General features: G+C 65.5%; 43 protein-coding genes and 1 pseudogene (1 of these 44 only partly in view). 8 read left to right on the forward strand and 36 right to left on the reverse strand.

The window, feature by feature from the left end; all coding sequences use genetic code 11:
* A protein-coding gene (locus NMB40_RS08775; protein WP_494360712.1) for a DUF1214 domain-containing protein crosses the window boundary here: on the reverse strand, positions 1 to 734 show its 5' portion. Its footprint begins 544 nt before the window's first position; only the first 734 of its 1,278 coding nucleotides appear in the window; the start codon lies at positions 732 to 734; its stop codon lies off the left edge, out of view.
* A 158-nt stretch (positions 735 to 892) separates the two neighbouring features.
* Complete coding sequence (locus tag NMB40_RS08780; RefSeq protein ID WP_494360713.1) at positions 893 to 4,717, reverse strand: autotransporter outer membrane beta-barrel domain-containing protein; 3,825 nt, start codon at positions 4,715 to 4,717, stop codon at positions 893 to 895.
* 413 nt (positions 4,718 to 5,130) lie between these two features.
* Between NMB40_RS08780 and NMB40_RS08785 the strand changes: the two genes are divergently transcribed.
* A complete protein-coding gene (locus tag NMB40_RS08785) occupies positions 5,131 to 9,282 on the forward strand; it encodes an autotransporter outer membrane beta-barrel domain-containing protein (protein WP_494360714.1) in 4,152 nt (1,383 codons plus the stop codon).
* 159 nt (positions 9,283 to 9,441) lie between these two features.
* Here the strand turns inward: NMB40_RS08785 and ltaE are convergent, their stop codons facing one another.
* The 7 genes from ltaE to NMB40_RS08820 form a co-directional block, all read right to left on the reverse strand.
* Entirely contained in the window at positions 9,442 to 10,470 is a 1,029-nt protein-coding gene (gene ltaE, locus NMB40_RS08790) for a low-specificity L-threonine aldolase (protein WP_494360715.1), read from the reverse strand.
* A gap of 39 nt (positions 10,471 to 10,509) precedes the next feature.
* Positions 10,510 to 11,052 (reverse strand): hypothetical protein, encoded by a 543-nt coding sequence (locus tag NMB40_RS08795; RefSeq protein ID WP_494360716.1) that lies wholly within the window; start codon positions 11,050 to 11,052, stop codon positions 10,510 to 10,512.
* Positions 11,053 to 11,271: 219 nt separating this feature from the next.
* The gene (locus tag NMB40_RS08800; RefSeq protein ID WP_494360717.1) at positions 11,272 to 12,657 is read right to left on the reverse strand and encodes an NAD-dependent succinate-semialdehyde dehydrogenase; all 1,386 of its coding nucleotides are present in this window, start codon (positions 12,655 to 12,657) and stop codon (positions 11,272 to 11,274) included.
* A 172-nt stretch (positions 12,658 to 12,829) separates the two neighbouring features.
* Entirely contained in the window at positions 12,830 to 13,489 is a 660-nt protein-coding gene (locus NMB40_RS08805) for a hypothetical protein (protein WP_494360718.1), read from the reverse strand.
* 64 nt (positions 13,490 to 13,553) lie between these two features.
* Complete coding sequence (locus NMB40_RS08810; protein WP_494360719.1) at positions 13,554 to 13,838, reverse strand: hypothetical protein; 285 nt, start codon at positions 13,836 to 13,838, stop codon at positions 13,554 to 13,556.
* Between the two features lie 61 nt (positions 13,839 to 13,899).
* Positions 13,900 to 15,327: an MFS transporter gene (locus NMB40_RS08815; RefSeq protein ID WP_494360720.1), complete on the reverse strand. Its 1,428-nt coding sequence runs from the start codon at positions 15,325 to 15,327 to the stop codon at positions 13,900 to 13,902.
* Between the two features lie 15 nt (positions 15,328 to 15,342).
* On the reverse strand, positions 15,343 to 16,089 hold the full coding sequence (locus NMB40_RS08820) for an SDR family oxidoreductase (RefSeq protein ID WP_494360721.1): 747 nt from the start codon (positions 16,087 to 16,089) through the stop codon (positions 15,343 to 15,345).
* Between the two features lie 101 nt (positions 16,090 to 16,190).
* Here NMB40_RS08820 and NMB40_RS08825 point away from each other — a divergent pair, with 101 nt between their 5' ends.
* The gene (locus NMB40_RS08825) at positions 16,191 to 17,051 is read left to right on the forward strand and encodes a LysR family transcriptional regulator (protein ID WP_494360722.1); all 861 of its coding nucleotides are present in this window, start codon (positions 16,191 to 16,193) and stop codon (positions 17,049 to 17,051) included.
* Positions 17,052 to 17,288: 237 nt separating this feature from the next.
* Here the strand turns inward: NMB40_RS08825 and NMB40_RS08830 are convergent, their stop codons facing one another.
* Both NMB40_RS08830 and NMB40_RS08835 read right to left on the reverse strand, forming a co-directional pair.
* A complete protein-coding gene (locus tag NMB40_RS08830) occupies positions 17,289 to 19,226 on the reverse strand; it encodes a hypothetical protein (protein WP_494360723.1) in 1,938 nt (645 codons plus the stop codon).
* Between the two features lie 121 nt (positions 19,227 to 19,347).
* Positions 19,348 to 19,791 carry a RidA family protein gene (locus NMB40_RS08835; protein WP_494360724.1) on the reverse strand — a complete coding sequence of 148 codons (444 nt, stop codon included), beginning with the start codon at positions 19,789 to 19,791 and terminating at the stop codon, positions 19,348 to 19,350.
* Positions 19,792 to 20,014: 223 nt separating this feature from the next.
* Between NMB40_RS08835 and NMB40_RS08840 the strand changes: the two genes are divergently transcribed.
* Positions 20,015 to 20,542, forward strand: a complete 528-nt coding sequence (locus tag NMB40_RS08840; RefSeq protein WP_494360725.1) for a DUF6622 family protein — start codon at positions 20,015 to 20,017, stop codon at positions 20,540 to 20,542.
* 285 nt (positions 20,543 to 20,827) lie between these two features.
* Here the strand turns inward: NMB40_RS08840 and NMB40_RS08845 are convergent, their stop codons facing one another.
* The 7 genes and pseudogenes from NMB40_RS08845 to NMB40_RS08875 form a co-directional block, all read right to left on the reverse strand.
* Positions 20,828 to 21,670, reverse strand: coding sequence for an aldose epimerase family protein (locus tag NMB40_RS08845; protein ID WP_494360726.1), 843 nt, complete (start codon positions 21,668 to 21,670; stop codon positions 20,828 to 20,830).
* On the reverse strand, positions 21,660 to 22,676 hold the full coding sequence (locus tag NMB40_RS08850; RefSeq protein ID WP_494361057.1) for a glycoside hydrolase family 43 protein: 1,017 nt from the start codon (positions 22,674 to 22,676) through the stop codon (positions 21,660 to 21,662). The genes NMB40_RS08845 and NMB40_RS08850 overlap by 11 nt, the downstream gene beginning before the upstream one ends.
* Positions 22,662 to 24,122: pseudogene (locus NMB40_RS08855) on the reverse strand (MFS transporter); the annotation flags it as partial. The gene NMB40_RS08850 and the pseudogene NMB40_RS08855, both read right to left, overlap by 15 nt.
* On the reverse strand, positions 24,109 to 26,781 hold the full coding sequence (locus tag NMB40_RS08860; protein ID WP_494360727.1) for a glycoside hydrolase family 3 protein: 2,673 nt from the start codon (positions 26,779 to 26,781) through the stop codon (positions 24,109 to 24,111). The pseudogene NMB40_RS08855 and the gene NMB40_RS08860, both read right to left, overlap by 14 nt.
* Complete coding sequence (locus NMB40_RS08865; protein WP_494360728.1) at positions 26,778 to 28,466, reverse strand: glycoside hydrolase family 43 protein; 1,689 nt, start codon at positions 28,464 to 28,466, stop codon at positions 26,778 to 26,780. Before NMB40_RS08865 ends, NMB40_RS08860 begins: the two co-directional genes overlap by 4 nt.
* Positions 28,466 to 30,421: a sialate O-acetylesterase gene (locus NMB40_RS08870; RefSeq protein ID WP_494360729.1), complete on the reverse strand. Its 1,956-nt coding sequence runs from the start codon at positions 30,419 to 30,421 to the stop codon at positions 28,466 to 28,468. Before NMB40_RS08870 ends, NMB40_RS08865 begins: the two co-directional genes overlap by 1 nt.
* 23 nt (positions 30,422 to 30,444) lie before the next feature.
* Complete coding sequence (locus tag NMB40_RS08875; RefSeq protein ID WP_494360730.1) at positions 30,445 to 32,559, reverse strand: alpha-glucuronidase family glycosyl hydrolase; 2,115 nt, start codon at positions 32,557 to 32,559, stop codon at positions 30,445 to 30,447.
* Between the two features lie 111 nt (positions 32,560 to 32,670).
* Here NMB40_RS08875 and NMB40_RS08880 point away from each other — a divergent pair, with 111 nt between their 5' ends.
* Positions 32,671 to 33,726, forward strand: coding sequence for a LacI family DNA-binding transcriptional regulator (locus tag NMB40_RS08880; protein ID WP_494360731.1), 1,056 nt, complete (start codon positions 32,671 to 32,673; stop codon positions 33,724 to 33,726).
* Between the two features lie 17 nt (positions 33,727 to 33,743).
* Here the strand turns inward: NMB40_RS08880 and NMB40_RS08885 are convergent, their stop codons facing one another.
* From NMB40_RS08885 to NMB40_RS08915, 7 genes are all read right to left on the reverse strand, one after another.
* Positions 33,744 to 36,308: a glycoside hydrolase family 3 protein gene (locus tag NMB40_RS08885; RefSeq protein ID WP_494360732.1), complete on the reverse strand. Its 2,565-nt coding sequence runs from the start codon at positions 36,306 to 36,308 to the stop codon at positions 33,744 to 33,746.
* Positions 36,309 to 36,331: 23 nt separating this feature from the next.
* Positions 36,332 to 37,666, reverse strand: coding sequence for a xylose isomerase (gene xylA, locus NMB40_RS08890; protein ID WP_494360733.1), 1,335 nt, complete (start codon positions 37,664 to 37,666; stop codon positions 36,332 to 36,334).
* 41 nt (positions 37,667 to 37,707) lie between these two features.
* Entirely contained in the window at positions 37,708 to 39,201 is a 1,494-nt protein-coding gene (xylB, locus tag NMB40_RS08895; RefSeq protein WP_494360734.1) for a xylulokinase, read from the reverse strand.
* A gap of 65 nt (positions 39,202 to 39,266) precedes the next feature.
* Positions 39,267 to 40,796, reverse strand: coding sequence for a tryptophan halogenase family protein (locus NMB40_RS08900; RefSeq protein WP_494360735.1), 1,530 nt, complete (start codon positions 40,794 to 40,796; stop codon positions 39,267 to 39,269).
* Positions 40,797 to 40,809: 13 nt separating this feature from the next.
* Positions 40,810 to 41,811, reverse strand: coding sequence for a cupin-like domain-containing protein (locus NMB40_RS08905; RefSeq protein WP_494360736.1), 1,002 nt, complete (start codon positions 41,809 to 41,811; stop codon positions 40,810 to 40,812).
* 21 nt (positions 41,812 to 41,832) lie between these two features.
* On the reverse strand, positions 41,833 to 42,591 hold the full coding sequence (locus NMB40_RS08910; RefSeq protein ID WP_494360737.1) for a SapC family protein: 759 nt from the start codon (positions 42,589 to 42,591) through the stop codon (positions 41,833 to 41,835).
* Between the two features lie 67 nt (positions 42,592 to 42,658).
* Entirely contained in the window at positions 42,659 to 45,790 is a 3,132-nt protein-coding gene (locus NMB40_RS08915; RefSeq protein WP_494360738.1) for a TonB-dependent receptor, read from the reverse strand.
* A gap of 321 nt (positions 45,791 to 46,111) precedes the next feature.
* Here NMB40_RS08915 and NMB40_RS08920 point away from each other — a divergent pair, with 321 nt between their 5' ends.
* The gene (locus NMB40_RS08920) at positions 46,112 to 47,173 is read left to right on the forward strand and encodes a LacI family DNA-binding transcriptional regulator (protein ID WP_494361058.1); all 1,062 of its coding nucleotides are present in this window, start codon (positions 46,112 to 46,114) and stop codon (positions 47,171 to 47,173) included.
* A 9-nt stretch (positions 47,174 to 47,182) separates the two neighbouring features.
* Here the strand turns inward: NMB40_RS08920 and NMB40_RS08925 are convergent, their stop codons facing one another.
* From NMB40_RS08925 to NMB40_RS08950, 6 genes are all read right to left on the reverse strand, one after another.
* A complete protein-coding gene (locus tag NMB40_RS08925; protein WP_494360739.1) occupies positions 47,183 to 48,196 on the reverse strand; it encodes a peptidoglycan DD-metalloendopeptidase family protein in 1,014 nt (337 codons plus the stop codon).
* A gap of 1 nt (position 48,197) precedes the next feature.
* Positions 48,198 to 48,533, reverse strand: coding sequence for a transcriptional regulator (locus NMB40_RS08930; protein ID WP_494360740.1), 336 nt, complete (start codon positions 48,531 to 48,533; stop codon positions 48,198 to 48,200).
* On the reverse strand, positions 48,530 to 49,186 hold the full coding sequence (locus NMB40_RS08935; protein WP_494360741.1) for a hypothetical protein: 657 nt from the start codon (positions 49,184 to 49,186) through the stop codon (positions 48,530 to 48,532). The genes NMB40_RS08930 and NMB40_RS08935 overlap by 4 nt, the downstream gene beginning before the upstream one ends.
* Positions 49,187 to 49,259: 73 nt before the next feature.
* A complete protein-coding gene (locus tag NMB40_RS08940) occupies positions 49,260 to 49,958 on the reverse strand; it encodes a hypothetical protein (protein ID WP_494361059.1) in 699 nt (232 codons plus the stop codon).
* Positions 49,959 to 50,110: 152 nt separating this feature from the next.
* Entirely contained in the window at positions 50,111 to 50,383 is a 273-nt protein-coding gene (locus NMB40_RS08945) for a hypothetical protein (protein WP_494360742.1), read from the reverse strand.
* A gap of 136 nt (positions 50,384 to 50,519) precedes the next feature.
* Complete coding sequence (locus NMB40_RS08950) at positions 50,520 to 51,017, reverse strand: hypothetical protein (protein ID WP_494360743.1); 498 nt, start codon at positions 51,015 to 51,017, stop codon at positions 50,520 to 50,522.
* 122 nt (positions 51,018 to 51,139) lie between these two features.
* On the opposite strand from NMB40_RS08950, the gene NMB40_RS08955 reads away from it, so the two are divergent.
* From NMB40_RS08955 to NMB40_RS08965, 3 genes are all read left to right on the forward strand, one after another.
* Positions 51,140 to 52,183, forward strand: coding sequence for a helix-turn-helix domain-containing protein (locus NMB40_RS08955; protein WP_494360744.1), 1,044 nt, complete (start codon positions 51,140 to 51,142; stop codon positions 52,181 to 52,183).
* A 93-nt stretch (positions 52,184 to 52,276) separates the two neighbouring features.
* Positions 52,277 to 53,470, forward strand: a complete 1,194-nt coding sequence (locus NMB40_RS08960) for a nuclear transport factor 2 family protein (protein WP_494360745.1) — start codon at positions 52,277 to 52,279, stop codon at positions 53,468 to 53,470.
* 80 nt (positions 53,471 to 53,550) lie between these two features.
* On the forward strand, positions 53,551 to 53,793 hold the full coding sequence (locus tag NMB40_RS08965; RefSeq protein ID WP_494360746.1) for a hypothetical protein: 243 nt from the start codon (positions 53,551 to 53,553) through the stop codon (positions 53,791 to 53,793).
* 19 nt (positions 53,794 to 53,812) lie between these two features.
* Here the strand turns inward: NMB40_RS08965 and NMB40_RS08970 are convergent, their stop codons facing one another.
* From NMB40_RS08970 to NMB40_RS08990, 5 genes are read right to left on the reverse strand one after another with little or no spacing between them, the layout of a single operon-like run.
* Complete coding sequence (locus NMB40_RS08970) at positions 53,813 to 54,826, reverse strand: L,D-transpeptidase (protein WP_494360747.1); 1,014 nt, start codon at positions 54,824 to 54,826, stop codon at positions 53,813 to 53,815.
* Positions 54,827 to 54,847: 21 nt separating this feature from the next.
* The gene (locus NMB40_RS08975) at positions 54,848 to 55,216 is read right to left on the reverse strand and encodes a nuclear transport factor 2 family protein (protein WP_494360748.1); all 369 of its coding nucleotides are present in this window, start codon (positions 55,214 to 55,216) and stop codon (positions 54,848 to 54,850) included.
* Between the two features lie 25 nt (positions 55,217 to 55,241).
* Positions 55,242 to 55,928, reverse strand: coding sequence for a hypothetical protein (locus tag NMB40_RS08980; RefSeq protein WP_494360749.1), 687 nt, complete (start codon positions 55,926 to 55,928; stop codon positions 55,242 to 55,244).
* The gene (locus NMB40_RS08985; RefSeq protein ID WP_494360750.1) at positions 55,925 to 56,779 is read right to left on the reverse strand and encodes an MBL fold metallo-hydrolase; all 855 of its coding nucleotides are present in this window, start codon (positions 56,777 to 56,779) and stop codon (positions 55,925 to 55,927) included. The genes NMB40_RS08980 and NMB40_RS08985 overlap by 4 nt, the downstream gene beginning before the upstream one ends.
* The gene (locus NMB40_RS08990) at positions 56,776 to 57,597 is read right to left on the reverse strand and encodes an MBL fold metallo-hydrolase (RefSeq protein WP_494360751.1); all 822 of its coding nucleotides are present in this window, start codon (positions 57,595 to 57,597) and stop codon (positions 56,776 to 56,778) included. Before NMB40_RS08990 ends, NMB40_RS08985 begins: the two co-directional genes overlap by 4 nt.
* Positions 57,598 to 57,671 lie beyond the last annotated feature (74 nt).

A 57,671-nucleotide genomic window follows, 5' to 3' on the forward strand; every position in this document is an offset into this window, starting at 1 on the left:
TTGCTCCGGACAACTGCATCGACGCGGGCTCGCTCGGCTGGCGCCCGGATCGCCAGGGCAATCGCCCTGACTTTTGCCTGGAGGTGCTCAAGAACGCTGGTGTCGGGTTCGCGCAATGCCAGCTCGGCCGATTCGAACGCCTCCACGCCGGGCAGCTCCGCGATATCGAACATCACCGTGCGTGGAATTTCGGGCAAGGTCGGGTTTCCCTGCATCTCGAACCTGAACTGCCGTTGCAGGTCGATCGCTTCGTTCCAGTCTGCACCCAGCTCTACGCGCAGCAGGACCCGGGTGACCTTGGCTGGCACTTCGACCCGCTGCACGCCCTCTGGAATCCTCATGTCGCTGCCTGTCAGGCACACCGCGAACTGGCCGAACGGATGGTCCGGATAGACCCGTTCATTGATGTTCGCGACGGTTTCACCCCACCCGTCGATAAATTCGACCACGTAGTACCGCCCCCTGATCTCCGGAACGGTGACGAGCAGCCAGGCGTTATCGTCAAGTGCTATCCACGCCTCGGAATAGGCCACGTCCAGGTTTGGATTCGGCCAGTCGACCTGCCCCGGCTTGCGATGCAGCAGCGTGTTCCACCGCAGGCCTTCTTCGTCGAAATCCGCCTGCTGCTGACGCGCTATCAGCAGGCGGCCGAGGAGATAGATGTAAGCATCGCTGATGTCCTGGTCAGATGTCGATTGAGCAATGTTCTCATGCGGGTTGGCAATTTCGGACACGGTTTCAAACTCCTTCAAAAGGTAAATGACTCTCTCGTGCAGCGTGGAAGGTAACGAGATGAATCGTCAGCCGCAGTTCGCCTCTCGCCACACGACATCGAAAGGTGGACGGAACAGCCGGCAGCCTGTCTAGGTGCTGATGGTTGGTCTAACCGTGATCACCATTGCCAGCGCATGCCGACCTTTCCATTCCACGATGTCTCGTCGCCATCGAAACTCCATGTGTAATCCGCATCTGCGAAGAGATAGCCGGTGGCGCTGATTTGCCATGTGCCACCCAGTCCCGCTTCGCCCCAACTGTCACCCAGGTCGGCGGTGAAAGGTACGTAGCCACGTGCGCTGGAGAACTCCGTGGTCGGCGACCCGCTGAACTGATGCCAGGCGTTGGCACGGAACCACCAGCTTGTGGCTCGCACACCAGCATGGCTGGTCCTCTCACCGATCCGGTTGAGACGCAGCCCCAGCCTGCCCACGGCTGAGCCTCCATCGCGATAACGTACCCGCGCGGCGGAATCGACCAGATCGTCCAAGCGTGTCTTCTGCCAGATCAGCTGCGCTTGTGGCTCGATGCGCCAACCGTTCGGCCGGGGGCTGTCCCCGGCCGCTGCGCCAATCAACCACGGCCAACCGGCCTCCAGCGATGCCAGCACGCCGTCGCCGTTGGTGAACGTGTCCGGCAGGCGCGTGGACCTGGTGCGAAAGTCGTACCACGTGTACTGCCCGACGGCGTCGACATAGGCGCCGCCCGGTGAGAAGGCGGTCCAATACGCCCCTATGGTGCGCGCGTCGAACTCATCCGTTCCGGCGTGGAAGTCGTAATCCGGGAAATCATGGCGCACTCGGCCACGCGCCTTGCCATAAGCCAGGTAGCTGCCGATGCGCTGGTGGCTGCCGTCGTCGGCGATCGACCGGTACAGGTCCACGCCCACCTGCATGACATCGAACGCGTAGTCGAAGCCGGGCCCACGGTCTCCGTAGATGCCGCGGTTCCCACCATCGCGTTCACCGTCATGATGGAGCACACGAACCCATGCTCCACCCAGACCGGCACCCATTGACGAGACGTCGTCGCGCTCGCGCAGCAAGTGCTCCTCGCCAACGCGCTCGTGCAACGTATCCACGACGGCACGACCGTAAATGGCGGCCATCGTGGGCAGCGCCGCAGCCAACGACACCTCCTGCCTGTACGCGGGTATCGGCGGCACAGGCGGGTCCGGCGGCGGGACCGGCGGTGTCGGCGGTACCGGCGGATCAGGCGGCGGCAACGGTGGATCCGGCGGTACGGGCGGATCAGGCGGCGGCAGCGGTGGCTCCGGCGGTACGGGCGGGTCCGGCGGCGGCAACGGTGGATCCGGCGGCGGAGGGGGCGGTGGTGGTGGCGGCGGAGGGGGCGGAGGGGGCGGCGGAGGCGACGGGCAAGGCGGCGAGGGAGCGCCGGGTGCCGAGCAATCTATCTGCGATCGCAGGAACCAGCTATTGGCAGTGTCGGCGGTAATGGCATCGGCCGCGCCGCCCTTGTAAAGGAAGTACTCATACGGGCCGGCTATGACGGGCGCTGCCAGGCGGAAGGAGCCGTCTGACGTTGTCGCATTTACTGCCTGGACCAGCAGGATACCGTTGGCGACCGTCATTGCCCCGCCGCCACCGCTACTCCGCACCTGGATCCAACTCTGCCCGGTGGCCGCTCCCTCCATGATCACCAAACGGTCCGACGGAGAGTCGTCGCTCCCCAACCAGGTGTTCATGGCGAGCAGGCCGTCGTTTCCCGAATAGTTGGTGAGGGTGAGCGCCATGTAGCTGGCAGGCAGCTCAGGGTCGGCGGCAGGCGCCGCAAAATCAATCAGTCCGCCCTGTTGGTACAACGAGGTCAGCACGGACGAGTCGCCCATCGACCAGGTGCTGTCGTTCATCACAACGGTTGAAACGCTACCGGGTTGGGTCGATGCGAAGCCACTCATTGTGGAGTGGTCGGCTGTCAGGTAGACGTCTGCGGGATCGTCTCCGGGGTTTGCGCCCACATACAGCCACTGGTCGCTTCCGCCTACGCTTGTATTGGTGAGGTCGACCCTGACGCCGTCCGTCCCATTAACGTTGATGGTGGGACCCTCCACGTTGCTGATCTGGCCTCCGGTGAAGTCCACCCTTGGGGCTTGGCCGGTCATCCACAGTCCGGGCGCGTCTTGGCCGCTCGCCAGTACACTTGTATCTGAAGCACTCAGCCAGCCCCCATAGAATGCGCCGATACCGGCTGACTGCGCTCCTTCGACGGTGATGTCGACGTTGTTGAGAAGAACCCTTCCCCCCTGCGCTACCGCGCCGTGACTGGACGTGCCAGATGTCTTGATGGCGCTAGCCGTCAGTCTGGCTTCTCCACCGGCCTGCCCTGCTAGTCCCCACGAATTCTCCGTGCCTATGCCGCTGATCACCAAGCCGGTACCGTCGAAGAGCCCCGTTGCCTGGGTGAACACCACCGGTTCAAAATTGACGCCTCTACCTACGAGCGTCCCTCCGCCGGACATGACTACTTGACTATAGGAGTCCGTCACGGACACGGCGGCGCGTTCTGCAGTCACGCTCACACTGCCGGGCAGCTGGACTACCGAGGCGCCTGTCACAGCTATGCCCCCGCCAGAGGACACTACGGTCAGTGGGCTGCTGGGCGTACCGGTGAGCCGCGAAGTTGGATAGAGATGGATGGCAGGCTGCTCACTCTGGCCCTCCACCGTCAGGTTGCTGTTGTTCCGCATCTCGAAAACAGCGTTGGTGCCCACCAAGCCCTGGCTACCTCCGAGCACAGTCAAGGTGCCTGGATCGAAGTACACGCGGCTGGCGTTGTTCTCGATCCCTATCGACCCCGTTCCCGCCGCAGAAATGGCAGTCTGGCCCGACATCGTGAGTTCCGCCCCGCCGTACAGCAGTGCACCATAACTGTTGCTGCCCGTTCGCACCTCCGTGTCTGTGAGTGACGCAGCGCTTCCCGCAACCATGTACAGCCCCCAGCTCTGCGCACCGACGGTAAGGCGTCCGCGCGTGTCAGCCAGGCGCGCGGGTGCAAGGGCACCCGTACCCCACCACCCAACGCTGTTGTCGCCCAGCGTGAGCGAGCTGTCGCTCAGGTTCGTGCGCGAACCAAGCACGGGCGAGCTGTAGGTGGCGCTGAATATGTTGTAGATGCCAACCGAGTAGTTGCCCAGCTCGAAGGTTCCGTTGGCAACGTTGAGCTCCGATTCGCCCGCTACGAACCCGCCGAAGGTGCGAGCCGAACCTCCGCTGCCGCTTCCAAGACGAACCACGGTGTTGTTTGCGTTGATCTGTGCCAGCGCGCCGTTCTGGCCCGGCAGACCGCCACCGGGAGCCGTATTCATGACCTGCAAGCCGTAGGCAATCGTGGTGGGTATATCGATCAGGGAGTCATCCACATTGACCACCCCGCCACCGAAGGCCGCCAGCGCTGCAAGCGTCTGTGTGGGTGCGTAGGTCGTACCTGGGTTGAGTGCGATGGTGGCATTGCGAAGATTCAACGTGCCCTGCGTAGTGGCCACGGCATTGGCAAGGCGCTCGGGTGCCATGTACACCGTTGCATTGATGAAGGTGGCATTCGCAGGTGAATAACTCGCGGGCCCACTGAACACGGTTATCGGGCTGAAGTAGCTGCCTGCCGGGCGCTCGGCAACGGTTTGGTAGTCGGTGAACGTCGCCGTCGTCCCATAGCCCACGCGCACCACGTCCCACACCGTCTGCGTGATGACTGCGTCGGGCAAGCTGTAGGTGCCACCGTCGCAAAGAGCGAGCCCGCGCGGGTTAGCAGTGATGCCGAAACAGCCCACAGGGGCGCCTGGCGCGGTCGAGAGTATCGTCCCGCTGCCGACCGGCTCATAGGCGTCTGGCAACTGTGCATCTGCCGGCGGGGCCGCCTGCGCTTGCTGGGTGGCTAGATTCAAGAGAGCCGTCGCAAGCGACATGACCAGGAATTTCCGATCCATTTCCCAACTCCTGGGCAGCAGGGCCCAACCTTAAGCCTGGCGCCGACCGGACGCGAGAAGTGGTGCGTAGAGTCGTCCAATGCATGCTGCAGCATTCGCATCGCCATTACTTCTGCGGATCTACGCAGACGACTTCAGTAAATCTACTTGTCAACCGGTCACCTCCCTGCTCCGGTAGAGCAACTGCGTCAATCGGCGCCCGTGACTCGTGCCCGGTTGATTTCTGTCCGCAGGTGGGCCCAGTGGCGGGTGACTCACCGCTTGGCGTCTACAACGCGCTTCCCGTAGCGATTGTTGTCCCAATCCCGACACGCGTCGACGCGTATGTTTACTTAGACCGGTCGCGCTTTTTACCCTTGCCGCCAGCTATTTGGCACTTCACCGTGGAACTACCGCAATCGAGGGGTGCTGCCATGCCTGTTCATACGGATCGTGCCGGCGGGGTGAAGTATTGGCCCGAAGAGTTGTGTGCATTCAGCGTTGCCTTTGCAGTGGCGATGGCAGCACCCGCTGCCGCGCAGACCTGCCCTACGCCCGCCGTGGTCACCGCCGGCGGCGAGTGCACCATACCGACCGGAACCGTCGTTGTCGTGGCAGCCAATGCCACCGGTGCTTCGGCACAATCGGCGGGATCCATCATCGCTGACGGCATCACCGAAAACCTCGCCGGTGCCAATGCGGTGGGTGCTTACGCACAATCGGGTGGCCGGATCAGCTTCAATGCCAGCACGGTGCAAACCACATCCACGGCTGCTGCCGCCAGTGGGCAGATCGGGCTGCGCGCAAGCGGCGCGGGCAGCTCCATCACCTCCAGTGGCGCCGTCATCACGATGACACCCACAGGCACCAGCACGCCGGCCAACCTGCGCGGCGTGAGCGCCGAGGCGGGAGGGCAGATCCGCCTGGACAACGCGCAGATCCAGGTCACCGGCGGCTCCAACGCGCTCAACAACCATGCCGTCGTGGCGACCGGCGCCGGCAGCACGATCAACTTGACCTCAGGGAGCATCAGCTCCAATTCGCGCGGCGCATTCGGCGCAGCAGCTCTCGACGGTGGGTTGATCACCTTGAACGGCACCACGATCAGTACGGCGGGTGCGCAGAACACCACCACCCAGGACGGCAGCCATGCCATTCTGGCGCGCGGCGCGGGCAGCCGGGTCACCGGCCAGGGCGCGGTCGTGACCACCACCGGTACGCTGGCCAACCTGGTCCGCGTGGACGCCGGCACGGTGGCGCTGAGCGACACCCTGCTCTCGCATGTCGGCGCGGGCAATGTCCTCAATCCCGCAGCAGGCGTGCGCGTGACCGGCGGCGGTACGTTCACGCTCGAAGGCACCAGTGCCCTTACCACCAGCGCGTTGTATTCGCCCGGCCTGCTGATTGCGGATGCCGGCTCAAGCGCCCGCATCGAAGATGCAACGATCACCGTGGGCGGCGCACGTTCCATCGGCGTTTCGGTGCTGGCAGGGGCAACCGCATCGCTGGTCGATACCCAGGTGCTGATGCGCCCGTCCGGTGCCACCGGTCCGTGGGCGCCGGCGGTACTCGCGGACGGGCTGGCGGCCAACGTGACCCTGCAGGGCGGCAGCGTGAGCACCGAAAGCGCCACCGCCTACGGTGTGCGCGCGTTGGCCGGTTCCACCATCGCGGTGGACGGCACCACCATCAGCACGCTTGGCGTGGACGCGGCCGCGCTCACTGCGGGCAGCGCCAGCATCACCGCCAACAACGTCACGATAGTCACCCGTGGCAATGACAACGCCATGGGCGCGCTGGCCGACATGGCCGGCACCGTGACGTTGACGGGCGGCTCGATCACCACTTACGGCAACCAGGTGCGGCAGTCGTCATTCGCGCATGCGCTTGGGGCACGCAATCCGGGTGGGCTGCTGCTGGCCAGCGGCACCGCCGCCCAGACCTATGGCACCTACGCGATGGGCGTGTGGGCGGACGACGGCGGCACCGCCACGGTAGATGCGGTGACCGTACGCACTGAAGGCAGCGGGGCCAGCGGCATCCTGGCCATCACCGAACAGCTGGGGGCGCAGTTTCCAGCCCAGGTGACGTATACCGGCGGCATCGTGGAAACGTTCGGCGACCTCGCCCACGGCGCCAATGCGCAGGCGCGCAACGACCTGGCGACCGAACTTGCGGCCATCACCCTCACCGGCACGCCGGTGACCACGCATGGCATCGGCGCGGTCGGTCTGCGCGCGGTGCTGGTGGACTATGGCTCCGCACCGTCCGGCCGTGGCCAGGCGCGGGTCATCGCAGAAAACCTCACCGTCTCCACCGAAGGCGCGGGTGCGCACGGCGCGCTGGCACGTGATATGCCAACGCAGGTACAGATGAACAACGTAGCGTTGCGCACTGGGGGCGCGGCGGCACATGGGGCTGTGGCGCTGATCGGGGGGCAGTTGACCGGTTCGGCCACCACCGTGGCTCCCACCGGAAGTGACGCCATGGCCCTGTTTCTGGTGGGGACGCCCACATCCGTTTCGCAGGCGGACTTCACCGGCAGCACGTTGACCAACGCCAGCGGGCCTACGGTTGGGGTCGCGGGCAACGGCAGCATCCGCCTGACCGATTCCAGCGCAAGCGGCGCTACCGAGTGGCTTCGGGTGAGCGATCTCACCAACTTCCCATTGCTGGCGACGAGCGAGCCGGGCGTTCGTGGCCCGGCCGATTTTCCGGATGGCGACGGCAACCTTCCCACCGAGCCACCGCCGCTGCCGCCCGGTGCTCCCATCCCGTCGCTGCCGGGCGCGGCCGACATCACGGCGACCCGCAGCACGCTGGTGGGATCCGCCTCAACCGCCGCTGGCAGCGTCTCCAACCTCGTGCTGGAGGAGTCTCTGTGGCGGATGACCGGCAGTTCCAAACTTACGACACTGGTCAACGACCCCAGCCGGATCGAGTTCACCCCGCCCAGCGGCGATCCCACCCTGGCGACGTTCTACAAGACCCTGACGGTGTCCGGGTACAGCGGCGATGGCACGCTTGCCCTGAACACTTGGCTCGCGGGGGATGGTGCGCCTTCGGATCAGCTGGTCGTCCTCAATGGCACCAGCAGTGGACCGGGCATGATCGAGGTCAGCAACACCGGTGGGTTGGGCGAGCTGACGCTCGCCGATGGCATCCGGGTGGTGCAGTCGCTCAACAGCACAACGACGGCAAACAACTTCGCACTCGCGGCACCGGTGGTCGCCGGACCCTATGAGTACTTTCTCTATCGCGGCGGCGGTCCTGCAGCCTCAGGTAATGACATCGAGAACAGCTGGTACCTCCGTTCGGTGATCGACTGCGCCGCAGCAGGCGCACCCTCACCGCCGTGCCCGGCACCGCCGCCGCCTCCGCCTCCGCCGCCGCCCCCTCCTCCCACCCCACCCACGCCTCCCACTCCGCCCGTACCGCCCGATCCTCCGGTGCCGCCTGATCCCCCGACCCCGCCCACGCCCCCTACGCCCCCTACGCCACCGGACCCTGACCCTGATCCGCCCAGTCCCCCTGTCCCGCCCACGCCGGCCTTCCGCCAAGAGGTGTCGCTGATTGCTGCCGCGCCGGCGATGGCGCAGGTCTATGGACGCACCCTCATCGACACGCTGCATGAGCGGGTGGGCGATGAACAACTGCTCCAACAGCGTACCGACCTGGATCCCGATCACCGTGGCTTCAACGGCGCGTGGATGCGCTATTTAGGGCACGACGGCGAGCACGACGGCGGCCGCCAAGGCATCTACAGCAATCGCGGCCCTGATTTTGACTATCGTTTTGATGCCCTGCAGATCGGTGTGGACCTGTACCGTCATGTCGATACCGATGATGGCAGCCGCGAGCACGCCGGCTTCTACCTGGCCTACGGCAAGGGCAAGGGTGAGGTCCGGCACAACCTTCTGGACTACCAGTTCCACGCCGGCACCGATCGCTTCAAGGCCGGCTCGGTGGGTGGCTACTGGACAGGATTCAACGACAAGGGCGCATACCTGGGTGCCGTGGGTCAGTACACCTGGTTTGACCTGCGCATCCAGTCGCCGTGGATGCAGGACAGCTTCGTCGATGCATACGGCCTAGCGCTGTCACTGGAAGCGGGCTGGCCTTTCATCCTGAATGACGGCGACGGCCGCACGATCGAGGATGGGCGCTGGCGGCTCGAGCCGCAGGCGCAGGTGATCTGGCAGCGGATCGACGTGGATGATCTGGACGTGGGCAACGCGCAGGTACGCTTCAGCGATGGCGATTCGCTGGTGGGGCGCGTCGGCGCGCGACTCAACCGCAATGGACAGCGCGAAAGCAGCCAGGGGCAGCTGCGCGCAGACAACGCATGGCTGCGCGCCAACATCTGGCGGGAATTCCGCGGCGAACCCCGGGCGGAGTTTGCAACCAGCAGCGGCTACGTGCCGTTCGCGGTGGATATGGGCGGCAGCTGGGCAGAAGTTGGCTTGGGTGGCACGTGGCAGGTCTCTGAAACCGGCTATCTGTTTGCGGACATCGATTACAGCTGGAGCTTCAGCGGCAATGAAACCGCGTGGAATGGCAAACTCGGACTCAGGTGGGCATGGTAGACGGGAAGGGTCGCGGCAATGCACGTTCGCTGATGCGCATTCCATCAGTCGGCAGGGAAAAAAGGAAATCCTCGGTTCTCACGATTGCAGGTTTCAGGGCGGTCGTCCTGCGACCGACCCTGCCGGGTCCGTTCCAGTCTGCACATGCGAGCCGCTGGATCACTCAGCCACCACGCTCCGGATCACCGCGACGGTCCTGTCAATCGCTTCGCGGTCGATCTGCCAATGGGTCACGAGACGCATCTTGCCGCCGTACGCACCGTTGGCCCGTATGCCGGCTGCTTCCAGAGCTTCCATCAGCCCGGGCATGTCTACGCCTTCGGGTAGCGCGAACCACACCATGTTGATGTGGACGTCTTCCATGTCCACGTCAATGCCTGGCACTGCGGCCAATTGCTGAGCCAGGTAGATTGCATTGTCGTGGTCCACATCCAGCCGTTGCGTCATTTCGGTGAGCGCAAGAAGGCCCGGCGCGGCGATCACCCCGGCTTGGCGCCACCCTCCTCCCAGCAGCTTGCGGTTGTATCGGGCACGCTTGATGAAGGCCGCCGGCCCCGCCAGGATCGAACCGACCGGTGCGGCCAGGCCCTTGGAGAGGCAGCACATCACCGTGTCCACATGCTGGGTGATCGCTTTCACGTCGCACCCCAGGTAGGTGGCGGCATTGAACACGCGTGCGCCGTCCAGGTGGATGGGAACGCCGTGTTCCCGCGCGATGGCGGCGGTGGCTTCCATCGTGGCCAGCGGGATCACGCGGCCGTTGCCGTGCGCGTTTTCCAGGCAGATCAGTCCGGTGCGGGGAATGTGGATGTCCTCCCCCACCCGGATGCGGGCCGCGATCTCGCTGGGCGCCAACTGGCCCCGGTTGCTGGCGATGGTGCGCAGCTGGACGCCACTGATCACCGCCGCCGCCCCGTTTTCGTGCCAGACCAGATGCGAGTCGTCGCCGGCGATTACTTCGTCGCCCCGGCGGCAATGGGTGAACACCGCGAGCTGGTTGCCGAATACCCCGGTCGGAACAAACAGTGCGTCGTCCTTGCCCAGCATGTCGGCGGCCAGGCGCTCAAGCTGGATGACGGTGGGGTCGTCCTGATAGACGTCATCCCCCACTTCCGCGGTGGCCATGGCCTGGCGCATCGCGGGGGTGGGTTGGGTGACGGTGTCGCTGCGCAGATCAATCCACTGCATCGGGAACTCGCTGAATGGGGTGCCGAGGTGGCTTCGCGTCTACTGGGTGTAGTACAGGCACCCTGCCACGGCGGACGGTCCATGATCGGCGTCGATACGCGAGGTTATCAATGCCTTCACCTCGATGCCATCCCCTTCGGCTTCCGGCGTTGACTCAACAATGCGCATCCGGGCAGGACCGCCCTGCCTCATCTCCGGTTCAATGCCCATGGACTTGGCGAGGTCTGCGCCGATGGCTGGGTCATCGAAGGTGGCGACTACGGAACTGCGCGACAGTATCAAGCGCCTGGTCGGATGGCCGAAAATGAGCACGGGTTCGGTGAGCTGCATTTCCGCCAGGACACCGGCAATGTTGCCCAGCGCCATGCCGTATTCCCCCGCTTCGCGGGCCACCGGTTGCCAGCCTGCCGAGGGCTCGCGGCTGGATGCGACGTCGCGTAGCTCATAGGCCAATGTACGGAACGCTGCGCGGTCGGCCTTGCAGGTCGCGAGGGCTACGGCGCGGTTGATTTGTTCCTGATTGGGGGCGGGGTGCCGGGCTGGTTCTGCCGCTGACGCCATGGGTGCCAGGGCTAGTGCCATGCCAATGAGACCGAGGGACTTACACCATTCGCTTGCGATCAATTTGTAATGCTCTCTTCCTGGGGCAGCCACGCATGGCGTGGCACTACGCTTCTTCGTGCACCGGTCATTGAGCGCGGTGCACACGATTGTAAGCGCTTCTGGCACCTTGCCGAACGCGTCACTTCACGTGAGCGCGTTCGGTGCCGCAGAGCCGGTTGTTGGCGCCGCGGTCAACTGTCAAGCGGCAGCCGGAATCTTGATCGACTTGACGTTGACGAACTCCTTCAACCCTTCCGGGCCGTGCTCGCGGCCGTAGCCCGAGGCCTTCACCCCACCGAAGGGCAGCGCCGGGGAGGCAACGTCGAAGGTGTTGATGAAGACCATCCCGGTATCGAAGTACTTGGTGGCCAGCTCGCGGGCGCGCTTCACGTCGCGGCTGAAGATGCCGCCGCCGAGGCCATAGCGGCTGTCATTGGCAATGCGCAGCGCATCCTCATCGTCCTTGGCGCGGATGATGGCCGCCGCAGGGCCGAACAGCTCATCGTCGTACGCCACCTGCCCCGGTGCCACGTCGGCCAGTACGGTGGCCGGATAGAACCAGCCGGTGCGCTCTGGCACCTCGCCGCCCACCAGCAGGCGGGCGCCTTGCGAGACACTTTTTGTGACCTGTTCGTGCAGCTTGTCACGCTGCGCCTCGGAGACCAGCGGGCCCAGCTGCGTATCGGCGGCGTTGGGGTCGCCCATCTTGATCGCCTTGAACTTGCTGGCGTAGGCACTGACGAAGGCGTCGTAGTTCTTCTGAGTCACGATGAAGCGCTTGGCGTTGACGCAGGTCTGGCCATTGTTGAACAGACGTCCTTTGACGCAGGTCTCCACAGCCAGATCAAGATCGGCATCGTCCAGGACGAGGTAGGCGTCGTTGGAGCCCAGCTCCAGCACCGTCTTCTTGAGCGCGGCGCCCGCCTTGGCTGCCACGGTGCGCCCTGCGGTCTCGCTGCCGGTCAGGGTCACGGCCCGGACGAGGTCGTTCTCCACGATGGCGTTGGACTGGTCATGGGTGATCAACAGCACGCCGAACAGGCCCTTGGGCAGTCCGGCACTCTCGTAGATATCACGGAGCAGCAGACCGCTGCCGGTGCAGCTCTCCGCGTGCTTGAGCAGCACGCCGTTGCCTGCCATCAGGCTGGCGATGGAGTAGCGGATCGCCTGGTAGGCCGGGAAGTTCCAGGGCTGGATGCCGTACACGACGCCGATTGGCGAATGGGTCACTATGCCGGTCGCGCCTTCTACATCGCGCTCTTCGTCAGCCAACACTGCAGGGCCCTGCTTGGCGTTGTAGTCACAGATGGCGGCGCACAGTTCCACCTCGGTGCGGCTGTCTTCAATGAGCTTGCCGACCTCGCGGGTCATGAGCTGGGCGAACTCTTCCTTGCGCTCGCGGAGCGCTTTGGCGATGGCGGAAACCACCTTAGCCCGTTCGTCCAGAGAGCGCAGGCGCCATTCCAGGAAGGCGGTGTGGCTGGATTCGACTACGGCTGCGGCTTCGTCGTCTGACATGTACGAATAAGTGGCAATCACTTCTTCGGTCAGTGGATTGATCGTCGTGAGCTGCTTGTTGGTCATGGAGAGCCTGCACTTCGTGGGGGAAGATGTGGGTGCAAGAGCGTTGCATCGTCACGGTTCCCACGTAGTGAAGTCTTGGGCGGTGTGCATCACCTGGGATTCACTGCATCAGGCAGTGGACCGCATGGCGCCGCGTTGTGGCGGTGCCAGGTATGCTGACCAGACAGCGCGTCTAGCGACGTCCTTCGGGGCGGGCCGCCTGCTGCTCGGCAAGAGTCGCTCGCTCCACGGCACGGTCCGCCAGCTCTTGGTCGCGCCTGACCATCTCCAGTATCGAATCCAGCTGCGGAACACCGGGCTCCCGATTGAAGAACAGCCCAAGCGCTGATTCGCGTGTGCGGTAGGTTACGTCGAAGCCAGTGATCGTAATGCCACCCAGAGAGGCGTCGCAATCCTCGATGCGGACCGGTCCGCGCTCAGTCTTCAGTACGACAGAGAGGAGCGTGCAGACAGGTTGGCGCGAGCGGGCTGATGGTTGGTGTCTGGCGCTGTACACCACGGTACCGGTTCGGGTGTGCGCGACGCCCGCCACGGAGGCCAGGGTCATGCCCGCGCCGTAGACCGTGAACAGCCATCCGGCCACCAGTGCCATGGGGAAGACTATCCATAGTGGGGCGAGTTCCGAGCGCACCTTTCTGTGCCTGCCTTGAAGCGGCGAGTGGACCTGTTCGGGTCTGGGCTGTGCCTTTACCGCCCACAAAGCCAGTGCCACTGCGACGACGCAGGCGGCGTACAGCAACCCTGTGCTGGGTTGAAAGTCCGAATAGGCGAGGCCGATCAGGCCAAGTACGCCGGCGATCTCGAGTAGCAACTCAACCAGTGTTCCGCGCATCGTTGCGATCCTCAGCTACCCGACAACGTTTCGTTCGGGGTCATGCGTTACCGGGTGTTGATGGTCAGCTGAGGAGTCTATGCCACCAGCGGCTGACTCCGCATACGGCAAAGAAGTACAGCCATGCGAGCGGGAGCGGTACCATCAGCCATGCCATGGCAAGCATCCAGGCCGGACTGCCGGTGAACGTTCCCTTTTCCGAGTCGTTCAGCAGGACTCCGAGCAGTGCCATCAAGGTAAGCACGGAAAACATGTTGCACATGAGGAACAGCATGGTGCGGTTGAAGATTCGCCAGCTACCCATCAGGGCATACCTGGAGCGCAGGCATCGGGTTTCGATTTGGGTCATGCGTTACCGTGCCGATGATCTTTATGGGCAGTCGCTTGGGAACCGACCCTACCCTCCGGCGTCATGCCCGGCCCGGAGCGGTAGCGGCAAGCCTGCTGCAGAGAATCGCCGCAGTTCCCATCGCCATGCCGATCATCAGGCAGGCGACCGCGAAGCCTGATCTGACTTCGTCGGCACTTGCTCCGTCAGGTGCGAGCGAGAAGAAGACCCCGCCCACCAACGCGACTGAGAGTGCAGCGCCAAGTTGCATCGCGGCGCTGACACTGCCCGCTGCCAGGCCTGCCCAACGAGGGTCCACCCGATCAACGTTCAGTCGCACGAGCGCAGGGAGCGCAATGCCCTGGCCGATACCGATGAGAAACAGGGGGAGATGGAGCAGGAACGGCTTGCCCGTCGCCGCCAACCCAGCCGCCAGGAGCAGGCCCGCGACTTCCAGGCTCATACCTAATGCAGCAGCGTTTGAGCCCAACCATCGCGAGAGCCTGAGCCCGCACGTGGGCCCCAACAACTGTCCGATCCCGAGCGGAAGAATTGCGAGCCCCGCTGCCAGTGCATTCCGGCCCAGCCCTGCCTGCTGGTAGACCGCGAAGGTTAGGAAGAACGCTGCGAGCGCGTAGAACATCACCGCTGCCAGCAGGCCAAGTCGGAAGCCGGGGGCTGCCGTTATGACCGAGGGAGGCACCAATGCGGAAACGCCTGTTCGTTCCCGGTGCTTTTCGTAACGCCAGAAGGCGGTGAGGAACGCGGGGCTCAGCATCAGCAGCACCAAGCTCCACCACGGCCAGCCATGCTCGCGGCCTTCAATCAGCGGAATCACCAGCGCCAGCACGCCCAACGCCAGCAGCAATGCACCGGGGTAATCCATGCCCTCCCCTGTCGCCCCTTTTGTTTCGCGCACCAGGATCAGTGCGGCAGGTACGGCCAGCACGATGACGGGGAGGTTGATAAGGAAGACGCCGCGCCAGCCCGTATGCCAGAGATCCGTCGACACCAGCACGCCCCCCAGCAGCTGGCCGCCCACGGCAGCCAACCCGAATGTGGCGGCATACAGACTGAGCGCCCGGCCTTTCTCATTCGCGGGGAATAGTGCATGGATGGACGCGAGGGACTGCGGTGCCATTACAGCGGCCGAGATGCCCTGCAGCAGCCGGCCAATGACCAGCACGGCGGCCGAGTCGGCAAGGCCACAGATGCAGGACGCCAGCCCGAACCCCAGCATGCCCGCTACAAAGGTGCGGCGACGTCCGTAGATGTCACCCAGACGGCCACCAAGGATGAGGGTGACGGCGTACGCCATCGCATACACGGACACCACCAGCTGTGCGACATCTGCCGATGCGTACAGGTCTGCACGGATCGACGGCAATGTCACATTGACAATGAAAAAGTCGAGCGGCGGTAGCAGCGTGCCGGTCAGAAGCACGGCAAGGGCCGGCCAGCGGCGCGGGTCCGTGGCACGCGCATCCGGATCGAGGGTCAAGGACTTCATGGTCGGGCCCGCCGATCAGCGCATGCCACCCGAGGCAATGACGTGCTCGCCCGTTACCCAGCCAGCATCGCCGGATGCAAGGAACGAAACGATCGACGCGATTTCTTCGACCTGGCCGATCCGACCAAGCGGCGTCTGCTGCTCGTTCCACGCCTGGAACGCCGAGCCCATCACGCCATTGGCGTGGGTACCGTCGGTCTCGATCAGGCCCGGGTTCACGGAATTGACGCGGATTCCCCGCGGCCCCAGCTCGCGCGAGAGGACGCCGGTGATGGCGTCGATGGCGCCCTTGGTGCCGCTGTAGATCGCGCTCTCGGCCGGCAGGACCCGGGTAACGAAAGAGCTGATGTTGATGATGCTCCCGCCCTGCCCCAAGTGCGGAACGGCCGCGCCAGCGACGAGGAGCGGGCCAAGGACATTCAGGTCGAACTGCTGGCGATACAGGGTTTCGGTGGTGTCCTCGATCCTTGCGAACTGATAGATGCCTGCATTGTTGACCACGATGTCCAGCGTGCCGAAACGTTCGATGGTGGACTGGATGAGGGCATCCACCTCCGATTTGCTGCGAACGTCGGCGCGTACCGCTATCGCCATTCCGCCGGCGGCCTCGATCTCGGTGACCAGCGCTTCGGCCTCGCGTTCGCTGGAGGTGTAGTTGACCACCACCTTCACCCCGTCGCTGGCCAAGCGGCGGGCAATGCCTGCGCCGATACCTTTGGATGCGCCGGTGACGAGTGCGACCTTGTTGTTCAGCTTGTTCATGTTGTGCAGCCCGGGTTGATTGCAGGGCGGGCATGGTCGCTTCAACAGGATTGTTTGTGGACTGGCATTGCTGCATATTCCGCGTACATATTTGAACGGGCGTGCTTGGGGTGGAATGGAGTGACATCCGGATCTTTCTCGCGGTCGTGCGCGGAAAATCACTCGGCGAGGCTGCCCGCAGCCTTGGCGTGAGCCACCCCACGGTGGGCCGGCGGATCAAGGCGCTCGAGGATGAGGCCGAGCAGCCGCTCTTTCGTCGAACTAAAGACGGGCTTGTGCTTACGGACGCCGGGGACGCGGTGCTTTCCCTGGCTGAGTCCATGGAGGAATCCGCGCTTTCCATGGAGCGGCGCCTGGCGGGCAACCACGAACGGCTTGAAGGCATCCTGCGGATATCCTCGGCGGACTGGTTCGCCGCCTACGTCCTGGCCCCGGTTTTCGTTGAACTCGGGCGGCTTCACCCTGCCGTGGTGCCTGAGGTCATCGCGAGCTATCGGCTTCTTGACCTGTCCCGTCGCGAGGCTGATGTTGCCTTCCGCATCGTTCCGTTCAGTGAACCGGACATCGTCCAGCGTCGTCTGATGAGCATGCCTTACGGTCTCTATGGCTCGGCGGAGACCGTGCGCGCGGTGAGCGACGACCCGCAATCGGTGCGGCTGATTCTGATGAATTCAGCCCAGGCCCACTTCCCGGATGTCACCTGGCTGCTGGATCGATTTCCGCAGTCAAAACGCGCCTTCACCAGTACCAGCCGCAGCGTTCAGGCGCAGATGTGCCTTCGCGGCCATGGTGTTGCGGTGCTGCCGCGACCGTTGGCTGAGGGCGTGCAGGGGCTGCATCGGATTGAGCTGCTCGGGGAGCCGCCAAGCAGGGACGTGTGGGTGGGGTATCACCAGGATCTTCGGCACATGGATCGGCTGCGGGCGCTGCTTGATATCGCCGAGAAGGTGTTGCCGCGATAGGTAGTTGGAAACAAATCTACCGCGAGGTGGCCATCGGTAGGGTTGCATCCCAATCAACCGCCGGGGGGGTGATCACTCTTTAGGGCATGACCTCGAACGCGAGTAGCGCTTTTCGGTTTGAGGTCATGCGTTACCGCGCCGATTACCGTTATCGGCGGTCGTTTGGGAACCGACCCTACCCTGCCCCGGACGTTTCGGGGAGTGGCGATTCAATCGCGCCAGCTCGCCGCGTCGGTGTCAGTTGGTGCGGGTCGCGGCCATTGCGGCGCGGATGTCATCCGGGATCGGGCAATCGGTGCCTTGGCGTCGCGCGGGCCCGATGAGTGGTTCGATCACAGCGCCTTCGGTCTCCCTTGAGCCGCGTTGGCAGTGGAGTGACAGGAACAGGGTGCGGCCGTTGCGGTCTACCCATTGTTGGCCGAGGTACTCCCCGTCCGGCCTTTCAATGGTTGGGCCGATCAGCTCGGTCAGCGACCCTTGATTGGGTAAGCTGCGGAGGATGGGGCTGTCGTTCATTGAGGCATTGAGCCAGCTGGCGATGACCGAGCCATCCATGCGATGCAGGGTCGTGATCATGCCTGGCGCGTCTTTGGCGAGGTAGTGGGATGTCCACAGGCGGTCTTCGCCCCAAGGAGTGATCGCGGTGTAGCGAGCTGGCAGCCGCTCGATCCCGTCAGCATCGATGAAGCCGTAGTAGCCATCGCGCAGGAATACGACGCCACCGGGCAGCAGCGCATGCGCAGATTCGATGGCTTCGCCCACGAAGCGCTCGCGCTTTACGTGATACAGGCGAGATCCCTCCGCGTCGCTGCGTGCGAGCAGCAATTCGCCATCAGCACTGACCTGATCGATCCAGGTGCCCTTCGGCAGCAGGTGTTGGCCAAGCGCGGCGTCGAGCCAGAGCCGTGGCTGGGATTCGCCGTCCAGCGTGCCGAAAAAGCCTGTGGCCTCTGCGCTCAGTTGGCTAATCGGCGGTGTCTGGACCAGCAGCTTTCCCCTGCAGTCCACCAGGGTTTCCTGCCCGTCTTCCGCTATCGCCTGCCGCAGCTCGGGGCGCCCTTCGACCCCCTTCCACGCGTAGGCGGTGAATGGCCCCAGAATTTGGCCATTCGCATCAACCAACTTGTCACCGGCGTCGCCCATGCGCGCGCGCCATATGCCTGGGCAGACCTCCTCGCCGGAAGTCGCACCAGCGATTGCCAGGAAGCGCCCATCCGGGTTCATGAGGCCGTGCACGGCGTCGGCTTCATCCGCGAAGATGCCTTCTGCGTCTTCGCGGATGACGTGGTATTCCGTTGCCCAGCGCGGCCAGCCGCCCAGGTCTTCAGAGGCGGGGCTGCGCGACCGCGCCGAAGAGTAGCCCACCACGTAGATGCGCGTGCGGTCACCGGTCAGTTGGCCGCCCGTATCCAGCCGGCGCCATGCCCTGCCCTGCAGTCCCAGCCAGCCGCCGTTGTTGAGCGGGATCAGGTTGTCGATGTGCTCGGTCCACAGCGTCTTTCCTGCCTCATCGCGCAGCGCGCAGGGCGTGCCTGGGTTTAGGTCGCAGACCAGGTATTGCGTGCGTTCCGGGAACGGACCGGCGGCCCGGAGTTCGCCTTGGGCCAGCTGCATGCGCAGCTGCCCACGGGCATCGAAAATGCGTTCGCCCGCTTCCCGCGAGCGCCAGCTGTAGCGTTGCGGGTGCGCCGTGATGGCCCACTCGCCGCTGCCTGGCTGCCAGTCGATGAAGGTGCTTCCATCGGCCCGCAACAGGCCGGTTCCTGCCCTGGACCAGGTACTGAACAGAGAGGTTAGGTCCGGGTCGTCCGGGTGACGTTCGAATGCCGCGTCGGATCGGAGCTCGACATACGGGCTCTTCAATGAGACCCGGCCCGTGTCATCGAACCACACGCTGCTGCTTCTCTCGAAATCCACGACGAGCCAGCGATTGGGGGCAACCTGTTGCGGCCGCCCCGGCCACTCCTGGATCAGGTGGCCCTGATCGTTGGCGACCAGGCCGCTGTCGAACCCACTAGCCTGCAGGTCGAATGTCTGGGGCGCCTCCGCCCGGGCCGGTGCGATGCCGAGGGCGAGCGCCAGTAGCGCCGGTTGGGCCATGCGCTGGATACGCCTGGTGGAGCCGATCCCTGTGGCGTCGAATCGTTGCGTGGCGTCCGTGTCGTGCTTCGTCATCCGGCCATCTTGAGCGTACTGGAGGGGCGCCTATGGTAGCCGCCAACCTGCGCTTCCCGATGACCGCCAGGTCTCACCTGTTCCGTTTCAGCGTAATGAGAGAATCAACGTATTGGCACGCTCAAGGCTGTACTTCAGCCCGGAACGCGATTTCGATCAACTGTTCTGGGAACGCCAGGGCCGAAACGCCAATCAGGTTGCTCGCTACCTGCGGCACCGGCTGCCCGTATGCCTGGGGACGAACCTTGCCGCTGGCCGCGAAGGCGGCGGGTACGTCAATCACAAACAGGGTCTCTTCGACTACATCGGCCAAGGATCCACCCAGTTCGGCGAGCAGGATCTTCGCATTTTCATACGTGCGCTGCATCTGTGCTTCCATGGTGTGGAAATTTGCCGGCTTCCCGTCCGCGCCCAGCGCGGCGGGTGCCACCAGCTCACCGTCGGGTGTGTGCGACAGCTGGCCAGACACATAGATCGTGTTGTTCACGCGCAACGCCTGCACGTACCCATAAGCCGACTCCCACGGCACGCCGAAGCTGGCGGTTCTGCGGATGGCATTGTTCATCGGATGTCCTCCTGGTGAGGTCCCAATGTAGTAGCGACAACCGCCGCCCGCCTGCCCCAAAAGGGTGAGCGAAGGGGAAGCGATCGCTGTAGCCAGCACCTGCAGCGTGTACTTCCCGATGCCTGACAGCTGTCACTTGTCCGGCTTCGGCGGAAGCCCAGAATGGGCTCATTCCCGCACGGCGCTGCAGTGCCCGAACCCCACCCCAAGCCAAGGACCCTCCATGAACATGCTGCAGCAATTCGCTTCGCACACCCCGCTCTGGGTCTGGGCGCTCCTGATCTTCCTGATCACGCGCGGCGTCGCGGCGATGAAGCCGGGTGAGATCACGCTGGGGCGGCTGGCGGTGGTGCCTGCGCTGTTCACCGCGTGGGGCCTGTGGTCGATCAGTGCGCGTTATGGCACCTCCTGGCAGGCATGGGCACTGTGGCTGGCCGGGATCGGCGCGGGGGCGGGCGTCGGCTGGATGATGCTGCGCCGTGCGACGCTGACCGCGAACCGGGCAACCGGGAAGCTGTGGCGCAGCGCGGACTACAGCCTGCTGCCGCTGTTGCTGGTGACGTTTGCGGTGAAGTACGGGTTTGAATCCGCGCTGGCGATGTCGCCGACGCTTGCTGGGGATGTTGGTTTCCGGGCGGCCTATCTGCTTTTGTCGGGCGGTTTTACGGGGATCTTCATCGGTAAGTACCTCCGGTACGCGGCCGCGTGGCGCCAAGCAACGCCGGGCAGTGACCTTCGGGTTTCGGGCTGAGGCATGCCGGGGATGACCTCGAACGCAGGCGGCGCGGTTTCGATTTCGGGTCATGCGTTACCGTGCCGATCACCGTTATCGGCGGTCGTTTGGGAAGCGACCCTACCCCGCGCGTTCGCACTTCAATGGGCGTTGATTCCGCTGGTAGGGTTGCATCCCGATCAACCGCCGGGGTGGTGAATATCCCTTTGGGGCATGACCTCGAACGGAGGAGGCGCGTTTTCGATTCAAGGTCATGCGTTGCCGTGCCGATCACCGTTATCGGCGGTCGTTTGGGAATCGACCCTACCGGTCCGGGTTCCAGGCGAGATTGAAGGTCAGCTCTAGTTGTTCGCCAGGGTTGAGGCGGTTTGGGGCGAGGGTGAATCCATCGGGTGGGCCGGTCTGGGGTTCTACGCAGGTGGCGTGAGGGGCGGCGTCGTAGACCACCCAGTGGTGGGTGTTGGCTCGCAGCGTCAGACGCTGACCGGCGTAAACCAGCGTTATGTCCTTCTGGTTGATGAAGCAGTCGTCCCATGGGCCGGGGGATGCGCTTACCAATGGCAGACTGGCGATGCCCTCCCCGTCTCGTGGGTACATGGCGTTGGGCGCAAACAGCAATTCATCTGGCTTGCGGAACCACGGGTGCCAGCCGAGTACCGCCGGCATCAGTTGGGTGCCAACCTGCACTGCGAGGCGCAGTTCAAGGCTGTCGGGCGTCAGGTGGATGACCTGGGAGGCAGTACCGCCGAAGGGCCAGTAGCCATCCTCGGGAAGCTGCAGTGAGAGCGTGGCCGTGCCCGCATCCAGGTTATCGATCTGCCAGGGCAATGCGAACCCCACCCCGTGGATGGCGTGTTCGCCGAAGTTCGTGGGCAGCGCATACGCTCTGCCATTAAAGTTGAAACGCCCGTGCCGGATACGCCCTGCCCACGGCACCATCGGGTAGCAGCCCCAAGCGATGGTGGCTGCACCGGCCTGCTGTTCGTCGACCAGCCACTCCACGCCGTCGTAGCGGATACGAGCAATGCGCCCGCCGGCCTCAGGGGCAAGTGCCACCTCCAGCTTGCCCGCCCGCAACCAGTGTAGGTGGCCAGCAGGCAGTGGTGCCTGCGCGTCGTCGAGGGGCAACGGGCTTTCAGTTGCCATAGGGATCAATGGTCCGGATGCTGCCGTCCGCTTCCATGTGCAGCGGGGTGCACTTGACCGAACGCAGGTGGGTCACCCCGCCCGACAACAGGGCGTCGTGATAGAACAGGTACCACTGTCCTTCGACTTCGCAGATGGAGTGGTGCGTGGTCCAGCCCACTACGGGCTTGAGGATCACGCCGCCATAGGTGAACGGACCGTACGGGCTGTCGCCGATGGCGTAGCAGAGCAGATGGGTGTTGCCGGTGGAGTACGACAGGTAATACCTGCCCTGGTACTTGTGCAGCCACGGCCCTTCGAAGAAGCGGCGCTTGTGGTCATCGGCACGCAAGGGGTGGCCGTGTTCGTCCAGGATGACTACTTCCCGAGTGGGCTCGGCCAGCTGGGTCATGCCTGCGTCCAGTCGGCCGACGCGTGGGCCGAGCGCAGGCGCATCGCCAGTGGGTTCTTCGTGCGCTTCGTCGTAGCGGTTGTCGCGGTACTTCTGCAGCTGGCCGCCCCAGATGCCGCCGAAGTACAGGTAATGCGCGCCGTCGTCGTCTGCGTATACGGCCGGGTCGATGGAGTACGTGCCGGCCATGGGCTCGGGTTCTGCGGTGAATGGACCCTCCGGGCGATCGGCCACGGCGACGCCGATGCGGAACCTGCCCTCCCCGTCCTTGGCCGGGAAATAGAGGTAGTAGCGGCCGTCGCGGTGCGCAGCGTCCGGGGCCCACATCTGCTTTGCCGCCCAAGGCACGTCGCGCACATGCAGCGCCATGCCGCAGTCGGTGGCCTCGCCGGTGGGGCTGTCCATGCGCAGGACGTGGTAGTCCTCCATGCCGAAGTGCCCGCCCTCATCGTCGAACGGCGCGCCGGCGTCGATGTCGTGCGAGGGATAGATGTACAGCCGCCCCTCGAACACATGGGCCGACGGATCGGCCGTGTAGATGTGGGTCACCAGCGGCTGGGAGATGGCATGCGCCGCCAGGTGCACAAGGTTGTTGCCCTCGCGGCGCTGCTGCAGGTCCTGCTCGATACGGGTTTCCATGCGCTTGTCGATCTTGTAGAGGAACAGCATCGCCACGGCGATCAGGAACGGAAGGGAGCAGTAGACGCTCACCGTCAGCCGGATACCATTGACCACGCCTTCCGGCTGCTGGTCCGCGCCGGCCTGGTAGCCGTAGTACGCCAGGATGCCGGCGACCAGGGCGCCACCAATGCTGAGCCCGATCTTGAGCCCGCACAGCATCGCGGAAAAGATGATGGCGGTGGCGCGGCGGTTGTTCTTCCATTCGGAGTAATCGGCGACGTCGGCGATCATCGCCCACAGCAACGGAATGGTGATGCCGTAGAAGAAGCCGTGCAGCATGAACGACACGAACGCCACGGACACGGCGGTGGGCGGGAAGAAGTAGAACACCAGCAGGAACACAGTGGAGACCAGCAACGCCCCACCAAACACATCGCGCTTGCCGAAGCGGTCGGCCAGCCGGCGCGAGACCCCGATACCGAGGATCATGCAGATGATGCCGCAGGCGTTGAACAGGCTGAACGCCGAGGTTGCCGGGTCCTCCGGCCAGGCGAAGCCGGACAGCCCCATGCCGTTGAGCGTGGCGTTCAATCCGCCGATGAAGCGGTTGAAGCCGGTGTTGTCGAGAAAGCCCGCAAGAGCAGGCTCGCTCATGTAGTACTGGAAGTAGTAGATGTAGGTGCCGCCCTTCAGGGCCAGGTTGATGAAGACCAGGATCGTGAGGGCCAGCATCACCTGCCACGGGCGGTTGCGCAGCAGGTCGGACAGGTCCTGCAGCACCCCGCCGGTCTGTTCCTTGGCCGGTACGATGCGCTCGCGGGTGGTGGCGAAGGTGATCAGGAAGAACACGGTGCCCACCACCGCGAACACGGTCATCACCCGCTCGAAGCCCAGCACTCGGTCGCCGTCGCCCAGGATCAGCACCAGCGGCAACAGCAGCACCTGGATGATGAACTGCGCGATCATCACCGCCACGAAGCGGTAGGCCGAGAGGCTGTTGCGCTGGGCCATGCTGCCGGTGAGAACGCCGCTGAGCGCGGAGTACGGCAGGTTGTTGGCCGCGTACACCAGCATCAGCAGGCCATAGGTGCCGAGCGCGTAGATGATCTTGCCCTGTGCGCCGAGCTGCGGGGTACTGAAGGCCAGCAGCGACAGCACGCCAAACGGCACCGCCGTCCACAGGATCCACGGCCGGAACTTGCCCCACCGTGTTGCCGTGCGGTCGGCAGCGATGCCGATCAGCGGGGTGAAGACGAACGCGCCGAGCAGACCGATCACGAAGATGATCGTGGCCGCCGTGGCCGGTGGCAGCCGGTACACATCGGTGTAGAAGAACGCCAGGTAGGTGATGAGCGTCTGGAAGATCAGGTTCGCGGCGAGGTCGCCCAGGCTGTAGCCCAGCTTTTCCCGCACCGACAGGACGTGCTCAGTCACGGGCAGCCTCCACGATGAAGCGGGCCTGCACGCGGGCGTCGGCACTGGAGCTGCCTACCCTGACCTCGTATGCACCGGGCGGTACGACATACGCCGCCCGCGCTTCGTCGTACTGGCGCAGGGCCTGCGTTGCGTCCAGATCGAAGGCCACGGTGTGCCGCTCACCCGGCGCCAGCTGGACACGCTGGAAGCCGCGCAGCGCCTGCTCCGCATCACCCGGTCCCGCATCCACCCGCCGCACATACAGCTGCACCACTTCATCGCCTGCGCGCTTGCCGGTGTTGGCCACGTCCACCTGCACCTTGAGCTGCCCGTCAGCGGCGATGCGGGGTGCATCCAGGCGGAGATTGCCGTAGTCGAATGTGGTGTACGACAGGCCGTGCCCGAACGGGTACAGCGGCGTGCCGCGGAAGTAGCGGTAGGTGCGGCCTTCCATCGTGTAGTCGTCGAAGGCCGGCATCGCCTGGTCTGCCTTGTAGAACGTGACCGGCAGCCGCCCGCCGGGGTTGGTGTCACCGAACAGCGCCTGGCCCACGGCGGTGCCGCCGCGTTGCCCGGGGTACCAGCTCATCAGGATCGCGGGAAGGTTGGCCTGGGCCCACTCCACGGCCATCGCGGAGCCGCCGGTGAGCACCATCACCACCGGCTTGCCGGTGGCATGCAGCGCCTCCAGCAGGGCGCGCTGCGGTGCGGGCAGGCGCAGGTCGGTACGGTCGCCGCCGGCGAAGCCCGGGTAGTTGACCTTCATTTCCTCGCCTTCGACATCGCCGGTGAGGCCGCCGACGAACACCACCACATCGGCATTGCGGGCGGCATCCAGTGCGTCTTCGAACGGCGGTTTTGCACCGGGCATGCGCCAGCCCAGCCTTACGCCGGCGTCGCGCTCGGCATCAAAGTACTCCAGCTTCAGGTCGTAGGCCCGGCCGGCCTGCAGGTCCAGGTCCACGCCATCACCGTGCAGGCGGTCGCTGGTGGCCCAGTGGTCCAGCACGCGCTTGCCGTCCACGTAGAGGCGGAAGCCGTCGTCGGCGGCGGCCTCGATGCGGTAACGGCCGGATACTGGCGGCAGCAGCTGGCCGCTCCAGCGGATGCTGAAGTTGTCGTTGGGTATGCCCTGCCCCGGCGCCGCTTCACCACGGGCCAGCAGGTTGTCGGTGGGCGAGCCGCGGTCCCAGCCGAAGCCGATCTGGGCATCGGTACGCACCAGCGCCGGTGTGCCGGAAAGATCGGCGGTGCGGAAGTACTCGCCGCGCAGGCCACGCTCCGGGGAATCGGCTGACGGACGCAGGTAGGCTGCTTCGATCAGCGGGGTCGCGCTGGGATCGTCGCGCCCTTCCACCAGGTCCACGCCGCGCGCGTAGCGTACTTCGACACCTTTCGCCGCATCGCGGATGCCCTGCAGGATCGTCACCGGTGCCGCCGGGGTGCCGAAGTAGTTGCCGAGCAGCGCCATGGTGTCATCGGCGGTGGGGCCGACCACGGCGATACGCTTGAGGTTGCGTGACAGCGGCAGCACGTCATCGTTCTTCAACAGCACCAGCGATTCCTGCGCGGCCTTCAGCGCCAGCGCGTCGTGTGCGGGCGCTTGGTTCACCGCTGCGGGAATCTGCGCCCACTTCACGCGCTCCGGTGGGTCGAACATGCCCAGTCGCATCCGCGCGGTGAACAGCTGGGTCACCGCTTGGTCGATCTCGGCTTCGCTGATCAGGCCCTGCTTCACCGCTGCCGGCAGCGTGGCGTATTCCTGGCCGCACTCCAGCTCGGTGCCGTTCTTCACTGCCAGCGCGGCGGCGGATTCTCGGGTGGGCACGATTTTGTGATGCTTCCAGATATCCACGATGGCCCAGCAGTCCGAGACCACGTAGCCCTTGAAGCCCCAGTCGCGGTGCAGCACGTCGCGCAGCAGGAAGTGGCTGGCGCTGGCGGATTCGCCGTAGACGCGGTTGTAGGCGCCCATCACGGCGTCCACCTGGCCTTCCTTCACCAGTGCCTCGAACGCTGGCAGGTAGGTGTCGTACAGGTCGCGCTTGCTGGGCCGGGCGTCGAAGTGGTGGCGGTCGGCCTCCGGGCCGCTGTGTACGGCCAGGTGCTTGGCGGTGGCGTCGAGCTTGCGGTACACCGGGTCATCGCCCTGCAGGCCGTGCACGAAGGCCACGCCCATGCGCGCGGTGAGGTACGGGTCTTCGCCGTAGGTTTCCTGGCCCCGGCCCCAGCGCGGGTCGCGGAAGATGTTGATGTTGGGCGACCAGAAGGTCAGCCCCTGGTAGCGGCCATGCGAGCCCTCGCGGATGAACTGGTGGTGCTTGGCGCGGGCTTCGTCGCTGATGGTGGTGGCCACCTGCCCCATCAACGGCACGTCGAAGGTGGCGGCCAGGCCGATGGCCTGCGGGAACACGGTGGCCTGCCCTGCCCGGGCCACGCCGTGCAGGCCTTCGTTCCACCAGTCGTACGCCGGTACACCCAGCCGCTCGATGGCGGGCGCGGCGTTCTGCATCTGGGCGGCCTTTTCCTCCAGCGTCATCTGCGCGACCAGCGCGGCGGCGCGGGTCTCGAAGCTGGCCGAGGTGTCGAGCCACGGCTGCGGCGCGGCGGCGTGGCCGACGGTGGCCAGGGTGATGGCGGCGCAGAGCGCCAGCGTGCGGAACAAGGGCCTGCGCGTCATCATTTGCTCCTCAGGGCGCGCTCGTCGCGCGCGAATGGTCCCAGCAGGGCGCCAACGAAGCCGCCTGCACGATCCGTACTCAATACCGTTCCGTCCACGTCATCGGCGAGGGTCTGCGAGCCGTGCCCGTCGCCAGTGTCGAAGGCGAAGGCATAACGTCCTCCGTCCCCTTTTATCTGCAGGCGCAGCGGGGCTGACGCTGCCACTTCGCGCGATGCGAGTGTTTTTGTTGCGCCGCGGCCGTCACGCGCTTCGAGGAAGATCACCACGCGATCTTCGCCAACGCTGCGGACGCCGAGGAAGTACCAGTACGCTTCGCTCTGGAAGGCGGCCAATCCTGCCGCTACGCCTTCTGCTGGCCGCGTCATTTGGGTGCTGGCCTCGAAGCGGAGGTGCTGCTGGCGACGGCCGAGGAACGCGGGGTTGCGTAGCGTGTCGAGGTCCTCCGGCAGCGGGTGCAACGCCAGGGAACCGGGGCGCTCGCGCAGGTCGGCCCAGTCCCGTTTTGGGACGCGCACGCGCAGCCAGTCGTTGCCGAGCGTGGCGGTGTCGAACTCGTTGCGTTCTACGAAGTTGCCGGTGGAAGGGGCTTGTTTTGCCTCGCCCTGCATCCACGATGGCGCCTTGGCCGCGTACGGGATGGTCTGGCCGGCCGGAAGGATCACTGGCCAGCCGTCACGCCATTCCACCGGCAGCAGGTAGGTTTCACGCCCGGTGTTGTAATGGCGGGTGTCGTAGTTGCGGCTGGCCAGGAATACGGCCCACCAGGAGCCGTCCGGGCCTTCCACCAGGTCGGCGTGGCCGGCGTTGGTGATCGGCAGCGGCCGGTCCTGCGGCAGGTCGCGCTGGGTGAGAATCGGGTTGCCGGTGTACGGCACATACGGCCCCCACACTTCGCGGCTGCGCAGCACCACCTGCGAATGCTGCGGGCCGGTGCCGCCTTCGGCGTCGGAGAGGTAGTACCAGCCTTCGTGCTTGTAGATGTGCGGGCCTTCGATCCAGATCGGGTTTTTGGCCGGTTCCACGCCGCCGTCGATCAGCACCTTGCGTGGGCCTACCGGCTTGAAGGACGCCAGATCCAGCTGCTGCATCCAGATGGCGCGGTGACCTTCGTAGCGCGGTGGGCCGGGCGGCACATCGTTGTTGAGCAGGTAGACCTTGCCGTCTTCGTCGAAGAACAGGGACGGGTCGATGCCTTCGATGCCCGGCAGCCAGTGTGGGTCGGACCAGGGGCCGGCCGGATCGCGGGCGGTGGCGATGAAGTTGCCGCCGCTGTCCACTGCCGTGGTGACCACGTAGAACACGCCGTCGTGGAACGAGATTGCCGGCGCGAAGATGCCGCGTGAGACGCTGAGCCCATCGAAGTCCAGCTGCGAGGGGCGGTCGATGACGTTGCCGATCTGCTTCCAGTGCACCAGGTCCACGCTCTCGAACACCGGGATGCCCGGGAAGTAGGTGAAGCTGGAATTGACCAGGTAGAACTTCCCGTTGGCGCTTGTGATGCTCGGGTCCGCGTGGAAACCGGCCAGGATCGGGTTGCGGTAATGGCCGGCGGGCAGCGGCGGCTCGAACGCGGTGTCGTTGCCGGCGTATTCGAACCAGTCGAAGTAGACCGGGGTCGCGGGTGTGGCTGCCTGCACCTGAAGCGCGGCGGACAGCAGCAGGAGCGTGGCAAGCAGCAGGCGCATCAGGGTTCCCCTGCAGGGGTGAGAGCGAGCTCGAACGGACCGGCGGGCGCGCCGCTGCTGTCGCGCAGCGTGCAGATGGGGCCGTCTGCCCAGCAGTAGCGGACGCTGGCGGCGGTTGCGGCCTGCAGGCTGTTCAGCACTACCGCGTTGCCGTCCAGCGTGGCGTCGGCGTAGGTGCAGTGCTTCGCTTCGGCATCGCACAGTTCGAAGCCGATGGGGCCGTTGGCACCCGTTGCGACCAGCGTTCCAGTGACATCGGCGAACGCGATGCGCACCTCCACCCGTGTGCGGGAAACCTTGCCTGCGGTCGGACCGGTGGCCGCTACTGCCCGTTCGCCATAGACCACATGGCGTGCCACCCGCGCCAGACGCCGGCCCAGTTCCTGTTTGTTCGGCGGGTGGATGTCGTAGGCATCGCCGATGTCAATGGCGAGCGCCAGACCGGTATGCGGGTCTTCTGCGGCAACGCGCCGCTGCGCCTCGCGCACCTGCGCCCAGCCGCTTTCCACCGGGCCCACGGGCGGCTGGCCATAGCCGGCCAGCTGCACTACGAGCAGCGGCATTTCCGCGCCGAACTGCCTGCGCCAGTCATTGCGCAGCGTGCGCAGCCGGTCCGCGTAGGCAGCACCATCGCCGGTGTTGGATTCGCCCTGATACCAGAGCGTGCCGCGCAGGCCATAGCTGCCCAAGGGCGCGATCATGCCGTTGTACAGCGTGGAAAGGCCGGTGGCGGCGTGCCAAGGGGCCAGTGGCGGTGCCTGGTTGCCGGGGGCTATGCGGTACAGCCAGGGGGACTCCAGAACGATCCGGGTGCCATCGGCCAGCTGCAGGGCGTGGGCATCCGCGGGGCCGGCCAGTCCGCCGTCGCCCCAGGTGTCGAGCACGTTGACGACCACGCTGTTGATGCCGGCCTTCAGCAGGCCGGGCGGCAGCGGATAGGAGCGCGCATCCCCCGGGGCGTTCTGGCTGCCCACCGCCACGCCGTTGACCCAGGTCACGTCGGTTTCGTCGGCAGGTGCCAGCTCCAGGCGTGCTCCCTGCTCGGCCTGTGCGGCGCTCAGCTTCACCTGCGTGCGGTACCAGACCATGCCGTTGTAAGCCGAGAGCGCCGGTACGCCCCAGCGCTCCCAAGCGCCGAGCTGGGCTGGGGCCTGGCGCCACCCTGTGCGGTCGGCGTCGGGCTGCCAGGGGGCATCGCCGGGCGTGGCGCCGTCGCGCTGCTCCCACCACTGCTGCCAGTGCGTGCCCCAGGCTGCGTTTGCCGCCGCAGGGTCGCTGGCATGCAACGCGAGCACATCCAGGGCTTCGTCCATGCCGCCCTGCGAGCGCAGCGCATCGGCGCTGGTCCACGCCTCTATCCGCGAGCCGCCCCACGCGGACTGGATGAGCCCCATCGGTACGTTGATGGTCTTCCGCAGTTCGCGCGCGAAGTAGTAGCAGGCAGCGGAAAAGTCGCGCACGGTGTCCGGTGTTGCGGGTTGCCAGGAGGCAGGTCCGGCGAACCCCTCCTGGGGCGTCACGGCCGGGGCCTTGGGTACGGTGAACAAACGGATGTCCGGGTGCGTGGACGATGCGATTTCGCTGTCGGCGTTGAGCGCGCGCCGTGCCGGCAGTTCCATGTTGGATTGGCCGGAACACAGCCAGACGTCGCCCATCTGCACGTCGCTCACGGTCTGGTCTGCCTGCCCTGCCCGTACGCGCATTTCATAGGGGCCGCCCGCAGCGATGGGCTTCAATATGATGCGCCAGCGACCCTCTGCATCCGACTGTGCAGTGGCGGTCTGGCGGGCGAACTTCACCGAGACGGTGATGTCCGGGGCGGCATGGCCCCAGACCGCAATCGGCTGGTCGCGCTGCAGGACCGCATGGTCCTGGAACAGCGGGTGCAGCAGTGGCGTCTCGGATTCCTGCGCCATGGCCGGTGCGGCCAAGCACGCCAGAACGCTGCCCAACATCCATCCCATCCTCGGTTTACCGCTCATCGCCCATCTCCCGGTGCCGATGGAAACTGCAGCGCTTCGTAGTACGCCAGTGGGTGCGGTGGTGGCGCTTCGCCTGCTGGTAAGGGCCTGCCGCTGATCGATTGGAAGTAGGCAACGCTGGCATCGCGCCACCATTGCGCTTCGCGGCGTTGGATCTGGAGGAAGGCGGCGACCTGTTCGTGCCGTTGTGCATCCACCCTTCCCCGCAGGTTCTCCCAGGTGGCCTGCATGGCGTCGACCTGGCGTACGCCCAGCGAGTAGCGACCCACCAGCTCGTCCCACAACGGCCGGCCGGAGGCCATGCGGTGGTCCCAGGGCACGTGGTGGAACCACAACAGCAGCGCCTCCGGTACCTGCGTCAGGTCGGCGTACTTCGCGGCCAGTTCCGGGGCGTACTGGGCCACGGCGTTGCTGCCCTGCGCGGTGCGGTCGAAGCCGATGCCGTCGTGGTCGGCGCGGTGGTAGTACACCGAGGTCCAGTCCGCTCGCGGGCCGCCGTCCACCCATGGGCCCGGCCCGTAGTGATGGCCGCGCGCCATCAGGTGGTGCAGGCCCAACGGGGTCATGTAGTTCACTGCGGCCTCGCGGGAGGCCATCATCATTCCAACGATCGGCTCCACCACCGCGGGGTCCGGCGAGAACGTCATCGCCGCCCAGTCGGCCGCGATGTCACGGGACGATTGATCGGAATTCCAGGCAAGGCGACCGAATGCATACCAGTTGGCCTGATCGAAGTGCGAGCCGCTCCAGGTGCGGTCCGTGCCGATGTTGGCGACGCCGGCGATACCGCTGAGCGACTGCGCCACGGTGAAGCGCTTGCCGCCTGCGCGGGTGTCGGCGTGCAGCACTTCCTCGAACAACGGCCCCAGGTACACCAGGTGGGTGGCGAAGCCCAGGTATTCCTTGGTGATCTGGAACTCCATCATCAGCGGCGTGCGCGGCATGGCCCCGAACAGCGGATGGAACGGCTCACGCGGCTGGAAGTCGATGGGTCCGTTCTTCACCTGCAGCACGACGTTCGGGCGGAACGCGCCCTCCAGCCCGGCGAACTCGGTGTAGGCCTGGGTGGCACGGTCGGCGGGCACGTCGTGCGCATAGACAAACGCGCGCCACATCACCACGCCGCCGTGCGGTGCCAGTGCGTCTGCAAGCAGGTTGGCGCCGTCGGCATGGCTGCGGCCGTAGTCCTGCGGGCCGGGCTGCCCTTCGGAGTTGGCCTTGACCAGGAAGCCGCCGAAATCAGGGATGCGTTGGTAGATCTCGGCGGCCTTGTCGCGCCACCAGCGCTGCACTGCCGGGTCAAACGGATCGGCGGTCTTGAGCCCACCCAGCTCGATGGGGGCGCTGAAGCGCGCGCTCAGGTACACGCGGATGCCGTAGGGCCGGAACACGTCTGCAAGCGCGGCCGCCTTGGCCAGGTAGTCCGGCGCAAGGCTCTGTGCGTTGGCGTTCACGTTGTTCAGCACCGTGCCATTGATGCCCAGTGATGCATTGGCGCGTGCGTAATCGGTGTAGCGCGGGTCGCGCCATTCCGGCAGCGTCTGCCAGTCCCACAGCGAGCGGCCGGCATACCCGCGTTCGACATGACCGTCGAGGTTGTCCCAGTGGTTGAGAATGCGCAGCCGCACCTTGGGCGACTCGCGCACCGCAAGGTCATCCAGCGCCGTGCCCGTCTGCAGCAACCGAAGCAGATGGAATGTGCCGTAAAGCACGCCGATATCGCTGCGCGCGGCCACCAGCAGCACGTCGCGCCCATCACGCCGCGTGCGCTTGAGCAGATAGCCCTCTTCCCCAAGCGACTCGACCTCGTCACGGAACGGTGCGATCAACGCCGAGGACTGCGGCGTGCCAATCGCAAGCACGTGGCCAGCGGAAGTTTCGTTCTGGATTCGGGGTGCGGTGCCCAACAGGCCCGTGAGGCCGCGGACCAGCTCCTCGCGCGCGGCACGCTGCGTGGGTGTCTGATCGGGGGCGACAACCTCGCCCAGCTGTGTGCGGTAGTCTGCAGCAAGCGAAGGATCCAACGGGACATAGCGCAGCCAGAGGTCGTAGCCGTCCTCCGCGCGCGCCCCCGCGCTGCAGGCCATCGATGCCAGCGCAATACCCAGCATCCAATGACACCGCTCGACACGCCAGCGGCCCCGCAGCGTGGGCAGCAAACCTTGTAAGCTCAGGCGGTGCTTTGGGCGCCACAGCGCCACAAAGAAGAACGGGAGTGCGTATTGGACAAGCCGAAGAAATCGGTCCGCCGCAAAACCAGTGGCGTGACGATCGACGAGGTGGCGGCGCTGGCCGGGGTGTCGCCGATGACGGTGTCGCGGGCGATCAACCAGGGCAAGGTGCGCGATGACACCCGCGAGCGCGTGATGCGTGCGGTGCAGGCATTGGGCTACACCCCCAACCTGGCGGCGAGTACGCTGGCCGCCGCGCAGCACACGCGCATTGCGCTGATCTACACCAATCCCAGCGGCGCCTACCTGCGCGAACTGCTGGTGGGCCTGCTGCGGGGCGCGTCCAATGCGGCCATCCAACTGGTCATCCACTACTGGGACAACCTGGACCCCGTTGCCGAGCGCAAGGCTGCACGCGCCCTGGCCGGCCGCGTGGACGGCGTGATCCTGCCGCCCCCGCTGTGCGAATCGCCGGTGGCCGTGACCGAGCTGGTGAAGGCCGGCACCCCGGTGGTGGCCATCGCATCGGGGCACCTGCGTGACGATGTTTCCTGCGTGCGCATCGATGACTTCCACGCCGGCAAGGAGATGACCGAACATCTGATTCAGCAGGGCCACACCCGCATTGGCTTCATCCGCGGCCGTAACGACCTGAGCGCGAGCGCGCGCCGCTACGATGGCTTCGCCACCGCCCTGCACGAGGCCGGGCTGGAGGTTGAGCCCAGCCTGGTCCAGCAGGGGGACTACACCTACCGTTCGGGCCTGGATGCCGCCGAAAAGCTGCTGTCCCAGCCCCAGCCGCCCACCGCGATCTTCGCCAGCAACGACGACATGGCCGCTGCCGCGATTTCCGTGGCGCACCGCCAGGGCCTCGACGTGCCGCGTGACCTGTCCGTGGTGGGGTTCGATGACACCTCCGCCGCCACCACGGTCTGGCCCGAGCTCACCACCCTGCATCAGCCCATCGCCGCGATGGCCGATGCGGCCATCGACATCCTGCTGCGCACCATCCGCCACCGCACCGACGACACCCGCGTGCTGACCGACCACGTGCTGCCACACCGCCTGGTGATGCGCGACTCGGTCGCGCACCCGCCCAAGCGGTGATGGCGGCGGGCGCATGGTTACGCGCCTGGGCATGCGACGGTGGCGTCCGCTTCGTTGAGGGCACCCAGCGCGACGCGTGACACCGAGAGCGTCATGGCGCCTGCCGTGCCGATCGACCAGGGCCGATCCAGCTTGCCCACGTCCGCACCGGCGGCCGAGAGACACTTCAGCGGCACGCCCACACGCTTCCATTCGCCCGCCGGCAGCTTGGCCAGCGCAGGTGCCAGCGGAACGCGGGCGGTACACCCGGCGCCGCATCCGACCGACAGCCAGGCCTCGCCCTTGGGGGCAGCGTCCACCCGAAGCGTGGTGATCAGCATCAGGTCGCCATTGCTCTCGCGCTGCAGGTCCAGCGGGACGTGCGACTGCACGGCAACGGTTGCCTCGCCCTTGCCCGACCATGCCAGGCGGCGGCCGTCTTCCTGCACCAGATGGTCTACGCCGGTGACCTTGAGCAGGTCGCCATCCAGCGATTCCGGCACCTTGGTGACGGTCACGCCCTGCCCCGTGCTGCCATCCAGCCGCAGCGCCATGCCGGAGCCGGCGTCACCGCGTGCGAAGAACACACCGGCCGCACCTTCGTTGCCGGTCACGCCGGACACTTCCGGCAACGGGGCCAGGTCGCCCTTGTCGGCGTAGGTCAGGCCGAAGCCGAAGGCGAACTGCGGGTCGTAGTCCTTCTGGCCGACGTTGTTGGCGTACTGGATCGCGGTGCGCGGCCAGCTGAAGCTGAGCTTGCCCTTGAAGTCGTGCTGGACGCTGCCATCGGGCTTGCGCAGCAGCACGTCGGCGATGCCGCCGCCTTCCGAACCGGGCAGCCACGCCGCCACGAACGCGTCGGACGCGTTGATCTCGCGGTTGACCCACAGCGGGCGGCCGCTCAGGAACACCGCCACCACCGGGATGCCATCGGCCTTCAGGCGCTTGATCAGTTCAAGATCCGAATCGTCGCCGGGCTTGTAGGCCAGGGTCGCCAGGTCGCCCTGGAATTCGGCATAGGGGTTCTCGCCGAACACCACCACGGCCACGTCGGGCTTGGCGGTGTACTTCCCATCCACCGCCAACACGGCTTCGCCGCCCGCGGCCTTGGCCTGCAGCGCGATGCCTTCAAAGATGGTGTCCGCGTTCGGGAAGTCCTTGCGGGTGGTGCCGGTGCCCTGCCAGTTCAACGTCCAGCCACCGGCCTGCTTGCCGACATCGTTCGCGCCATTACCGGCCACGAGGATGCGCTGCTTCGGCGCCAACGGCAGCACGCCGCCCTGGTTCTTCAACAGCACCAGCGATTCGCGCACCGCCTGGCGTGCCACGGCGCGATGCCCCGGTGCGCCGATCAGGGCGAACTGGCCGCCCACCGTGCGCGCCGACGGCTTGCCCGCTTCGAACAGCCCGAGCCGCATCTTCACCCGCAGGATCCGGCGCACCGCATCGTCCAGGCGTTCCTGGGTGATGGTGCCGGCCTTCGCCGCCGCCAACGTGGTCTCGTAGAAGCCTTTCCAGCTGTCCGAGGCCATGGCCATGTCCAGGCCGGCATTGATGGTGGCCGGGCAATCGGTGGTGGTGCAGCCCTTGACCTGCCCGTGGCCGTTCCAGTCGCCCACCACGAAGCCGCCGAAGTTCATGCGGCCCTTCAGTGCATCGGTGAGGTAGGCCTTGTGGCCGTGCATCTTCTCGCCGTTGACGCTGTTGAACGATGCCATGACGGTCTGCGCGCCGGCCGCGATCGCGGTCGGGTAGCCGGCGGCATGGATGCGCACCAGCTCGGCTTCGCTGATGTTCGTGTCACCCTGGTCCTTGCCATCGGTGGTGCCGCCGTCGCCGAGGAAGTGCTTGACCGAGGCGATCACGTGGCGGCCATCCAGGAAGGTGGGCGAGCCGACCTTGCCCTGCAGGCCTTCGACCACCGCGCCGGCATAACTGGCCACGACTTCAGGCGATTCGGAATAGCCTTCGTAGGTGCGCCCCCAGCGGTCGTCCTGCGGGACCGCCACGGTGGGTGCGAACGCCCACTCCATGCCGGTGGCACGGGTTTCCAGCGCGGTGATCTCGCCGATCCGCCGCACCAGGTCCGGGTTGCGGGCCGCGCCCAGCCCGATGTTGTGCGGGAACAAGGTGGCGCCGACGATGTTGCTCTGGCCATGCACGGCGTCGATGCCGAACAGCACCGGGATGGCCTTGCCGCCGGTCGAGGTGTCCATCGACGCCGCGTAGAACGCATCGGCCAGCGCCAGCCATTCAGCCGGCTTGGCGTCGTAGCGGCCACCCGGATCGGAATTGCCGCCGGCAAGGATGGAGCCCAATCGATACTTTCGCACGTCATCCGGTGTGATGCTGGCAATGTCGCCCTGTACCAGCTGGCCGACTTTTTCCTCGACCGTCATGCCGGCCATCAACTCGGTGATCCGCTTTTCCATCGCGGGATCGTCGGGCAGCGGCCAGGTCACCTGGGGCCAGGGGTTGGCATCGGCCTTTGCCTCCGCCTGGGCGGGTGCGGCCGGCTTGTCTTCGCCCTTGCAGGCAGCCAGTGAAAGCAGCAGCGCTGCCAGCAGGAAGCCGGTGCGACGTGTGGCGTGTGAGTGGGTCATGGGGCTCATCCTTGCGGTTGGACTCAACGCAGAAGGTACTGGTTGATCAGGTTCTCGTAACGCTCCTGCTTGCCGCTGATCTGCTTCGGCTCGCCGCCCTTCGCGCCCAGTGCGGCGAGTTCAACGAGGCTGAGCCCGCCGCGCTCGAAGTCCTTGCCGGCGCCGCTGTCGAAGCTGGCGTAACGCTCCTTGCGCCACTGTTCCCACGGCGAGTCGTTCAACAGCCCATGGGCCACTTCCAGGCCGCGGGCGAACGCGTCCATGCCGCCGATGTGGGCGATGAACAGGTCGTCCAGGTCGGTGGATTCGCGGCGCACCTTGGCGTCGAAGTTCAGGCCGCCTTCCAGCCCGCCCTGGCGCAGCACCACCAGCATGGCGCCCACAGTGTCGTACAGGTCGCTCGGGAACTGGTCGGTATCCCAACCGTTCTGGGCGTTGCCGCGGTTGGCGTCGATGCTGCCCAGCAGGCCGTGGTCGGAGGCGACCTGCAGGTCGTGTTCGAAGGTATGGCCCGAGAGCGTGGCATGGTTGGCTTCGATGTTGAGCTTGAAGTCCTTTTCAAGGCCGTGCTCTTTGAGGAAGCCCGCCACGGTGGCGCTGTCGAAGTCGTACTGGTGCTTCATCGGCTCCATCGGCTTGGGCTCGATCAGGAAGTTGCCCTTCAGGCCGATGCTGCGGCCGTAGTCGCGCGCCATGGTGAGGAAGCGGGCGAAGTGGTCCACCTCGCGCTTCATCTGGGTGTTGACCAGCGAGGCATAGCCTTCGCGACCGCCCCAGAACACGTAATGTTCGCCGCCCAGTTCCACGGTGGCTTCCAGGGCTGCCTTCACCTGCACGGCGGCGCGCGCCACCACGGCGAAATCCGGGTTGGTCGACGCACCATTCATGTAGCGCGGGTGCGAGAACAGGTTGGCGGTGCCCCACAGCAGCTTCATGCCGGTGGCGTCCTGGCGCTCCTTGGCCAGGCCGACCATGTGCTTGAGGTTCTTTTCGTACTCGCCCACATCGTCGGCATCCGGCGAGAGGTCGATATCGTGGAAGCACCAGTACGGCACGCCCAGCTTGGTGAAGAATTCAAACGCGGCATCCACCTTGGCTTCGGCGGTGGCCAGCGGCGAGCCGGTTTCCCACGGGAAATGGCGGGTGCCCGGGCCGAACGGATCGTGGCCGGCGTTGCAGAAGGTGTGCCAGTAACAGACCGCGAAGCGCAGGTGCTCCTGCATGGTCTTGCCGCCGATCACCTTGTTCGCGTCATAGACCTTGAACGCGAGCGGGTTGTCCGACCCGCGGCCTTCGAAGGCGATGCGGCCGATGCCGGGGAAGTATTCCTTGGCGCCAATGTAGGGCTGGGTGCTCATGGTGCAGTTCCTTTCGTTGTGCGGGGTGTCGCGTAGAGGGATCAGCCGCGCTGCAGCGGCGTGACGGCGTCGAGGTAGCGCAGGAAGCGCGCATAGGCGGTGGCATAGGCGGGCGTGCGCGACGGTTCCGGGCGCGCCGACAGCTGCGGGTCGAGCGACACGTGGCGCTCGGCGATATCGGCGATGCTGGCCTCATCGCCACGCGCATGGCCCAGCGCCCACAGCGCCTGCAGGGCCGCGCCGAAGGCTGCGCCTTCGGACTGGGTGGGCACGTCCACCGGCAGGCCGAACACATCGGCCACCAGCTGCCGCCACGCGGCGCTGTTGCTGCCGCCGCCGGTGAGCACGATGCGGTCGAACTGCATGCCGGCGCGGACGAAGGCGTCGTAGCCGTACTTCAGGCTGTAGGTCGCCCCTTCCATGGCCGCGCGGTACAGGTGGGCCGGGGTCATGTTGGTGGTGTCCAGGCCGGCCAGCACGCCCTTGCCGTGCGGCAGGTCGGGCGTGCGCTCGCCGTTGAGGAACGGCAGCATCACCAGCCCATCCGCGCCGGGCGGCGTGTTCCGCAGGTGCCCGTCGCCGAAGCGGGTGCTGAAGTCGAAGGCGTCGGCCACCTGCTCGGTCACGACGGTGCAGTTCATGGTGCAGATCAACGGCAGCCAGCCGCCGGTGGACGAGCAGAACGCCGCCCAAGCGCCGTCGGGATCGACCACGGGCGTGTCGGAGTAGGCAAACAGCGTGCCCGAGGTGCCCAGGCTCATGGCCAGCCGACCAGGCACCACGCAGCCGGTGCCGATGGCGGCCATCATGTTGTCGCCGCCGCCGACCGCTACTTTTACCGTGGCAGGCAGGCCGAACGATTTCGCGGCCGCGGGCGCGATGTCGTACAACGCGTCCGGTGGCGCGATGGGCGGCAGGCACTCGCTCAGGTCGCGGTCCGGGTCGGTCGCGCGCAGCAGCTCGGGCGACCAGGTGCGGGTGCGCACATCCAGCCAGCCGGTGCCCGAGGCATCGCCGTATTCGCAGAACCGCTGCCCGGTCAGCACGAAGTTGAGGTAGTCGTGCGGCAACAGGATGCTGGCCAGGCGTGCGTACGCGTCCGGCCGATGCGTCTTCGTCCACGGCAGTTTGGAGGCAGTGTAACCGGTCAGGATCGGGTTGCCGGCCAGTGCAATGGTCTGCGCCGTGCCGCCTGCCGCGTCCATGATCTGGGTGCATTCGGCCGAGGTGCTGGTGTCGCACCACAGCTTGGCCGGAGCCAGCACCTCCCCTGCTGCATCGAGCGGCACGAAGCCGTGCTGCTGGCCCGACACCGCCACTGCGGCGATGCGCGCGCGTACCGACGGCGTAATGGCAGCGAAGCAGGTGTGCAGCGCCGCCACCCAATCGGCCGGGCGTTGTTCGCGGCTGCCATCGGCGGCGCTGTCCAGTTCGAGCGGCGCGCTGGCGCTGGCCACCACGCTGCGCTTGGCCGGGTCGTAGACCAGCACTTTCAGGCTCTGCGTACCTGCATCGATTCCTGCAACCAGATCCATCCCATGCACCCCGTAGATTCTAGAAAGGTAGCGCTACCAATTTCGTTCGGCAAAGCGTGGCCCCGCTAGGCGGTGGCCAGGCTCCGCGGCCAGACCTCGGCCGGTGCCTTGCAGTAGCGTTCAATGAAGTCCGCCTGCGAGGGCATCGTCGACACCGCTTGCTGCACCGGCTGTTGGATCCGCGCCAGCAGCGTGCGCAGGTCGGCATCGCTGATCGCGCGCGCCAGCGGGTGCGGCGGCCCCGGCTGGATGCCCTGCCCCATCAGCACGCTGGTCCAGGAGTCCACGCGGAACAGTTCGCCGGGGTCCTGCCACGCGTGGGCGCGTTCGCGCCAGGCGCGCAGGCGGACGGCCAGCGATTCGGGCAGCTCCATCTCGCGGCAGGCCTTCCACATCGGCTCGTCGCGCTGGGTGGCGTGGTAATGCAGGATGATGAAGTCACGCACGTGCTCCATTTCCTGGCGGCTCACGTCGTTGTACAGCGCGGTCAGCGTCGGCGTGATGCCATCGAACGGGAACAGCTGGATCAGCCGCACCACCGCGCTGATGGTGAGGTGGATGCTGGTGGATTCCAGCGGCTCGATGAAGCCGCTGGCCAGGCCGAGCGCCACCACGTTCTTGTTCCAGGCCTTCAAGCGGCGCCCGCTGCGGAACGGCACCAGCCACGGATCGCGCAGCGGTTGGCCTTCCACATCACGCAACAGCTTGGCCTGCGCCTCGTCATCGGACATATGGCGGCTGGAGAACACCAGGCCACAACCGACCCGGTGCTGCAGCGCGATGTGCCAGCGCCAGCCGGCCTCGTGCGCGATGGCGCGGGTGTACGGCACCGGCGGCTTCACCGACTCGGTCTGCACGGCCACGGCGCGGTCGCTGGGCAACCACTGGTTCCAGTCTTCGTAGCCGCTGTGCAGGGTCTGCTCGGTCAACAGGCCGCGGAAGCCGGTGCAGTCGATGAACAGGTCGCCCTCGATCACCTGCCCGTCTTCCAGCACCAGCGCTGAAACAGAACCGTCGTGGGCGTGCTGACGCACTTCGCGGATCTTGCCCTCCACCCGGCGCAGGCCCTGCGCCTCGGCGCGGCGGCGCAGGAACTTGGCGTACAGCCCGGCGTCGAAATGATAGGCGTAGTTGACCTGGGGCTGGGTCTGCAGCGAGAACTGGTCACCGCGCGAGGCCACGCTTTCCAGACAGAAGTCGCCCAGGTCCGAGGGCATGCCACGGCGCAGGCTGTCCAGCCAGAAATGATGGAACGGGGTGGCCCAGGTGCCCTGCCCGATGGTGCCGAAGGGATGGATGAAGCGCTCGCCGGGGCGGCGCCAGTTCTCGAACGAGATCGAGAGCTTGAAGGTGCCGGCCACGGCCTGCAGGAACTCCTGCTCATCGATCTGCAGGAAGCGGTGGAAGGTACGGATCGGCGGTACGGTGGATTCGCCCACGCCCACGGTGCCGATCAGCTCGGACTCCACCAGGGTGATGTCCAGCTGCTCGCGGAACTGGTGGGACAGCGCACAACCGGCCAGCCAGCCTGCCGTTCCGCCGCCGGCGATGACCACCTTGCGGATCCGCCCTTCTGTCGTGTTCGCAGCGTTCAAAGCGATGCCCCCATCAACGGTTGAGTCGACCGAGCAGCTGCGCGCGCGTGCGGCGCGCCTGCGTCTCGTCGAACGGTGCCAGCTCACCCCGGGCGGCATCGGGCAGGTGCTGCCCTGCGCGCTCACCGGGACCGAATACGTAGTACTCGAAGATCTTCGCCCAGGCCTGTTTCTCGCGCGGCGGCAGGTCGCGCAGCGCCCACATCGCGTGCTGCAGCGCCGGCAGCGGCGAGGACAGGAAGCTGGGCACACTGCGCCACCAGTAGTTCACCAGCACGTTGAACGGCTCGAGGCTGCGCACGTGGTGCCACCACATGCTGGGAATGAAGATGGCATCGCCCGGTTCCAGCACGGCGGTCTGCGCGCTGGCGAGCGCGTCACGGAACCTGGGATGGCGGTCGAAGTCCGGGCGGTCGAAATCCACCACGCTCACCACCTGTCCACCCGGGGTGGGTTCCAGCGGGCCGGGATAGAGGTTGTCGATCTGCTCCGGCGGAAACAGGGTGAACCGGCGGCGGCCCACGGCGGAGCAGGCCAGGTTGTCCGGGGTGTCGTAATGGCACGAAGCGGTGACCCGGTTGCCGATCCAGATGCTGGCCGAGGCATCGATGCCCTGCCCGGCCAGGCCGGCATCGTTGGCCTGCGCAAACCCGGGCAGCGCACGCTCGATCAGCAGCGACGCCACGTAATAGGTGGCTGGCTTCGGCGCATCGAAGGTGTCGGCGATCTCGTCCAGCACCTGCGTCAGCAGTCCGCGCCGGACCTCGAAGTTCAACTGGGTGAAATCGTCGTTGTAGAACGGGCGGCCTTCGATCTCGGGGCCGCCGTAGGAGTACTGCACCGGCAGGCCGGCATCGAAGCCGCGCAGGTACGCCAGCGCCTCCTGGGTGGAACGCAGCCCGGCCTTTACCAGCGCCCAGTCGCGCGCGATGCCACGCAGTACCACCGGCTCGCCGGCGGCAACCAATGCCTCCAGCGGCAGCGCATCGGGCTGCAGGCCTTCGAGGGTGCGCATGGCAATGCCCTCCCCCATCGTTCAGTTCCTGCCCGTCGCGACGGCGGCATCCTGCATGCGCAGGCGACGCTGCTTTTCGGCGATCAACCGCCGCATGTTGTGCAGCGAGGCCAGCATCAGGTACGCGCCTTCCAGGTAGCCGGCGCGGTTGAGTTCGGCCAGCGCGGCACCGTCCAGCTGGACCAGGCGGTCGCGGTCGATCGCGTGCAGGCCGTTCACGCCCACCCGGTTCTGCGGGTCGATCTGCACGTCGAGGGTGATCGGTTGGATCAGGCCTTTGGTGTCGAGCATGGCGAACATCTCGGCGCCAAAGGCATGGCCATCGTGGATGCCGCGCAGCACGTTGGCGATATGGTCCAGGTAGGGGGTATTGCCCCCCTGTGGCAGGAACACCGGCTCACCGGCGCTGTTGCTTACGCGCGGGTGGTCCAGGTCCACGTGCAGCACCGCCTCCTGGGTAAGCTCACCGTCGATGCGGCTTTCCTGGAACCCGATCAGGAACGGCCCCTTGGCCGCCGCCCCCGGCAGGTAGGAAGCATTCCAACGGCCGTCGTCCAGGTACAGGTTTTCGTGCTGCTCGAAACCCAGCAGGACCACCGATTGCCACTCCCCGGTGGCGGCGTCTTTGCGCAGGAAAATCGGGTATTCGCGCTGCAGCTCGGCGTACTCGCTCGGGTAGGCGGGTACCATGCCGACCGCGTCGCCAAATTCGGGCCCGAAACCGGTTGCTACACGCAGCTCCCGGTGGGCGATGTTGTTGAGCATTTCGTAACGCGGCATGTGTAGTCCAATCCCTGCAGGAGCCTGCACGGGTGCCGCTGCCGGAACAGCGGCACCCGTGGCCTGTTCAGAACCTGTAACGAACGCCAAGCATGTAACGCGGATCCTGGTCAGCCAGCTTCACCATCATCTGCGAGGTGCGCGAACGCCAACGCACGTCCTCGCCGGTGAGGTTGATGGCCTCGAGGCTGAACGACCAGTTGTCATTGAGCGTGTAACCCACGCTGAGATCCCACTGGTCATACTCTTCCACATAGTACGGGTTTCGGCTGGCACCCTGGTTGGCCAGGATCAGGTACTGGTCGCGCCAGTTCCAGGCCAGGCGGACCGACCAGCCGTACTTTTCGTACATCAGCATGGCGTTGGCGGTGTCGCTGAGGCCGGTGAGCGAGAACTGGTCGACGTTCGGGTCGCCTGCGTCGTTGAAGCCCACGTCGCCGTTGACGATGGTGTAGTTGGCCAGCACGCCGAAGCCGGTGTCACCGAAGAAGTACTGCCCGCCCAGTTCCCAGCCATGCAGCTTGGACTGGTTCTGGTTGATGGGACGGTTGACGTTGAACTGGTACAGCGGGTCGGCCGCCGTGCCATACAGGTCATACGCCGCCTCGGTGGCCAGCACCTGGGCGTCGGTGCCGTTGTAGGCGCCCAGCCCGGCCGGGTTGTTGCGCAGCAGCGCCAGTGCGGTGAACAGCGAGGTGTCATTGGCCGAGCAGGCCGCTGCGTTGGCCGCGCCCACCTGGGCGATACAGGCCCCACTGGTCAGGAAGCCCAGCGCGGTCTGTGCGTCCGGCCCGGAGGTCGGGTCGCGCAGGCCATACAGGTTTTCCTGCACGATGGTGTTGCCGACGAAGTTGTCGACCTGCTTGTTCCAGTAGGTCACCGACACGTAGCTGGCATCAGCGAAGTACCACTCCAGTGCCAGGTCCAGGTTGTCCGATTCCAGCGGCTTCAGCTGCGGGTTCTGTGCCGTGCCGCTGGCCCGCGAGGACGGATCGATCAGCACCGAACCGAACGGCTGCTGTGCGGTCGGGCCGGCATACAGGTTGCCGATCGGCGCACGCGCGATGCTCTTGCCGAACGAGATGCGCCCCTTCAGGTCGTCCAACAGGTCGATGCTGAAGTCCAGGTTGGGCAGGATGTAGCTGTAGCTGGTCTTCTCGGTGAAGGGTTGCTTGTCATCGGACAACAGCACGCGGAAGTCGTTGTTGGCCTGCCATTGGATGGATTCGGGGATGGCGATGATGGAGGTCGACACCACGTCGGTGGTTTCGTAGCGCACGCCCAGTCGGGTATTGGTGCGGTGGCCGCCCAGGTCGCCGTCCAGCTCGATCTGCATGTACGCCGAGTTCGTCTTCTCTTCCACCCGGTTGTCGGCGGCATTCTGCGGACTGACGCCGAGGTTGGCGCCGTAGTACTGCCCCGCCCACTGCGCCAGCCGACCCGCGTCGCCACGCCACGCGCTGAAGCTGTTGACGTTGAAGTCGTCGAACATGCCGACGATGTTCACCGGCTGCAGCAGGTCCATCAGGCCGTTGGCCACGTCGCCGTTGACATTGGCCACGCCCCAGTCGCCCAGGGTGTTGTAGTTTTCCGCGGCCTGGATGCGGTGGGTGGTCTGCTTGCTGGAATCCACGCCGAACTGGAAGCGGCCCGCATCGAAGGCCCACTCACCGTCGACGCGCCCCTGCTTGATCTCGCTGATCTGGGTCTGCGAGTTGATGCGAAGCACCTGCGTGCCGATCTCGCCCGGCACGAACCCGCCATTGACCACGCCATTGGTCTTGGCGATGGCATCGGCAGCGGTCGGGTACCAGACCTGGGTGCCTACCGGCAGGCCGTTGTTCCAGACCATCTCCTGCACGTAGGTGCCGCCGCACTGCGGCCCGGTGGTGCAGTTGTTGGTACCGGCGATACTGGAGAAGATGGAGCCACCGCCGGTGAGCGGATCGTTCGGGCGGCTCTCGTTCTTGGAGTCGTGGCCGTCGAAGCTCAGCTTGAAGCGGTCGGTGACGTTCCAGGTGGCATTGAAGCCCAGCGAACCCAGCTTGTACTTCTGCATGCTGCGCTGCTGTTCGAGCCCGAAGTCCTTGGTGCCGGAGATTTCGCGGATGTAGATGGGCGTGGCCACCGCGCCGCTGGTGTCGAACACCACATCGGTGTAGTTGCTGTTCTGCAGCCACATGCCCTGCTCGCCACGATTCTCTTCGATCTCGTTGGTCGAGTAGGTGTAATCCAGGGTCAGGGTCACTGCATCGGTCGGTGCGAACTGCAGCACCGCCTGGCCATTGATGCGCTCGCGTTCGAAGTCGGCGAAGGCATAACGCAGGTCGTTCGGGCGCCCGTACAGCGCGCCGATCGCCGGCGCATTGGTCACCGTCGGGTTGCCGGGCATGGTGCCGGTCCACGGCTGGATGTTCCAGTAGTTGTTGGTGGCCTGCACCGAGCCACCCTTGCGCTTCTGGTAGCTCGCGCTGACACCCACGCCCCAGGTCTTGTCGGGGTTGGTGTAGCTGAAGATGCCGGAAAGCTCGGGGGTGATGTCGTTGTCGAACGGCTGGCTCTGGTCGGAGACGATCTTGGCCCCGGCGCTGGCAACCGTGCCCTCATGGTCGAATGGACGCCCGGTGAGGATGTTGATGGTGGCGCCGATACCGCCGCTGGGCACGTTGGCCTGGCTGGTCTTGAAGACCTCGATGCCATTGACCGCTTCGGCCGCCAGCTGTGCGAAGTTGAACGCGCGGGTACCGCCGTCCACACCGCCGATGGCGACCTGCCCCGCCGCGCCGAATGCATCGGCACCGGGCATCTGGCGGCCGTTGAGGGTCACCATGTTGAACTGCGGGCCGAAGCCACGCGCGGTGACCTGCGCGCCTTCACCATCACGACGCTCGATGGAGATACCGGTGATGCGCTGCAGGGATTCGGCCAGGTTGGTATCGGGGAACTTGCCGATATCCTCGGCACTGATCGCATCCACGACGCCAGCCGAGTCGCGCTTGATGTCCATCGCCTGGCTGAGGCTGTTGCGGATACCCGTTACCTGCACCGTATCCAGCTGCGTCGGGGTGGCCTGGGATTGCTGCTGGGCAGCAGGGGCCGGCGTTGCGGCGTCCTGTGCGAATGCAGGATTGATGACCAGGACGCCACCTACGAAGGTGAACATGGCCCGGGATGTAAGTTTCGCCAGCTTCCGGCTCATGCGTGAGCCCTCAGGTCTGGGGTACGACGGAAAGCACAAGCGCTCATGACTCTCCCCTCTGACATACGATCGAATGGATGTACCGCCCCTCCAAGGGGCACGCACGGGCGATGCCCGTCTTCCACACCGAACATCGCAGTGCGTTTTCTGCACTGCGATTCAAACTCGCTTTCAGGCTTGCCAGAACACGCGTTTGGTATATGGGGGGTGCCCGCTGAGCCTTACCTTGGCTGAGTGGTAGCGCTACCATCGCGTCAGGGCGCAGACTAATCACCCGGTCACACGGTTGTCATCATGCAGCGCAGCAAAGGAAACGCTTCCTTGAAAAACAGCCCGAAAGTGGTGCGTCGCAAAGGCAGTGCAGTCACCATCGATGAGGTCGCCGCGCATGCCGGCGTATCGGCCATGACGGTTTCGCGCGTAATCAATGGCCATTCCAGCGTGCGCGAGGAAAACCGCGAACGGGTCATGCGCAGCGTGCTGGAACTGGATTACCGGCCCAACCTGGCGGCAAGCGCCCTGGCCGCAGCGCAGCACACCTGCATCGCGCTGATCTACACCAACCCCAGCTCCAGCTACCTGCGTGAGCTGCTGGTGGGCGCGCTGCGCGGGTCTACCCGGTCTGCGGCGCAATTGGCGATCTCTACGTGGGATGGGCTGAGCGCCAATGCACGGCGGGAGGCGGCACGGCAACTGTGCGACAGCGTGGCCGGGGTGATTCTTCCGCCGCCCCTGTGCGAATCGAAGGCGATCGTCGACATATTCGTCAATGCCGGGGTTCCGGTCGTCTCCATTGCATCCAGCCAGTTCAGCGACCGGGTGTCGTGCGTGCGTATCGACGACCGCCACGCCAGCCAGCAAATGGTCGCGCATCTGATCGCCCACGGGCATACGCGCATCGGCTACATCACCGGTGATCCGAACCAGACCGCCAGCGCGCAACGCTGGCAGGGGTATCGGGATGCATTGGCAGACGCCGGCATCGAGTACGACGAGGCGCTGGTGCAGCCTGGGCTCTTTACGTATCGATCCGGACTGGAGGCTGCCGAGCATCTGCTTGCCCTGCCCCAGCCGCCGAGTGCGATCTTCGCCAGCAACGACGACATGGCATCCGCCGTGGTATCGGTGGCACATCGGCGCGGGCTGGACGTGCCGGGCGATCTTTCGGTGGTGGGCTTCGACGATACCTCAGCGTCGACGATGGTGTGGCCGGAACTGACCACCATCCATCAGCCGGTGGCGGACATGGCCGACACCGCCATCGACATCCTGCTGCGTGAGATCCGGCGCGCGCCCGCTTCGGCGCGCGCTACCGTGAATCATGTGCTTGCGCATCAGCTGATCACCCGCGATTCCGTATCAGGGCCGGTGCAGGTGGCCTAGCCTCACGCCCTACTTCGCGGCGGCTGGGCGGATGCGCTGGCCCTTTACCGGCTCACCCAGCGCGACCGGCTTGTCATCGGCCAGGTAGTTGGAGAACTGCGCGGGCAATGCGGTGGCCTTGCCGAACTCGGGTCCGGCCTGCAGCTGGTAATGCAGGTGGGCTTCGGACGAGTTTCCGCTGTTGCCGCAGTCGGCCAGCTGCATGCCGGTGCGCACCACCTGCCCTTTCGTGACCCGCACACTGCCCTGGCGTAGATGGGCAAGCACCGAGTATTCGTCGTTGCCGTGATCGAGGATGACGCGGTTGCCGGTGGGCTGGCCGGGGTTCATCTCACCGGGCACGTTGTCGGCCACGCCTTCAACCACCTCCACCACCGTACCGTCTGCGGGAGCGAGGATGGGCTTGCCGAAGCAGAAGTAATCTTCGTTGTGCTGGCCTTCGCCACGATGCGAGCTGCCATCGTGCATCACCAGAAGATCCATCGCGAAACGCTGGCTCGCATGCGCGGCGTGGTAGTTCTGTTCGACGCTGCGCCCGCCCCAGAACACGTATAACTCGTTGGAGAACGGCAGCTGCAGCAGCGTGCGGTTTTTGTAGTCAAGACGCTCGCTGGCCGCGGGCGGCGATGGACCAACCTGGTGTGGACGGATGTTGAAGCCTGCCACCTTGCCCTGGGCGTCGAATGCCCAGGTGATCTGGATGATGGCTGGATTCTTCGCGAATCGTACCTGGCGCACGTAGATGTCATACCCGCCATCGGTGCTGACCGTTTCGCTGACTACGTCGGTTTCCTCGCCACCTGCGGCGAGCACCTGTTCTTTCAGCGCCGTCAGGCTCTGTTTCGATTGCAATGCGGCCTGCATCTGCGGTGTCATCCGCTCCCACAGCGCATCAACGTGACCCTGGTAGAACTGCGAGGTCATGTTGGCGCCTTCCTGGCGTGTGTCCTGGGTAGCGGCAAGGCCGCTGGATGCCATCAGCGATAGAACCAGCGTTGCCGTCAATTTCGCGAACAGTGTCATGTCAGGAGTCCGTGCTGTGCGGATCGGGAATGCCTGCGACGACAGCCGCAAGCTGCGTGCGGTACTCGGCCAGCCCTTTACGACCTGCCGGCGTCAGCTGCAGGGTGGTCAACGGGCGTTTGCCTCGGAACGATTTATCGATGGCGACCAGCCCGGCCGCTTCGAGCTTGCTCAGGTGGCTGGACAGGTTGCCCTTGCTCAGCCCGCTGAGATGTTCGACGAAACCGAATTCGGCGGATTCAGCGCCTGCGAGAATCGACAGGATCAACAGGCGCGCCGGTTCGTGGATCAGGCGATCCAGCTGCAGCAGGCTGCGGGGGTCGGGAAGCTGGGTCATGGCAGCGGCTTCCGCGCGGCCACGAACGCGCGCATTTCCGTTTGCAGGCGCAGGAACCGCTGGTGGTCGCGCCACCCCACCACCACCAATGCAATGGCCGCCAGCGGAAACATCACGGTGCTGGGGCCTAACGCATAGGTCTGGCCGGTGAATGCCACCGCGGCCTGGCACAGCAGGAACACCCCCACGATGAACTCCAGCGGCGTGCGCAGCCAGCGCCAGACAATGAGCGGCAGCAGCGCTACCACCATAAGGTACCCAATCGCACGCAGGTCCCACGACAGGTTGCCCATCGGCTGCAACCGGGTCACCACGAACGCCACGATTGCTGCGCTGATGACCGCAGTAAATGCGATGAAAAACCGCTGGAAGTTGCGCTCCGTCGGCGTGACCTGCTCCTCGACCTTGCCGAATCGCTGGTAGTAACGGTGCACCATCCACTGCTTGCCCGCGAGCCATAACACGGGCACGGCGATGAGCACCCCCCGCAGCTCAATGGTGGCGGGCAAGAGGACGCCGGCAAGGAAGGAGGCCAGGCAGGCAATGCCGCCGGCGATCGCGGACATGCCGCCCGCGCTTCGCGAGTACCGTGAGTACTCGCGGGTCATTTCCTGGAAACGGCTGTAGGGATCGGTCGCAGCTGGCAATTGCATGACGCACTCCAAGGGATGGCCCTGGAGTGAGTTTGCAGTGCAAACCGGTTTGCGTCAACCGTCGGGCTGGATCCTACTTGGAGGCGCCTTTACCGCCACCCTCGTCGTGCTGAGCCGTTGCCCGGCTCTGCGCAAAGTCCGGGAACGTCTCAGCCAAGGACTGCTGGTCCGGCAGGATGTAGAACAGTCCGCCTTTCTGGAAGGTGGGCTGGATGATCCTGGTGTAGAAATCCGGATTGACGTTGATGCAGCCGTGCGTGACGCGGTTGTCGTCCGGCGATGGGGACGCCAGGCGTTCGACGCGTCGTTCGGCCGGAACGCCGGTCGCCGTGGGATGGATGGAAATGGCGCTGTCGTAGTCCACCCAGAGCACGCGCCCGGCGTCGAGCGAGTCGCCATAACCGCCGATGAAGCGACCAGCAGGGGTGGTGCGGTCGCGGCCTGGAATTTCCTTGAGCGCAAGACCCGCAATGCCCGGCGCCACATGATCGCCGACAGCGGAGCCGAACAGCCCCGGCGCTGCGCCGAGCAGCTTGCCATTGCCGTCGAACACGAAAATCTGCGCTGCGGCTTTGTCCATCACCGCGAACGGATAACCTTCTGCGTCCCTGCTCGCCTTCACCCACCCGGCAATCTGAACCACCGTGTCGGACACCGGCTGATCCGGCGGCAATTGATCGTTGGAGGAAGACGGCTGTTCAGCGGGCTGCTGCTCGGCCGGGTCCTGTGCACGGGCCAAGGCGGGGCCGGCGAACGCCAGCGTCAGCGCCAGTGCGCCACACGTGGCACGGATAGCGGGATGCATGTACATGGTTGGGGGTAATTCCTTGGAGCAACGACAGGGTAAAGCAAAGAAACCGGTGGCCAGTCAAGGCCACCGGGTCCCGGGTTCCAAACGTTCGTTACAACATGCGCTGAAAACGATCAGCCGCGCGGCTGACGCTTCGGCGGGACAGATTCAAGACGCTGCACGCGGCTTTCGATCTGATCCAGGCGCTGGTTAGCCTGCTGGGCCGACTGGTTGGCCGACTCGGCACTCTGCGCGGCGCTGTTCACCTTGGTATCAAGGGAATCGAGTCGCGAGTTGATCGTTGCAAACTCATCCTTATACGTGGCGCAGCCGCCAAGGCCCAGCGCGGCGACGAGCGCCACGCCCAGCGTACGCGTCAACACCACACTCTTCTTGTTCATGATCATTCCAGCACTCCTTCTTGGGTCTTGGGTAAATAGCGCCCCCTCTGCCGGATCAATCATTGCGCTGAACTACGTACATGGATTGTGAAGAAGCTGAATGTCTGAAACAGGTAGCTGAATGCGGGTGCGGTCTTTGCGGTCAGCCCTGCCGGGACTGAGCTGAAAGTGCATCGCACGCCGGTGTTTTCTGTGGATTGATGCTCTTCATCGCCTGGTGGACCTGGCGCTGCGCCCTGCACATGGATATCTGGACCTGCTCGGGTGTCACACGCGTGATGGTGTAGCGCACGCTTGAATTGTCGAAATCGGGGGTGGGTGCAAGCACGTAGTAGCCCCCTTCCTCGAAATCCATCACCTGCTCACTCAGGGAGTAACGCATGCCGTTGAAGTACGCGAGAAACAGCGTATTCCGCCCTGCGGGCACCTGGATTTCGTAGCCCATTCCATTGGGGCCGCGCACACCCTTTCCATTGACCTTGGATATGATCGCCCCAGGCTCACCCATGTGGTTGATTGCACTCACCACATGCGCGACAGGCACACCGGGTGGCGCAACCCGGACCATCGAATAGTCGATCTTGCATGAGGCCAGCAGGCACAGCAGCAGCGAGGTCAGTGCGCGAACGAACGACTTCATGACCATCTCTCTTCCTTGATGAGTGCCGATCCCCACCGGCCCAATGTGTGGAGCATATCGGCAAGACGCCGTGATACCAACCGGGCATACTCCGAAGCCCTGCCCCGGGTACCCAGGCCCACATGCCAGCGTCCTACCTGCTGTTCTTCTTCGCCGGCCTGGGCACCTTCAATGGCGTGGCGCTGTCCGTCTATCTGCTCTGGCGGCAACCCGTCAAGCCGGCCCAACGCTGGCTGGCGGCGCTGGTGCTGATGTTGAGCCTGCGCACCGGAAAGTCTGTGCTGTTTTATTTCTGGCCCGACATCACGAAGCTGGTGCTGCAGGTCGGGCTGACCGCCTGCTTCTTCATTGGTGTGTGTCTGATCGGTTTCGTGCGTGCGTGGCTGGATCCCGATGGCCGGCAGACCCGGCGCGACCCGGCCATTGCGTTGGGGTTGCTCGTGCTCTCCATCGGCCTTGGCGTTGCCTATCCCTATACCGAGCATGTGCGCCTGTGGGCAGGGCCGGTGTGGTTCTCGATCCAGGCGGTTTGGCTGGCTTGCATCCTGGCGTCGTCGGCGCTGTACCTGCGCGCGCCGCGCCCTACCCCCTCCACTCGGGCGGCCAACACACTGACCCGCGCCCATGTCGCGATGGTGATCACAGGTGTGGCGCTGATCTGGCTGGCTTACGCCACTGCGGGGCTGACCTCGTACATCGTGGGTGCGTTGTCCTTCTCGCTGGTGCTGTACCTGAGCATCGCCGTGTTGCTCGCCCGGCGTACGGCCCCTCCCGTCGCCGATCCCTACCGGGATCGCAGGATCTCCCCGGCGGATGCCGAGGCGGCGCTGCAGGCGCTGGAGGCGTTGATGGTCAACGAAGGCGCGTACAAGGACCCCCAGCTGACGCTGGCCAGGTTGGCCAGGCGCCTCAACATGCCGCAGGCGCGGTTGTCGCAGCTGCTCAACGACAACCTCAAGACCGCCTTCAAGCCGTACCTGGCGCGCATCCGGGTGGAGGCCGCCAAGCAGCTGCTGCGCGAACAGGCCGGGGCCTCGATGGACGATGTGGCGGAGGCCTCCGGCTTCCTGTCCACCTCCAGCTTCCACAGGACCTTCAGCAAGCTGGAAGGAACAACGCCGGCAGCGTGGAGGAAGGCCCAGTTCCGGGTAGAAGCCGTCTCCTGAAACGCGTTCGGCAACTCACCGAACATGCATTACGAGACTGATTCATAAGGGAATCCACCAGACTTCGGGACACCAACCAACGGAGTCTCGTACATGTCAGCAGCACCTTCCCGACCTGCAGTTGCCTGCGGGGCTGCCCTCCCAACGCGCCTTGTCAGGTGGTTCCTGGTCGCCTGCGTCGCCCTGCTGTGTGGCCAGATTGCCCATGCCGAGCCGGTCGCCGATCAGCGTGAGGTCGCGGCGGTCATCCAGGACTACCTGCACGGCAGTTCCTACAACCAGCCCTCCCAGCTTCGGCGCGCCTTCCACGCCGATGCGCGCCTGTACCTGAGCCAGGGCGAGGACGGCATGCGCGAGGTGGGCATCGCCCAGTACGCCGGCGGGTTCAGCAAGAACCCAGGGCAGTTCAATGGCCGTACCGGTCGCCTGCTGGGAGTCCAGGTCGAAGGCAACATCGCGACCGCCAAGGCGGAGATCCTGGTTGCAAAGGACCAGGCGCGTTACGTTGACCTGTTCCTGCTGAAGAAGCTGGAGGGCCGCTGGCTGATCATCAGCAAGACCGCCACCCGCGAAACGGCCCCCGCGCATGGGCGTCAGGTGCTGCTGGTGGTGTCCAACGTCGACACAATGCCCGGGACCCGGCTCAGCGCGGGCAACAGCTTCTCGGAGCTGATCCATGCCTATGCCGGCTTCCGTGACGCGGGTTACGGCGTGCAGTTCGTCAGCCCCGCAGGCGGTGCCGTGCCGCTGGCCTACATCGATACCCGCAACCCCGAGCACAAGACCAGGATGCATGACGCCGATTTCATGTGGGCGCTGGCCAACACGCGCCGGCCCGACGAGGTGAACCCGGCTGACTACGCCGCGCTGATGTACATCGGCGGCAGCGCGGCAATGTACGGTGTTGCGGAGAATGCCGGACTGCAGTCGCTGGCGGTACGCATCTACGAACAGCAGGGCGGCATCCTTTCGGCGGTGTGCCACGGCAGCGCGGGGCTGGTGAATCTGACGCTGTCAGATGGCTCGGCGCTGGTCGCTGGCAAGCGCGTCACCGGCTATCCAGATGCCTATGAGGACATGAGCGCGCCGTACTACAGGACCTTCCCGTTCTCGATCGAACAACGGCTGCGGCAAGGCGACGCCAAGTTCAGCCATGGCGCCCGGGGAACCTCCCACGTGGAGGCTGATGGTCGGCTCATTACCGGCATGAACTGGGAATCCACGCGTGGCGTGGTGGATGCCATCGTCCAACGGTTGGAGTCGTCCGGCGGCTCGGCATCGCCGTAATGCGAATGCGTCGTGATAGCATTGGCGGGTCGCATCATGTGCGGCCACGGAAGACCTGACGGCCAATGGATTGAAGTCTGATGAAACAACGCACCTACATCGAACTCGTGGCAGAACTCTTTGCGTTCATCAGCTTCTGCCTGGCGATGATGGCAACGGGAACCGCAGTGGTGGTCTTTTCACTCTGCACGATTGCACTGACAGGGTGGATCCCGTTCCAACGCGGTCCCAGCAACCGCTTCACGCATGCGGTGGCCATCGCACTGCCCATTGCCGCAGTGGTAAGAACGGCCGCCCACTTCCTTCCGAATCCATCGCTCTAGCGAATGGCGGGCAGCCCGCTCACAGCGCGGGCTGCTCTGCGTTGAGTACCTGCAGCGCCGGCCCGGTGGTTTCGGGGAGCACGTGCTTGTCAGTCACCAGCAACACCACGCCCGGCTGCAGGATCGGCTTGAGCGCGGCGCGGAAGCCGTCTGGCAGCAGCACCCGATGCTCATCCGCCGGGCTGAGCGCCGTACCCCCTGCTGCTTCCTCCCCCGGAATGCCCACCTCAACCCATGACGGCTCACCGGCAGCCACTTTGCTGTCGGCGACCATGTACGCGCGCGTTCCGGCCGGCGCGGCACCGTTACGGAAATCCACCCGCGAACGCCCGATCTCCTTGCCGTCACGGTAAGCGAACAGCCGGCGGTCGCTGGTGCTGAGCAGCAGCGACACCACGCCAGTGGGTGCAAGCTCCGGCTGCCAGCGGTACTGCTCCTGGGTGCCCAGCGGAACATCCAGCACTTCCTTGCCCGTGCCCGGATCCATCGGGCTGGCGACCAGTGGATGCACCAGCCCAGGATCCGACACGCCGTCTTTGGCGATCACCACCACCATGCCCATGTTGGTGGCGCCGAACAGCAGGCGCGCAAACTCGGTGGGCAGGTGCACACAACCGTGCGATTCGGGATAGCCGGGCAACCCACCCGCATGCAGCGCGATGCCATCCCAGGTGAGGCGCTCCTGGTACGGCATGGCGGCGTCGTTGTACTTGCTGGAGTGGTGGTCCTTGTCCTTCTGCAGGATGGTGAACACACCCGTGGGCGTTTCGTGACCGGGCTTGCCGGTGCTCACCGTGGATACGGCTTCCAGCAGGCCGTTGCGGTACACATAGGCGCGCTGCTCGGTGATGCTGACCACCACTGCCATCGGGCCCATCGCTTTGGAGTCTCCGCCCCACACCCACTGGCCCGGCTTGAGCGCGGCCGGTGAGGTGTCGGCGGGGCTGGAGGTAGGCGCTCCCCATGAAGGTACTGCGTGGGCCTGCCCGGATGATGTCATCAGCGCGATCAGGAGCAGGCCAAGCTTTGTCATGAGGTGCGTCCAGCGGTGGGCTCAACCCGATGGTAGCGCGATAACGGAACCTCCCAGTACCTGCCAGCCGGTCGCTGCTTTCACCCAGAGGCGGCAGTACCTGAAATGGCCAGAGAACGCGGCCCCGTCAAACGTACCTTCCAGCGCGGCCGTCACCGAGGTTACGGAGGCCTGGTCGCGCAGTGAAATCTCTACGGAGCGCCACTCCGCGCTGGTCAACTTCTGCCGCCCAGAGCGATGCAGCGCCAGGTCATCCTGTTTGCTGAAAATCTCGCCCGCAGGGCCGACGAAAATCAGGTCATCTGCGATCAGGGAATCAAGGGCCTCTACATCGCTGGTGAGCATCGCAACGCGCAGGGCTTCCTCGTGCTGCCGGATTTCAGTGTCCATGTGAACTCCATGAAAGTGGATGGCGTTACTGCTGCTCTGCTTCCGGTGCCAGCGTATGGATCACCCCGCCCTGTGCGTCCAGGAACTCGATGGCCCCGTAGCCTTCCGGGGTAACGGTCAGGCGGAGCCTGGCCCGGTCCTGCTTGTCGTTCAGCGCGATGGCCGGCGTGCCGTCGGCACCCACCACCATCTGGATCCGCGTGGGCGTCTGCACGCCGGGAATCAGGCGATTGCCCAGGCGGGGTTCGCGGATCAACGGCGGCGCCTGGTTGATCGAAAACCGTACCTCGCCATCCGGCGAGACGCGCCAGCCGATCGCATCCATGGCAGGGTGGTCCAGCGCGAGCACGGCCATGCCGCCCTCCACGTCCGCAGTACCGAAGCCACCGCGCTCACTGCCCTTGTCGTCGTACAGCACCATGCCCGCCACATTGAAGGCGCGCTTGTATTGGATGCCATCGATGATGGGCGCAGGCGTCTGGCCCGAAAGGGTCATGCGGATCACGCCCTTCTCGTCGACGATATCGATGCGGCGTGCGGTGATGCGCTCGCTGTCCGGCGCTTCCACGCTGGTCTGCGGCGATCGGCTGACGATGACCTTCTGCAGCTGCTCGACGGAGGGGCGCTTGGGGCTGTCCGGCTCCGCCGCGTGTGCGTGCAGGGCCAGGGACGATACGGCGAAGGCAATGATGATGCAGTCCAGCGTTTTCATAGGCTCCCTTCCGGCCACTGCAGCCACGTGCCCGGTTCCATGATCTGCAAAGGGACATCCCGCTCGCGTGCGGCCTGGCGAACCCTGCCAAGCGGATCGTCCACTTCGACATACTTGTCCATTCCGCGGATGCCGTAGTGAATCGGCACCAGCACCCGCGCGCCGAGGATAACCGCAGCGGCCACCGCCTGCTCGGGCGTGAGCACGCCCGGCTGCCCGCTGACCGGCTCGCGCCAGCCGAACCGCGCGCCATTGATGGGAAGGAACGCGGCATCGAACGGGCCGAACTGGCAGCCGATGCGCCACCAGTGGCCATGCCACTGGGTATCGCCGCCGTGGAAAATGCGCCGCCCGCCGGCCGAGACAACCCTCGAAACCTGCGTATCCCCGTAACCATCCGACGCAGGCACCGGCGTGGCGGTGAAGTCGCCCAGCAGCTGAGGCTCCCACAGTGCACTGGGGCGGGCACGTGCGCCCTGCGGCCACGGTGAGGGCTGCAGGCCTGCCGGATACGCCAACACGCCGCCGCTCCTCAGCGCGGCCGCTACTGCCGTCCCATCGAAGTGGTCCGAATGGGTGTGGGTGACCAGTACGTGGGTTTCGCCCACGGTGTCGTCCACCGGCACCAACCGGTCGGGAAGCGCCCTGCCCCACGCCTCCGGGCTGACCAGCGGATCGATCAACAGCGTGCTGTCGGGAAGATGCAGGCGGACTCCCGCCCATGCCAGCCGCTGGGCGCGCAGTGTTCGCGGTACTGCGGCAGCTGCCAGCACCCCGAAAGGAAGCAGCGTCGCCGCCGCCGTGCCCGCGCAGCCCACAAGGAAGCGCCTGCGGTGATTGAAGCCATTCATGCCGCCTGCTCCCTTGCCGCCAGAACAGCGTCCAGCGCGAAGATCGATTGGGTCTCGATCACATCGAGATTGTGGCCATGCCATGTCCGCTCGAAGGCGGTCGGCACCACGCCTGGGGCAATGCAGTCTTCCAGCCGGATGTTCGATATCAGCGGCGCCATTTCAACCGGCGTGGCGGTCAACCGGATGTCCACCACGATCTCCTGCATGCGGCGCAGGTAAAGCAGCGCGTTGTCGAGTACAGGCGCGTCGAACACGCCCATGTGGCCGCCTACCACCCTGCTCCGCCCGAACTGCTGGATACGGCCAATGGCCGCCCGCTGCAGCGCCGGGTCCGCGCGGGAGAGGTAGACGATGTTGCCCACGATGTTGTCACCCACGCAGACAAGATCGGCGGTGGGCACATCCACGCTGAAGTGGTCCATGGTCTTGCCGGGGTTGTGCAGGAAGCGCAGCTGGTGCCGGCCCCAGCGCAGCGCCATGTTGTCGAACACGATGTTCGGCTCCCGGTAGAGCGCCGGCACGGGCCGGTTCTGGGAAAGAAACGCCTGGCGGTGATGCCGGTGCGCCAAGGTAAGTGCATCGGGAAACAGCGACATGCCGGCAATGTGGTCGCTCATGAAATGGGTGGCAGCGATCAGATGGACCGTCTTCCCCATCTCTCCGCACAGGACTTCCTTCAGCCGGGCGGCATCGGCCCCGCTGCCCAGTGCGTCGACCAGCAGCACCCGGTCGCCATCCACAAAGGCGGTGGCAACCGATTCGACCTCATCGCCTACGAACATCACCACATCTGGAGCCAGTTCCTGGATTCGCATTACGGACACCCCGTTGGCAGGATGGGCATCGTGGCCAACCCGCCGGGGCGCGACAAACGAGTTGTTTTGCACGT

The organism is Stenotrophomonas sp. FBCC-B152, assembly GCF_059134105.1.

What these genes read in the sequence shown, in the direction of transcription:
- NMB40_RS08780 (WP_494360713.1), bottom strand. Translation starts at nt 4,717, where the DNA reads ATGGATCGGAAATTCCTGGTCATGTCGCTTGCGACGGCTCTCTTGAAT.
- NMB40_RS08785 (WP_494360714.1), top strand. Translation starts at nt 5,131, where the DNA reads ATGCCTGTTCATACGGATCGTGCCGGCGGGGTGAAGTATTGGCCCGAA.
- ltaE (WP_494360715.1), bottom strand. Translation starts at nt 10,470, where the DNA reads ATGCAGTGGATTGATCTGCGCAGCGACACCGTCACCCAACCCACCCCC.
- NMB40_RS08795 (WP_494360716.1), bottom strand. Translation starts at nt 11,052, where the DNA reads ATGGCACTAGCCCTGGCACCCATGGCGTCAGCGGCAGAACCAGCCCGG.
- NMB40_RS08800 (WP_494360717.1), bottom strand. Translation starts at nt 12,657, where the DNA reads ATGACCAACAAGCAGCTCACGACGATCAATCCACTGACCGAAGAAGTG.
- NMB40_RS08805 (WP_494360718.1), bottom strand. Translation starts at nt 13,489, where the DNA reads ATGCGCGGAACACTGGTTGAGTTGCTACTCGAGATCGCCGGCGTACTT.
- NMB40_RS08810 (WP_494360719.1), bottom strand. Translation starts at nt 13,838, where the DNA reads ATGACCCAAATCGAAACCCGATGCCTGCGCTCCAGGTATGCCCTGATG.
- NMB40_RS08815 (WP_494360720.1), bottom strand. Translation starts at nt 15,327, where the DNA reads ATGAAGTCCTTGACCCTCGATCCGGATGCGCGTGCCACGGACCCGCGC.
- NMB40_RS08820 (WP_494360721.1), bottom strand. Translation starts at nt 16,089, where the DNA reads ATGAACAAGCTGAACAACAAGGTCGCACTCGTCACCGGCGCATCCAAA.
- NMB40_RS08830 (WP_494360723.1), bottom strand. Translation starts at nt 19,226, where the DNA reads ATGACGAAGCACGACACGGACGCCACGCAACGATTCGACGCCACAGGG.
- NMB40_RS08835 (WP_494360724.1), bottom strand. Translation starts at nt 19,791, where the DNA reads ATGAACAATGCCATCCGCAGAACCGCCAGCTTCGGCGTGCCGTGGGAG.
- NMB40_RS08840 (WP_494360725.1), top strand. Translation starts at nt 20,015, where the DNA reads ATGAACATGCTGCAGCAATTCGCTTCGCACACCCCGCTCTGGGTCTGG.
- NMB40_RS08845 (WP_494360726.1), bottom strand. Translation starts at nt 21,670, where the DNA reads ATGGCAACTGAAAGCCCGTTGCCCCTCGACGACGCGCAGGCACCACTG.
- NMB40_RS08860 (WP_494360727.1), bottom strand. Translation starts at nt 26,781, where the DNA reads ATGATGACGCGCAGGCCCTTGTTCCGCACGCTGGCGCTCTGCGCCGCC.
- NMB40_RS08865 (WP_494360728.1), bottom strand. Translation starts at nt 28,466, where the DNA reads ATGCGCCTGCTGCTTGCCACGCTCCTGCTGCTGTCCGCCGCGCTTCAG.
- NMB40_RS08870 (WP_494360729.1), bottom strand. Translation starts at nt 30,421, where the DNA reads ATGTTGGGCAGCGTTCTGGCGTGCTTGGCCGCACCGGCCATGGCGCAG.
- NMB40_RS08875 (WP_494360730.1), bottom strand. Translation starts at nt 32,559, where the DNA reads ATGCTGGGTATTGCGCTGGCATCGATGGCCTGCAGCGCGGGGGCGCGC.
- NMB40_RS08885 (WP_494360732.1), bottom strand. Translation starts at nt 36,308, where the DNA reads ATGACCCACTCACACGCCACACGTCGCACCGGCTTCCTGCTGGCAGCG.
- xylA (WP_494360733.1), bottom strand. Translation starts at nt 37,666, where the DNA reads ATGAGCACCCAGCCCTACATTGGCGCCAAGGAATACTTCCCCGGCATC.
- xylB (WP_494360734.1), bottom strand. Translation starts at nt 39,201, where the DNA reads ATGGATCTGGTTGCAGGAATCGATGCAGGTACGCAGAGCCTGAAAGTG.
- NMB40_RS08905 (WP_494360736.1), bottom strand. Translation starts at nt 41,811, where the DNA reads ATGCGCACCCTCGAAGGCCTGCAGCCCGATGCGCTGCCGCTGGAGGCA.
- NMB40_RS08910 (WP_494360737.1), bottom strand. Translation starts at nt 42,591, where the DNA reads ATGCCGCGTTACGAAATGCTCAACAACATCGCCCACCGGGAGCTGCGT.
- NMB40_RS08915 (WP_494360738.1), bottom strand. Translation starts at nt 45,790, where the DNA reads ATGAGCCGGAAGCTGGCGAAACTTACATCCCGGGCCATGTTCACCTTC.
- NMB40_RS08925 (WP_494360739.1), bottom strand. Translation starts at nt 48,196, where the DNA reads ATGACACTGTTCGCGAAATTGACGGCAACGCTGGTTCTATCGCTGATG.
- NMB40_RS08930 (WP_494360740.1), bottom strand. Translation starts at nt 48,533, where the DNA reads ATGACCCAGCTTCCCGACCCCCGCAGCCTGCTGCAGCTGGATCGCCTG.
- NMB40_RS08935 (WP_494360741.1), bottom strand. Translation starts at nt 49,186, where the DNA reads ATGCAATTGCCAGCTGCGACCGATCCCTACAGCCGTTTCCAGGAAATG.
- NMB40_RS08945 (WP_494360742.1), bottom strand. Translation starts at nt 50,383, where the DNA reads ATGATCATGAACAAGAAGAGTGTGGTGTTGACGCGTACGCTGGGCGTG.
- NMB40_RS08950 (WP_494360743.1), bottom strand. Translation starts at nt 51,017, where the DNA reads ATGAAGTCGTTCGTTCGCGCACTGACCTCGCTGCTGCTGTGCCTGCTG.
- NMB40_RS08955 (WP_494360744.1), top strand. Translation starts at nt 51,140, where the DNA reads ATGCCAGCGTCCTACCTGCTGTTCTTCTTCGCCGGCCTGGGCACCTTC.
- NMB40_RS08960 (WP_494360745.1), top strand. Translation starts at nt 52,277, where the DNA reads ATGTCAGCAGCACCTTCCCGACCTGCAGTTGCCTGCGGGGCTGCCCTC.
- NMB40_RS08965 (WP_494360746.1), top strand. Translation starts at nt 53,551, where the DNA reads ATGAAACAACGCACCTACATCGAACTCGTGGCAGAACTCTTTGCGTTC.
- NMB40_RS08970 (WP_494360747.1), bottom strand. Translation starts at nt 54,826, where the DNA reads ATGACAAAGCTTGGCCTGCTCCTGATCGCGCTGATGACATCATCCGGG.
- NMB40_RS08975 (WP_494360748.1), bottom strand. Translation starts at nt 55,216, where the DNA reads ATGGACACTGAAATCCGGCAGCACGAGGAAGCCCTGCGCGTTGCGATG.
- NMB40_RS08980 (WP_494360749.1), bottom strand. Translation starts at nt 55,928, where the DNA reads ATGAAAACGCTGGACTGCATCATCATTGCCTTCGCCGTATCGTCCCTG.
- NMB40_RS08985 (WP_494360750.1), bottom strand. Translation starts at nt 56,779, where the DNA reads ATGAATGGCTTCAATCACCGCAGGCGCTTCCTTGTGGGCTGCGCGGGC.
- NMB40_RS08990 (WP_494360751.1), bottom strand. Translation starts at nt 57,597, where the DNA reads ATGCGAATCCAGGAACTGGCTCCAGATGTGGTGATGTTCGTAGGCGAT.